The organism is Ruminiclostridium papyrosolvens DSM 2782, from assembly GCF_029318685.1.
GTDB classification, from domain to species: domain Bacteria; phylum Bacillota; class Clostridia; order Acetivibrionales; family DSM-1351; genus Ruminiclostridium; species Ruminiclostridium papyrosolvens.
Genome location: NZ_CP119677.1, coordinates 1,153,428 through 1,211,098 on the forward strand (window position 1 = coordinate 1,153,428; position 57,671 = coordinate 1,211,098).

Consider the following 57,671-nt stretch of genomic DNA (forward strand, 5'->3'; position numbering starts at 1 on the left):
AATCAGCTTACACCTGAAAATGCTACCAAGTGGGGTTCATGTGAATCACAGCAAGGCGTATACAATTTTAGTCAGGCTAAAGCAATGTATAATTACTGTAAAACAAACAAAATTCCTTTTAAGTTCCATACACTTATCTGGGGCTCACAGTATCCAAATTGGTTAGGCGGTTTATCCGGTTCAGCAAGAAAAACAGCCATAGAAAACTGGTATAAAGCTGCTGCACAGAATTTCCCGGATGCTGAATACATTGATGTTGTAAATGAAGCTATGCCCGGACATGCCCCATTCCCATACAAGAATGATATCGGAGGAGACAATGGTCTCTATGGTACAGGCTGGGATTGGATTGTATGGTCTTTTGAAATGGCTCGTAAATATTTCCCAAATTCAAAACTGCTGATTAATGACTATAATGTTTTGAATGAATGGTCTTGTCTTGACCAATATATACCTGTTGTAAAAATATTGAAGGCAAGAAACCTGATTGATGGTGTTGGTTGCCAATCACACGGACTTGATAAGACAAGCGCTGCAAATCTGAAGTCAAGACTGGACAGACTTGCTGCAACAGGTGTACCTATATATATTTCTGAATTTGATTTAGATATCGCAGATGATAATACACAGAAAAACAAGATGCAGGAGCTTTTCCCTGTAATGTATGAACATTCAGCAGTAAAAGGTGTTACTATCTGGGGATACTTGCAGGGACATACCTGGATTCCGAATTCTCACCTTCTGCGCAGTGACGGATCTGAAAGACCTGCAATGACTTGGTTAAAGCAGTATATGGCAAAAGTTCCGGGTGATGATGTACCTGTAGAAACAAGAAGTGCATTTTCAAAATTGGAAGCAGAAAGCTATAACGACCAGTCCGGAATACAGAACGTTACATGTGATGAAGGAACAGAGGCTGTGGGATATACAGAAAACGGAGATTATACCGTTTACAAGAATATTGATTTCTCAAACGGAGCTACAGGCTTCCTTGCAAGAGTATCAAGTGCTAACAGCGGAGGAAAAATCGAAATCAGACTTGATAGCCCTACAGGTACATTGATAGGAACTTGTCCGGTTTCAGGAACAGGGGACTGGCAGAAATTTGTGGATGCTAAGTGTACTGTCAGCGGTGTAAGCGGAAAGCATGACTTGTATCTGAAATTCACAGGAGACAGCGGTTACTTAATTAATCTAAATTGGTTTATGTTCAGCAACACTCCTGTTTCTACAGATAAAATAGGTGACTTGAATTCAGACGGACAAATAGATGCACTTGATTTGCTGGTATTGAAAAAGTGTATTTTAGGTATGGGAACTGTTGAAAATACAAAGCTTGCAGATGTGGATGCCAGCGGCACAATTGATTCCATTGATTTCGTACTTATGAAACAGTACATACTTGGTCAAATATCAGTATTTCCTGCTGAAAAATAATTATTAGACATTTACAAGAAATAAAAATGATTTAAAAGAGGTAAGATGATGAAAAAAGTACGCAAAATTGCAGCTCTCTTATCAGCAATTTCTCTATTTGTTCCAACCGTAAGCTATGCGGACAACCCCATAGTGCAGACTTTATTTACTGCCGATCCGGCACCTATGGTATATAAAGATACTTGCTACGTGTATACGGGACATGATGAGGATAAATTGGTAAATAATTTCTTTACCATGAATGACTGGAGATGTTACTCCTCTACTGATATGGCAAACTGGACGGATAACGGTTCGCCACTGTCATACTCTTCCTTTAGCTGGGCAAAAGGAGATGCGTGGGCAGGTCAATGTGTTCAAAGAAACGGAAAGTTTTATTACTATGTCCCCCTGACACCTAAAAACGGAGGAACGGCAATAGGTGTTGCTGTATCGGACAGCCCTACAGGCCCGTTTAAAGATCTTATTGGAAAACCATTGGTTAGTACGGGCAGCGGCGACATTGACCCCACGGTATATATTGATGATGACGGACAGGCTTATCTGTACTGGGGCAATCCAAACCTCTACTATGTAAAGCTGAATCAGGATATGATTTCTTACTCAGGGAGTATTGTAAAGGTACCTTTAACAACTGCAAGCTTTGGAACAAGAAGTAAAACCGACAGGCCAACTACATATGAGGAAGGCCCATGGTTTTACAAACGCAACAGTTTATATTATATGGTCTTTGCGGCAGGTCCAATATCAGAGCATATAGGTTATTCCACCAGTACAGGGCCTACAGGACCTTGGACTTACCGTGGAAAAATTATGCCTACTCAGGGCAGCAGTTTTACGAATCATCCCGGAGTGGCTGATTTTAAGGGCAATTCCTATTTCTTCTATCATAATGGTGCTTTGCCGGATGGAGGAGGGTATCACCGTTCTGTGTGTGTTGAGCAGTTTAAGTACAATTCAGATGGTACTTTCCCCACGATAAACATGACTACAACCGGCCCTGCTCAAGTAGGCAATCTAAACCCTTATGTAAAAACCGAGGCGGAGACAATCTGCTGGGAATCAGGTATTGAAACAGAGCCCTGTAGTGAAGGTGGAATGAATGTAGCCTTTATTGAAAATGGAGACTACATAAAGGTAAAAGGTGTTGATTTTGGTACAGGAGCAGCTTCTTTTACTGCCAGAGTCTCTTCGGCTAACAGCGGCGGGAATATAGAACTGCGACTTGACAGTCCTACAGGAAAATTGGTAGGGACTTGTGCGGTTAAAGAAACAGGCGGCTGGCAGACTTGGGTGGATAAGACCTGTACTGTAAGCGGCGCGGAAGGTATACATGACTTGTATCTGAAATTTACGGGTGGAAGCGGTTATCTGTTCAACTTTAACTGGTGGAAGTTCACCAAAGCGGGGAACACAACTGTTATTGGAGACCTGAATGGAGATAATAGCGTGGATTCAACGGATTATGCTCTGATGAAGAAATATCTTTTGGGTATAATTACGGATTTCCCGGTTGAAAACGATATTGAAGCCGGAGACTTTAACAAGGATGGCGTTATTGACTCAATTGATTTTGTATTATTAAAAAAATATCTGCTTGGTACGATTCCAAGTCTAGATTAATCTGTGTGTTAAAAGAAAGGGGTTAAATAAATGAAAAAAAATATATTAACTAAAAAAACAGTTTGGGGAATGTTGGCATTTGTTTTTGCTTTCACTCTGATTTTTACAGTACCAGATTTTAAGGCTCAGGCTGCTTCCTTACCAACTACTCCACCTTCAGGATATGACAAGGTGCAGAACAATATCCCCCATGGTCAGGTAAGCTATATCACTTATCAGTCAGCAGCAACAAACAGCCAGAGAAGAGCAAGAATTTACTTGCCTCCAAACTACTCTGCAGACAAAAAATACAGTGTAATGTACTTATTGCATGGTATCGGTGGTAATGAAGACGAGTGGTACGCTAATGGTGCGCCTAATGTAATTCTTGATAATCTTATAGCGGCAGGCAAAATTCAGCCATTTATCGTTGTATTACCAAACGGAAATGCAACAGCAAGCGGTGTATCTGACGGTTGGACTAATTTTACTAAAGATTTAACAGGAAGTCTTATGCCTTACGTAGAATCACATTATTCAGTTTCAACTGACCGTGCTCACAGAACCGTTGCCGGTCTTTCAATGGGTGGCGGACAGGCATTTAATATAGGACTTCTGAATCTGAATCAATTCCCATATGTAGGAGCTTTTTCAGCAGCACCTGATACATTGCCGAATGCACAACTTTTCCCTGACAATGGAGCAGCAGCTCAACAAAAATTGAAATTCTTATTTATTTCATACGGAACAAATGACAATCTTATTAGTTTTGGTACAAATGTACATAACTTCTGTGATTCTCATAGTATACCAAACACTTACTTCCTTATTCAGGGTGCAGGTCATGATTGGAACGTTTGGAAACAGAGTCTGTGGAATTATTCACAAATGATATGTGAAAAGGGTTTCACAGATTATGTTCCTGCTGAACCTATATCAGCTTTTAAACAAATAGAAGCAGAAGATTTCAGCAGTCAGTCCGGAGTACAAACTGAAACCTGTACCGAAGGAGGTCTTAACGTAGGGTATATTGAGAATGGTGATTATGTTGTTTACAACAATGTAGACTTTGGAACCGGAGCAACAAGCTTTCAGGCAAGAGTAGCAAGTAAAGCAAACGGAGGAAATATCGAAATCAGATTGGATAGTTTAACAGGTCCGTTGGTAGGAACTTGTGAAGTTAAAGCTACGGGCGATTGGCAGACTTGGACTGATGCAAAGTGTACTGTAAGCGGCGCAACAGGAAAGCATAATTTGTATCTTAAATTTACAGGCGGAAGCGATTATCTGATGAACTTTAACTGGTTCAAATTCGGTAATACAGTTCAGACTCTTGTAGGAGATTTAAACGGAGATGCCAGCGTTGATGCAACAGACTATGTTCTTATGAAAAAGTATATTCTTGGACTAATCAGTGAATTCCCTGTTGCTGACACCTTAGGTGCAGGGGATATAAACAAGGACGGTGTAATCGATTCTCTCGATTTTGCTGCCTTCAAGAAAATTCTTTTGGGAACAAACTAATTTATCCTATTTTATTTAGTCTGGGTTAAGCAGGTAAATTATTCAATTTACCTGCTCTCTTTAAAATAATAACTAAAAGGAGGAACAATGTGATGAGGTTTAAAAAGGCTCTAAGTATTCTATTACTGTTATGCCTATTGGTTGCGCCAACTACTTATGCAGGTGCATGGCAGTCTGATAATAACAACGGTACCTACACAAACCCGATTCTGAACGCTGATTACCCTGATATTTCTGCTATTAGGGTAGGAAGTGATTATTATATGGTAAGTTCCACTTTCGTATCGTTTCCATCGATACCTATTCTTCATTCAAAGGATTTAATCAACTGGGAAATTATAGGATATGTTACTTCGGACCTTAACGGTACGGGGAAATCCTATAATCTGTCAAATACGTTTAATGATTACGGACATGGCTGCTGGGCACCTACCATTGCCTACCGTAACGGAACATATTATGTGGGAATTTATCAGGCACAGGGAAAGTTCATCATGTGCACTGCCACTAATCCGGCAGGCCCTTATACAAAAACAGTTTACAACCAGGGCTTTCATGATCCGGGACTTTTTATTGATGACGACGGTACAGGCTACATTGTCTCTGAAGCAAATGATGTAAAGGTTACTAAACTAAGCTCTGATTATAAGTCGGTAGTGAGTAGTAAGGTGACAACCCGTATCGCAGGTGCAACCGGAAATTATCTGGTTGAAGGTACACATGTAATGAAAAAGAACGGATATTACTATATATTCCGTAACTCTACTCCACCTGAATCGTATACATATTGCCTCAGATCCAAAGACATATATGGACCTTATGAAATGAGGATACTGTTGAATGGTCCCAGCATTTCCGGTGGAAGTCAAATTCACCAAGGGGGAGTTATAGATACCGTAAAAGGTGAATGGTGGTTCTATGTATTTCAGGATGGTCAGGGTCTTGGCCGAAGAGACATTTTAGTACCTATGCAGTGGCAGAATGATTGGCCGGTACTTGGAGACCCAGCCACAGTAAAAAATGTAACTATAGCAGGAAAAAGCTATCCTATGGGTTCAGTGCCTGTTACATACAAGAAGCCGGATGTAGGTGAAACCTATCCAACTCTTACTATTCCCAATACTGATGAGTTCACTTCAACAACAATGGGATTTCAGTGGCAGTGGAATCACTATCCGGACAATACAAAATGGTCTTTAAGCGAGAGACCGGGCTATCTGAGACTTTATGCAAAGAATGCAAATAATCTTTGGAGAGCTACCAATACACTTACCCAAAGAGTTGAGGGGCCTGATTGCCAAGGAACTATAGAGCTTGACACCACCAATATGGCAGACGGTGATAATGCAGGACTATGCCTGCTTAACATTCCGTATGGAACTATAGGGGTAAGCAAGTCAGGGGGAGTAAAAAAAATAGTAGCTAATATTAACGCCAGCAAGGATTCTTCAGGAACCATAACAAATGGCCCTGCACTTTCAGGCAATATTGTCTATTTAAGAGCAAAAGCGGATTTGAAAAGTAACAAGGCTACTTTTTACTATAGCAATGATAATGTAAACTTTACGCAACTTGGCGGAACCTTAAACATGCCTTTTGATTTGGGATTTTTCCAAGGTGATAAGTTCGGTATATACAATTATACAACTGCTTCTTCAGGAGGATATGCCGATATTAACTGGTTCCGCTACTATACTTCTGCAGGACCGAATCCACCAATTCCTGAGGTTCCGTTATCAGCTTTTGACAAAATAGAGGCTGAAAACTTCACTTCACAGTCAGGAATCCAGAATGTAGATTGTGATGAGGGCGGACAGGCTGTAGGATACACCGAAAACGGAGATTACGTTGTTTATAAAAGTGTTGACTTCGGAAACGGTGCAAAAAGTTTTAAAGCCAGATCATCAAGTGCAACCAACGGAGGCACTATTGAAATAAGACTTGACAGCGTAACCGGCACATTAATCGGTTCTTGTCAGGTTGCAGGAACCGGAGGATGGCAAACATTTGCTGATTCAGTTTGCTCCGTAAGCGGAGTTACCGGAAAGCATGACTTGTATCTGAAATTTACAGGGGAAAGCGGATATCTGATTAATCTTAACTGGATTCAATTCACCGAAGGCAGCAGCGCTGTTGTTCCGGGAGACATAAACGGTGACGGACAGATTGATGCGATTGACTTACAGCTCATGAAAAAGTATCTTCTTGGACTGGGTGAAATAGAGAACGTAAAGGCTGCTGATTTGGATGGAAATGGTGAGATTAATGCCATTGATTTTTCATTATTGAAAAAGTACTTGCTGGGAATTCAGTAGTAAATCGTTTGTTTCAATAAACTTTAAAAAAGGAAGGATAAAGTATGAGCAAATTAGTTAAAAAAGGTTTTGCAATGTTTTTAGGCTTGTTTATGATGATATCAACTATGGGTACAGTTGCCAATGCTGCCGCAAACCCAAATCCCTCATGGAATGTTGACGAGAGGGTTATTTTTCACAACCAGTGCAGTCCCTACGATTACTATGGGGCTAAAGACCCTACTATTGTTTATTATAACGGTAAATACCTGGTTTATTACACAGGTGCAAATAAAAGCGGGGGATGGCAAATGTGTTTTACATCTGCAAGCACAATTACAGATTTAAAGACTGCTAAACGTACATATATGAGTAAAATAGGAGAAAGTTATTTCTGTGCGCCGGAAATATTCTATTTTGAACCTCAGAAATTATGGTATCTGGTTTATCAGGATGGTACTCACGGAGCAGCTTATGCAACCACAACAACTCCTGACGACCCGAATTCGTGGTCGGGGCCAAAATCTTTTGGCATATCCGGCAACATGGGTTGGGACTATTATGTAATATGCGATGACCAGTACGCTTACCTGTACAATACACCAAGTGACGGGTCGGGAAAACTGTATATGAGAAAAACCACTCTGGCAAACTTCCCTAATAAGGGCTGGAGTACACCAACCGTAGCCTGCTCAAATGTTTTTGAAGGAGCAGAGGTATATAAGAGTCTTGCCGACAATCAGTATTATCTGCTTATTGAAGCAATGATAGACGGAAGAAGCTATGAGCTCTTCACATCATCAAGTGCCGGGGGACCATGGACTCTGGTAAACAATAAATGGGCAACAAGAAGCAATCTTACAAAATACAACGCAGACAAGTGGACAACAAATGTATCACATGGAGAACTTATACGTGCCGGATATAATCAGAAGCTGGAAATCAATGATATAAACAAGGTGGATTTCCTAATTCAGGGTACAACAAACATGTCAGGTGAATACCAACAAATCACCTGGGATTTGGGCCTTATCAGAAATTACACTAAAGGTTCTGACGAGCCTGTTACTCCAAGATCTGCTTTTGACAAAATAGAAGCTGAAAGCTGGAATGACCAATCCGGAATCCAGAACGTAACCTGTGATGAAGGAACTGAGGCTGTAGGGTACACTGAAAATGGTGATTACAGCGTATACAAGAGCATAGATTTCGGAAGCGGTGCTACCAACTTCCAGGCAAGAGTATCAAGTGCTACCAGCGGAGGTAAGATTGAGATAAGACTAGACAGCGCAACAGGAACCTTGGTTGGGACTTGCCCTGTTTCAGGAACAGGGGACTGGCAGACCTTTGCGGATGTGAACTGTTCCGTCAGCGGTGTAAGCGGTAAACACGACTTATATCTCAAATATGTTGGAGACAGCGGATATTTAATGAATATTAATTGGTTTAAATTCAGTAATACACCTGTTATTACAGGTAAATTAGGCGATATAAATTCTGACGGACAGATAGACTCCATTGATTTACAATTAATAAAAAAGCACATTTTAGGCTTAGGAACAATAGAAAACACAAAGCTTGCGGACTTGGATGCCGACGGAGAAGTTAACGCTATTGATTTTTCACTGATGAAGCAATACATACTGGGGGCGATTACTGTTTTTCCCGGTGCAGGTGCAGTATGACAGAAAAATATCTAATAAACATGTGACAAAATTAATTAGAAAAGAGGTATTTTTATGAAAAAGGCTTGTAAGATATTGGGACTTTTAATTATTTTTTCTACTCTTTTTTCATTTGTATGTTATGCGGACAATCCATTGGTACAAACTCTTTACACTGCCGATCCTGCTCCTATGGTGTATGACGGTACTTGTTATCTATATACAGGACATGATGAAGATACAATAGTTAATAATTTTTATACCATGAATGACTGGAGATGTTATTCATCAACTGACATGGTAAACTGGACGGATCATGGATCACCATTGAAGGCTACTACCTTCAGCTGGGCAAAAGGTGATGCTTGGGCAGGACAGGTAATTAATAGAAATGGTAAGTTTTATTTCTATGTCCCTGTAACCAGAAAAACCGGCGGCTATGCACTGGGTGTTGCCGTATCTGACAGCCCTGTAGGGCCATTTACAGATGCTATAGGAAAACCACTGGTAACCAACAACGGAGGCTCTGATATAGACCCTACCGTATTTATAGACGACAACGGACAGGCTTACATGTACTGGGGAAATGGAAATTTATGGTATGTAAAGCTGAATCAAGATATGATTTCTTATTCAGGAAGTGTTGTACAGGTATCCAAACCTTCAGGCTATATAGAAGGACCATGGTTCTATAAACGCAATAATTTATACTACATGGTTTATGCCGGATGGGCTGGAGGAAGCGAAAACATACAGTATGCCACAAGCAACAGTCCTACCGGACCATGGACATCTAAAGGTGCTATTATGCCTAATCAAAACAGTTTTACTAACCATCCGGGGGTAACGGACTATAAAGGAAATTCCTATTTCTTTTATCATACAGGTAATTTACCAGGCGGAGGAAGCTATCACCGTTCTGTAGGTGTAGAACAATTCAAATACAATTCTGACGGTACAATCCCCAATATCCCCATAACTCAAACCGGCCCTACTCAAATCGGAAAGCTGAACCCATATGTCAAAAACGAGGCTGAAACAATCTGCTGGGAGTCCGGCATTGAAACAGAAGTATGCAGTGAAGGCGGAATGGATGTAGGTAGTATTGAAAATGGCGACTATATAAAGGTAAAAGGTGTGGATTTTGGTACCGGTGCCGTATCCTTTGATGCAAGAGTGGCTTCGGCAAATAGTGGAGGAAATATAGAACTCCGTCTTGACAGCCCTACCGGAAAACTGGTGGGAACCTGTGCCGTCAGCGGAACAGGCGGTTGGCAGACATGGACGGACAAGTCTTGTACAGTTAGTGGTGCCACAGGAGCTCATGATTTATACCTGAAGTTTACAGGGGGCAGCGGATATCTATTCAATCTGAACTGGTGGAAGTTTAATCAAGAAATAGTAAACCCTGTTGTTGTAGGGGATCTAAATGGAGATGGCAGTGTAGATGCGGCAGATTATGTATTGATGAAGAAATATATTCTTGGATTAATTACTGATTTTCCTGTAGATAACGACATTGAAGCAGGAGATTTAAACAAGGACGGAGTTATTGATTCACTTGATTTAATTGCGTTCAAAAAACTCTTATTGGGTATTGGTTAAAAATTAAGAGTATGCTTTATTGATAAACGAGATCATGGCTTCTCAAAATCCTGAAACAGGAATGGAGAACTTCACAAAGCTGAACGACAGCTTGTATTACAATAATGGCTCGGATTTGTATGTAAACATGTATCTTAGTTCTACCATGAACTGGAGCGAAAATGGTCTTTCATTGACACAACAGGCAAATGTACCGTTATCAGATAAAGTAACCTATACTATGGTAAAGTACGGTGATGTCAATACGGATGGCACTGTAGATACAATTGATTTGGTTCTGTTAAAGCAGTTCTTGCTGGGGTAAATAACAGATTTTTAAAAAAATAAAATTAGGGGGGAGACAAAAGTATGAAAAAAGTTCGTGCGGTCATTTCATTATTACTTTTAGGGCTTACATTTACGATAGTAATGGCCCTGAATACCGGAGCATGGGACAATAATCTTGCCAAAACACCACCCATGGGATGGAACAGCTGGAATATCTTCCACGGAGATATTAATGAAACTAAGATTAAACAGATTGCCGACACAATGGTAAGTTCAGGAATGAAGGATGCAGGCTATGTGTATCTGAATCTGGATGATAACTGGATGGCAAATCCGGCACGTGATTCCAATGGAAATCTGAAAGCCGACCCTAAGCGTTTTCCAAATGGGATTAAGGCTTTAGCGGATTATGTACATGATAAGGGTCTCAAACTTGGAATATACGGCTGTCGTGGAACAATGACCTGTATGAATATTCCTCAAAGCGGAAGCAAGGGTTATGAGGACAAGGATGCAAAGACATTTGCTTCATGGGGAATTGATTACCTTAAATATGATAACTGCAATATACCTAATGGAAGTGACATGAAAACCGATTACCAGAAAATGCAGACCGCTCTTGCAAATTGCGGACGACCAATCGTATTCAGCATATGTGCATGGGGATATCAGAGCTGGATGCCTGCAACAGGTAATTTATGGCGTACTACCGGGGATATCGCAGATAAGTGGGATAACGGAAACGAATGGTTCAAAGGTATCATAAATGCAATTGACGGTAATGCCCAATACACCAGTTCAGCTGCTCCGGGAGCATGGAATGATCCCGATATGCTTGAAATAGGAAACGGTGGATGTACAGCAGAGGAATATCGTACACAGATGAGCATGTGGAGTATGATGGCATCTCCTTTAATTGCAGGAAATGATATAAGGACCATGTCACAGACAACAAAAGATATTCTGATGAATAAGGAAGTAATAGCAATAGATCAGGACCCTGCAGGAATCCAAGGGAAAAGAGTTAAAAGTTCAAACGGGCAGGAGATTTGGGTAAAATCTCTGGGGACAAATGGGACAACTAAGGCAGTTGCTTTATTAAACAGAAATTCATCAACATCCAATATTACAGTTAATTGGTCAGACATAGGTGTTACTGGAAGCGTTACGGTAAGAGATTTGTGGGCTAAAGCTGACAAAGGCAGTTTTACAGGTTCATACACAGCGTCAGTTCCTGCACATGGGACAGTGCTGCTTAAAATATCAACTGAACCCCCGGCACCTGTAGATGCAACTAAACAAATAGAAGCGGAGAGCTACAGTAATCAATCGGGAATCCAAACAGAAAAATGTACCGAAGGCGGAGAGAATATAGGCTTTATTGAAAACGGAGACTATGCTGTTTACAACAATGTGGATTTCGGCGATGGTGTGGGGAGTTTTCAGGCCAGAGTAGCAAGTGCAACTAACGGAGGAACCATTGAAATACGCCTTGACAGTGCTACGGGTACGTTGGTGGGAACATGTGCTATCTTCGGAAGCGGAGACTGGCAGACTTACACTGATGTAAAATGTGTTGTCACCGAAGCTACAGGAAAACATGATGTTTACCTTGTATTCAAAGGTGACAGCGGATATTTATTTAATATTAATTGGTTTAAATTCTTTAAAGGCAGTAATAATACCGAAAATTTGGGTGATATAAATTCTGACGGCCAAATAGACGCAATAGACTTACAGTTGTTGAAAAAGTATCTTCTGGGATTAGGAGAAATTGAAAATCCAAAGCTGGCAGATCTGGATGCCAACGGGGATATCAATTCAATTGATTTCTCATTGCTGAAGCAATTCATACTTGGCATAAGTACAAGTTTTCCAGGGCAGGGGGCCGTATAATCTGATAATAGGAGTTTAAAAATGAAAAGAAAGATTTTATCTATTCTTCTGCTTGTCACTATGACTACAGCATTGTTTTCAGCTACACCGATGAATACCGCTTCAGCCGCTGATACGGACTTTGTATTGGACGGAAACAATATCAAAGCCGGAAACGTCAACGGTCTGACTTTTAAGGGCTTTGGCGTTCTTAGCGGCAACAGCTCAAGTGCGCTGTTGATGGATTATAAGTCGGAACATCCTGAGAAATATGCAGAATTACTGCAAATCCTGTTCGGTGGAAAAAATCCAATCATGACACATGTCAAGATTGAAATGGGTAACGACCGTAATAACTCCACCGGGCCGGATCCTTCTACCATGCGTTGGGAAAATGAAACAGCCAATGTTAAAAGACACCCCGGCTTTCAACTGGCGGCTGACGCAAAGAAGGTTAATCCCAATCTTAAAGTCAGCATTTTACGTTGGAACGCCCCAGGTTGGGCAAAGAGCAATGATAAGATTTATACATGGTACAAGAACACCATATTGGCAGCATACCGCCAATATGGGTACATGGTTGATTACGTAAATCCGGGGGTCAACGAACAATCACCTGATTTAACTTGGACTAAGCAATATGCCCAGCGCATTAAAGCAGACAGTACAGGTTTTAACAATGCTGATGAAAGGGCACTTTACAACAACATTAAAGTGGTGATTTCCGATGAAGTTTCCGTAGGCTCCTTCGGGGATGATATGGTAAGTGATGCAACACTTCGTGATGCCGTGTCAGTTGCCGCATATCACTATAATACCGATGACAACAGCAAGGGAAGTTTCAAGAAGCTTGCTGAATCCTATGACAAAGAGGTATGGAACAGCGAAGCACAGGCCACTTTTAGTAACTCGTCCTTTCGTCCCAACAACAATATGAAAGATCCAACAGCAGCAGGAACAGGCATAGGTGGTATAAACGGCCCGCTGGAAATGGGAAACACTGTTATTAAGGGGTTTGTAAATTCCAGAAGGACACATTTTATCTATCAGCCGGCTATTGGTTCTTTCTACGAAGGTGGACAGTTCTCATTTAAGGAATTGATATCCGCACGTGATCCTTGGTCAGGTTGGATTCACTACGATGCAGGACTTGTCATACTTCGGCATTTCAGTTGGTTTTCAAAGGCCGGCTGGGAAAATAAAAGCAATACCGCAGGAGTTTGGAGAGCAGTACCTCAGGCCAGTTTCACAGGTGCTACAGGTACAAATCCGGTTAACGGTCGCAATGGCACTCCCAGTTATATGACACTTGCCTCCCCTGACAAACATGATTTTTCAACTGTTTTTATTAACGATAGTGAATACTCCAAAACCTATACTTTTAAGACTATAAATATGGCTTTTTCCGCAAACCCTTCTCTGGAAGTATGGGAAACCCGTGCAGCAGACAAGGGAGCAGCTTTTAACAGCAATTACATGAAATACACCGGAACGGTTTCAGCAAATAGCAGCGGAGTTTATGCAGTGAACTTAAAACCTTATTCGGTGGTTACAGTTACAACGTTAAGCAACAGTGGAAAAGCTGATTACAATACGCCCCTTCCGGTGGAAGGTGAACGCCCTGTGCTAGACACAGACAAGACCGGTTCTAAACAGGATACCAGCGATAACATATTATATGCCGACAACTTTGATTATTCTGACAAAACTGTTCCTGCCATAGGTGATAAGGGGGAAATTACCGGAACTCAAAGCTATATTGATTCCCGTGGGGGTCAAAAAAGTGCCATACCACGGTACACCAGCGATAGAAACGGTGCATTTGAAGCATATATGCCCGACGGTTCAAACAACTATATTCTTCGCCAACAGGTGGATCAATCCGGTATGGGGCTTGGAGGTACTTGGAATAATGGTAATCCTATAACGGGTATCGGAGATAACCGTTGGATGAACTATAAGGCAAGCGTTGATGTTTCATTTGAACACAACAGTACTGAGGGAGGTAACAATTACGCTGCTATCGGTGCCAGACAACAAGGAGGTGATAATTCACACTACTTAAATGGTACTCCTTATATACTGAAATTTTGGTTTGATGGAGGTTGGTCGCTGTTAGTCAATGGCAGTTCTGCGGCAAGCGGCAATGTAGTAAGCGGCTCGGGTGGTGTGAAAATAAGTGGCTTCAATACAGCTTATAATGCATGGCACAACATTGCAATAATGGTTGCAGACAACAAGGTGACTGCGTATCTGGATAATACCATCCTTTATACTTACACCGATTCCAGCCCAAGATTGTCCGGACGTGTTGACTTGGCCAGTGGCTATTATAATACTTGTTTTGACAACTTAAAAGTCGAAACAATTGAGGGTTATACACCTTACTATTCAGAACTGCTGGACAATCTGGAAATGTACGATTTGTCTTCTGCTCCTGCTACAAAGCTTATTTATAGCGGTTCTTGGGCTCATGAGAACGGCAAATCCATGTACAATTACCAACGCTCCCTTTCCACCAGCCGGGGAGATGGAGCGGCACTTCAGTACTCCTTTAAAGGCACCGGGTTGGATATTCTTGGCCCAAACAACGGTTCTGCTAAGTTAGAGGTAACGGTTGACGGAAAAGTTGTTGACGCTTCGGTCAGCACGAAGGTGTCAGGCAATTTATACCAAACTTTTACACTTCACGGCCTTGAGTATGGTAATCACACAGTGCGTTTGAAGGTGGTAAGCGGTACTTTGGTGGTAGATGCTGTTGGGGTTATTGCAAACATAGCCGGTGCTTCGGAGGCTCCCGATGAACAATCTGCGTTTTCGAGGATTGAAGCGGAGAGCTACAGCAACCAGTCAGGAATTCAGACTGAAAGTTGTACGGAAGGCGGAAAGAATGTCGGTTTTATAGAAAATGGGGATTATACAGTTTACAAAAATGTGGACTTTGGAGATGGTGCGCAGAGCTTTCAGGCAAGAGTATCAAGTGCCGCCAGCGGAGGTAATATAGAAATCCGTCTTGACAGTATTACAGGACCTGTAATAGGAACTTGTCCGGTGACAGGTACAGGAGATTGGCAGACCTTTGCTGATATGAAGTGCAGTGTCAGTGAGGCAAGCGGGAAGCATGACTTGTATTTGAAATTCACCGGGGATAGCGGATATTTATTCAACCTTAACTGGTTTACATTTACTGCAAGAAGTTCGGCAATATTGGGAGATTTGAACTCTGACGGTCAGATAGATGCAATGGATTTCCTGTTGATGAAAAAATACATTTTAGGACAGGGAACCATTGAAAACACCAAAATAGCTGACTTAGATGCAAGCGGAACTATTGATGTTTTAGATTTGCTGTTGCTCAAGCAGTACTTGCTGGGCACTATAACTTCTTTTCCGGGGCAGAGTACCTAAACTGCCCACAAGAGCAGGGAATATATAATTTAATTCTGAAAGAGAGGAAAATATATGAAACACTTAATTAAAAAAGGTTTTTCCATTGTTTTTTGCGTGTTTATGATATTGGCAAGCGTTTCAGCAGTTAATGCTGCCGCAAATCCAAATCCATCATGGAATGTTGACGAGAGGGTTATTTTTCACAACCAGTGCAGTCCATACGATTACTATGGGGCTAAAGACCCTACTATTGTTTATTACAACGGTAAATACCTGGTTTATTACACAGGTGCAAATAAAAGCGGCGGATGGCAAATGTGTTTTACATCTGCAAGCACAATTACAGATTTAAAGACTGCTAAACGTACATATATGAGTAAAATAGGAGAAAGTTATTTCTGTGCGCCGGAAATATTCTATTTTGAACCTCAGAAATTATGGTATCTGGTTTATCAGGATGGTACTCACGGAGCAGCTTATGCAACCACAACAACTCCTGACGACCCGAATTCGTGGTCGGGGCCAAAATCCTTTGGCATATCCGGCAACATGGGTTGGGACTATTATGTAATATGCGATGACCAGTACGCTTACCTGTACAATACACCAAGTGACGGGTCGGGAAAACTGTATATGAGAAAAACCACTCTGGCAAACTTCCCTAATAAGGGCTGGAGTACACCAACCGTAGCCTGCTCAAATGTTTTTGAAGGAGCAGAGGTATATAAGAGTCTTGCCGACAATCAGTATTATCTGCTTATTGAAGCAATGATAGACGGAAGAAGCTATGAACTCTTCACATCATCAAGTGCCGGAGGACCATGGACTCTGGTAAACAATAAATGGGCAACAAAAAGCAATCTTACAAAATACAACGCAGACAAGTGGACAACAAATGTATCACACGGAGAACTTATACGTGCCGGATATAATCAGAAGCTGGAAATCAATGATATAAACAAGGTGGATTTCCTAATTCAAGGTACGACAAACATGTCAGGTGAATACCAACAAATCACCTGGGATTTGGGCCTTATCAGAAATTACACCAAAGGTTCTGACGAGCCTGTTACTCCAAAATCTGCTTTTGACAAAATAGAAGCTGAAAGCTGGAATGACCAGTCCGGAATCCAGAACGTAACCTGTGATGAAGGAACCGAGGCTGTAGGGTACACTGAAAATGGTGATTACAGCGTATACAAGAGCATAGATTTCGGAAGCGGTGCTACCAACTTCCAGGCAAGAGTATCAAGTGCTACCAGCGGAGGTAAGATTGAGATAAGACTTGACAGTGCAACAGGTACCTTGGTTGGGACTTGCCCTGTTTCAGGAACAGGGGACTGGCAGACCTTTGCGGATGTGAACTGTTCCGTCAGCGGTGTAAGCGGTAAACATGACTTATATCTCAAATATGTCGGAGACAGCGGATATTTAATGAATATTAATTGGTTCAAGTTCGGAACTGGTTCCACAGATCCTGTAAACCCTACTTCAAAATTGGGTGATATAAATTCTGACGGACAGATAGATTCCATTGATTTACAATTAATAAAAAAGCACATTTTAGGTTTAGGAACAATAGAAAACACAAAGCTTGCGGACTTGGATGCAGACGGAGAAGTTAACGCTATTGATTTTTCACTTATGAAGCAATACATACTGGGGGTTATAGTTAAATTCCCGGGAGAAGGTAACACAGAACCCACAACTCCTAAATTCCATTGCTTCTTATTGCTTGGTCAGTCCAATATGGCGGGATATGCTGCATCACAGGCCTCCGATAAGGTAGAAGACCCTCGTGTACTTGTACTGGGTTTTGACAATAATTCAAAACTGGGAAGGGTAACAGACCAGTGGGATGTGGCATGCCCTCCTCTTCATGCATCTTGGCTGGATGCCATCGGCCCCGGTGACTGGTTCGGAAAGACTATGATACAAAAAGTTCCTTCAGGTGACACCATTGGCCTTATACCATGTGCTATAAGCGGTGAAAAAATTGAGACTTTCATGAAGTCTGGGGGAAGCAAATACAATTGGATTGTAAACAGAGCAAAACTTGCTCAGCAAAAGGGCGGAGTAATTGAAGGCATTATATTCCATCAGGGTGAATCAAACAGTGGTGACACCAGTTGGCCCGGAAAAGTAAAAACTCTTGTTGAGGACCTTAGAAAAGATTTGAGCTTGGGAGATGTCCCATTCCTTGCAGGTGAATTGCTTTACAGCGGACCTTGTGCAGGTCACAATAAACTGGTAAATCAACTTCCTTCCTTGATTTCAAACAGCTATGTAGTTTCAGCTGACGGATTAGTAGTAGATGCTGCAGATACACAATATCGTCTCCACTTTGGCCATGATTCATCAGTTACTTTGGGTAAGCGTTATGCTGAAAAAATGATTCAGGCATTGAAATGGTAACGTTAAGAAGAAACTTGGGTATAGGGTGACAATCCAACAGCCGACACCTACTAAAAAAATAACCCGGAATAGATTCTAAAAATAAGCATAGGCCGGGCCACCTTGAACCGGCCTGTGTTTTTTCTTAAGGAGGGATTTCGTGAAGATAAATAAGAATTTTATCAGGAGAGTCGGTGCTACTATCTTGGTGGGGGTACTGATTACGAGTGGAAATTTACCGTTTAGCGGTTATAAATCAATGGCCGCTTCTCAAGATATGGTTGAAACGGAGGATGCTATTATTCAGGATAATGACTTGACATTATTATACAACAGCATGGCAGGCAGCAACTTTTCAGGGAATCCGTACGATAATAACGAATCATTTTACAAGGCATTACCCCTCGGAAATGGTCGTATCGGTGCAATGGTTTACGGGAACTATCCTGATGAGAGGATTGATTTGAACGAAGCTACCTTTTGGAGCAGCGGCCCGGGCAACAATAACAGAGCCGGAGCTGCAAACTCATTGAAAACTGCTCAGGACCAATTGTTTGCCGGTCAGTATACAAACGGCAGCACCACTATTGCAAAGAGTATGATAGGCGGTGGAGAAGCAAAGTATCAGTCAATCGGTGACTTAAAACTCTCATTTGGACACAGTTCTGTTTCAAATTATTCCAGACAGTTGGATATGAATACCGGAGTTGTTTCAAGTGATTATACATATAACGGCAAAAAATATCATCGTGAATCTTTTGTAAGCTATCCAGACCAGATAATGGTAACAAAAATTACATGCAGCTCACCGGGTTCAATATCACTTACTGCCGGATATGAATCATCACTCAGCGGTCAGTATACCGTTTCTACCTCAGGCAATGACACCTTGGTAATGAACGGACACGGGGATTCTGACAATGGTATTTCATATGCGGTTTGGTTTTCAACACGCTCAAAGCTAATTAATACAAATGGCTCAGTTTCAGCTAACAACAACCAAATATCGGTTTCAAATGCAGATTCGGTGGTTATCCTGACTTCCATACGTACAAATTATATAAATTATAAAACCTGTAACGGAGATGAAAAAGGAAAAGCCACTACTGATATTACTAATGCTTCGGCAAAATCCTATGATACCTTATTAAACAACCATGTTGCGGACTATCAGAGCTTATTCAAGAGGGTGGACGTTGATTTGGGTGGCAGCGGAAGCGAAAACAGCAAACCTATGAGTCAACGTATATCTGAATTTGGCTCTACAAATGACCCCAAACTGGCAAAAGTGCTTTTCCAATACGGAAGATATTTAATGATTAGTGCTTCCCGAGATTCTCAGCCAATGAACCTTCAGGGAATCTGGAATAAATTCCGCAATCCTGCTTGGGGTTGTAAAATGACTACCAATATCAACTACGAAATGAATTACTGGCCTGCTTTTACCACAAATCTGGCTGAGTGTTTTGAGCCATTCGTAGAAAAGGCAAAAGCTCTTCAGGCTCCCGGTAATGAAACTGCCCGTGCTCATTACAACATATCAAACGGATGGGTATTGCACCACAATACCGATTTGTGGAACAGGACGGCTCCTATTGACGGTGAATGGGGCTTCTGGCCAACCGGTGCCGGTTGGGTTTCCAACATGCTGTATGATGCATACAATTTTAATCAGGATACAGCATATTTAAATGAAATCTATCCTGTAATAAAGGGAGCGGCAGATTTTTTACAAACATTGATGCAGTCAAAGAGTATTAACGGACAGAACTATCAGGTTATATGTCCGGGAACTTCACCGGAACTTACACCACCCGGTAACAGCGGAGGACAGGGAGCTTACAACAGCTACGGTGTAACAATGGACAACGGAATCAGCAGAGAACTATTTAAAGCTGTAATCCAAGCAGCAGGGATACTAAATATTGATTCTTCATTTCGTTCAACCCTCCAATCAAAGGTTTCACAGATTAAGCCTAATACAATAGGCAGTTGGGGACAATTGCAGGAATGGGCCTATGACTGGGACAGCCAGTCAGAAAAAAATCGTCATATCTCCTTTGCCTATGATTTATTCCCCGGATTGGAAATAAACAAACGAAATACACCTTCTATTGCCAACGCAGTAATTAAATCCTTGAATACCCGCGGTGACGTTGGAACAGGTTGGTCTGAAGCATGGAAACTGAATTGCTGGGCGAGATTGGAAGATGGAACCCATGCGTATAATCTGGTGAAACTGCTGATTACACCTGTTAACAAAGACGGACGACTCTACGACAATTTATGGGATGCACATCCTCCTTTCCAGATAGACGGTAATTTTGGTTTTACCTCAGGAATAGCAGAAATGCTTTTACAAAGCCATAATAATGAAATTCAGCTTTTACCGGCTTTGCCAAGTCAATGGTCAACCGGACATGCCGATGGCCTTTGTGCCCGCGGAAATTTCACTGTTACAAAAATGAATTGGGCAAATGGGGTTTTGACGGGAGCCACTATCAAATCAAATTCAGGAAATGTTTGTAATGTCCGCTACGGAAATAAAACCATAAGCTTTCCCACAAAGAAAGGATACACCTATCAAGTGAATGGCTCATTACAGTTGGCAGAAGCCGAAACAGTTCTTACGAATGTGGCGTTGAATAAGACTGCCACTGCTTCAGGGGCCAATTCAGGTGAAGAGGCCGGAAAAGCTGTTGATGGTTCAACAACTTCCAAATGGTGCCATGATAAAGGGATTAGCGGTGAATGGCTGCAAGTCGACCTTGGCGAAAAATATGACATCAGCCGTTGGGTTGTGAAACATGCGGGTGTTGCAGAAGCAATAAAATTAAATACCAGAGATTTCACACTGCAGAAGAGTGATGACGGAGCTACCTGGACTGATGTTGATATAGTATACGGAAACCAGCAGAATATTACCGACAGAAATGTTCCTACCTTTAATTCAAGATATGTGCGTTTATTTATCAATACAGCCACTCAGGACAATTCCGGAGGTGCCAGAATTAATGAACTTGAGCTCTGGGGGAAGTCCGGTGATGCACCCATTGTAACAGATAAAAAGGGCGACATTAATAAAGACGGACAAATAGATGCAATAGATTTACTGCTGCTAAAAAAATATCTTTTGGGCTTAGAGCCAATAGAAAATACTCAATTGGCTGATATGGATGAAAATGGTGAGGTAAATGCAATTGATTTTTCACTGCTCAAGAAATATTTGTTGGCACAATAACTTAAAACAAAATTATTAATAAAGGAGATTTGTGATGATGAAAAAGTTTTTAAGTTTTCTATTAACAGGTTTATTTCTGGTATCTTTCATGAATATTAATCCAATGAAAGCATCAGCAGCTACACTCCCAACCTTGCCGCCATCAGGATTTGACTCGAATCAGAACAGTATTCCCCATGGTCAGGTAAGTTATTTCAATTATCAATCCTCAGCTACAAACAGCCAAAGGAGAGCAAGAATTTATCTTCCACCGGGATATTCAAAAGATAATAAATACAGTGTGCTTTATTTGCTTCACGGATACGGTGGAAATGAAAATGATTGGTACAGCAGCGGTGCAGCTAACGTTATCCTTGATAATCTCATTGCAGCCGGCAGCGTCAAGCCATTCATCGTAGTAATGCCAAATGCTAATGCAACAGGTACAGGAATATCGGATGGTTACGCAAATTTTAAAAATGATTTGCTGAAAAGTCTTATTCCTTATGTTGAGTCAAATTATTCAGTTTATACAGACCGTCTTCACAGAGCACTTGCCGGACTTTCTCTGGGTGGTGCGCAATCTATGAGTTTTGGTCTGACAAACCTTGACCAGTTCGCATACATAGGAGGCTTTTCTCCGGGAGGACCTGCATCAATAACAAGCGTTAATATGTTTCCTGATCTTGCTGTAACAAAACAGCTTACAAAGCTTCTGTTTCTCTGCATAGGTACTAATGATAATACATCCTTCTGCGAATCAATTGTTAATAACTGCAAGAAAGGCAGTATACCTTATACATATTTCCTTATTCAAGGAAGAGGTCACGATTGGTCTGTATGGAAACCAAGTCTGTGGAATTTTTCACAAATGGCAAGCGCTGCCGGATTTACAGACAATGGTTCCGTAAATCCGCCTGAGCCTATTTCTGCTTTCACAAAGATAGAAGCCGAAAGTTTTAGCAGCCAGTCGGGTCTTCAGACAGAAGATTGCAATGAAGGCGGTCAGAATGTTGGATTTATTGAAAACAATGATTATGCTGTTTATAGCAATATTGATTTCGGAGAAGGCGCTAAAAGCTTTCAGGCAAGGGTATCAAGTGCTACCAACGGAGGAAACATTGAAATCAGACTTGACAGTATTGACGGCACTTTGGTAGGAACTTGTCCGATTAAGGGAACAGGCGATTGGCAGACTTGGGCTGATGTAACCTGCAATGTCAGCGGAGCAAGCGGTAAACATGATTTATACCTGAAATTTACCGGAGACAGCGGATACCTGTTTAACTTCAACTGGTTTAAATTCAGTAATACGGCTGTTATAACAGGGAAAACAGGTGATATAAATAATGATGGACAAATAGATGCTATAGATTTGTTGCTGCTTAAAAAATATCTATTGGGCTTAGAGCCGATTCAAAACACACAATTGGCTGATATGGACGGAAATGGTGAGATAAATGCAATTGATTTCTCACTGTTGAAAAAATACTTGCTTGGAGCAAGCTAGGAATTAATTTGGGAGGGTTAAAATATGAAACTTAATTATAAGAAAATACTAAATGTATTTTTAGTTAGCTTAATAGTTTTTTCAATGGTATTCACAGTACAGGTAACTGAAGTTTCGGCAGCAAGTGACGTAACGGTTAATCTGTCAGCAGAGAAGCAGGAAATGCGTGGCTTTGGCGGAATGGTTCACACCGGGTGGCAGTCTGATTTAACTGCTGCTCAGAGAGAAACGGCTTTTGGTAATGGAAACGGACAGCTGGGTTTTTCCATATTGAGAATCCATGTTGATGAAAACAGCAGTAACTGGTCAAAGGAAGTAGCAACTGCTAAAAGTGCTATAGCACACGGCGGTATTGTTTTTGCTTCCCCTTGGAATCCTCCAACATCCATGCAGGAAAAATTCACAAGAAATGGAACTGCAAATCAAACACGCTTGAAATACGACCAGTATTCAGCGTATGCACAACATCTCAATAATTTTGTTAAATACATGAAGGACAACGGAGCTCCTCTTTATGCAATATCTGTCCAGAATGAGCCGGATTACGCACATACCTGGACATGGTGGACGCCTCAGGAAATGCTTAATTTTATGAAAAATAATGCAGGCTCAATTACAGGAGCCAAGGTAATAGCTCCTGAATCCTTCCAATACTTAAAGAATATGTCAGACCCCATATTAAATGATTCTACAGCACTTGCAAACATGGATATTCTTGGAGCACACTTCTATGGTACCAGTGTAAGTAACATGCCATATTCCCTTTTCCAACAAAAGGGAGCAGGAAAAGAGCTTTGGATGACAGAAGTATATGTTCCAAACAGTGACGCTGATTCGGCTGACCGTTTTCCTGAAGCCTTGGATGTAGCATATAACATGCATAACGGTATAGTTGAAGGAAATTTTCAGGCATATGTATGGTGGTACATACGCAGGTCATATGGACCTATGAAAGAGGACGGAACCATGAGTAAACGTGGTGCCATGATGGCTCAGTACTCCAAATTTGTTCGTCCGGGATACGTAAGAGTTGATGCAACAAAGAATCCGAATACAAATGTATTTGTATCAGCTTACAAGGGCGATGGTAAGGCAGTAGTTGTTGCCATTAACAAAAGCTCTTCTGCGGTAAGCCAGAAGATTAATTTGCAGGGGGCATCATCAGTATCAAAGATATCTTCATGGGTAACTGACGGCAGCAAAAATGTAGCAGCAGCAACATCATACACAGGAACATCTTTTACAGCTCAACTTCCTGCTCAGAGTGTTACAACCTTTGTAGCAGATCTTGGAACTATAACTCCTGTAGAGAAAGATGCTTTTTCCCAGTTGGAAGGAGAAGCATATGACGACCAGTCAGGAACTCAGAACGGAAGCAGCAATGAAGGCGGAGAATGCCTCGGATACATTGAAAATGGCGATTATGCAGTTTACAAGAATGTTAACTTCGGAGAAGGTGCACAGAGTTTTCAGGCTAGAGTATCAAGTGCCACCAGCGGAGGAAACATTGAAATCAGACTTGACAGCATTGACGGTACATTAGTAGGAACTTGTCCCGTTAAGGGAACAGGAGATTGGCAGACTTGGGCTGATGTAACCTGCAATGTCAGCGGAGTAACGGGGAAACATGACTTATACCTGAAATTTACCGGAGACAGCGGATATTTGTTTAACATTAACTGGTTCAAATTCAGTAAAGCATCTGTTGTAACAGAAAAAATAGGTGACATAAATAATGACGGACAAATAGATGCTTTAGATTTAATGGCATTGAAGAAATTTATATTGGGCTTAGATACAATAGAAAATACCAAGCTGGCTGATTTAGATGCAAATGGTGAGGTGAATGCTATTGATTTCGCATTGCTGAAGCAGTATATAATGGGTTTAATAACTGATTTTCCAACGAAATAATCAGCATAACTACAAAATAACAAAATAACTAAAGTCATATTCCAGTCAGGTAAATTAGCTTAAATGACAGAGTTGCCTGACTGGAATTTACTAATAAAGTAAATTAATACAGGTGGTGGTAGAGTGTGAAAAAACATGTTATTCCTGCGGTACTTGCTATAGTTGTTCTGATAGTAATGTTTGCAGCCTCATGCTCGGACAGCCGTAAAAGTTTGGAACTTTTGTCCGGCGATGTAATTCCTTCAAGTGCTAAATTATTTGGAGTTTCAGGTGAAGCATATAAAATAAGTGATATAAAAAGTAAATATAAAGTAATATTCTACCTTGACAGTACAAATGAAGATTCCATGAAAAGGCTGGACTGCATTTCAAAAACAATCAGTCTTTTAAACTGTAAAGATATCAGTTGTTTAATAGTTTGGGAAGACAGGATACCTGTAGAGGATATTCAAAAAGCAGGAATAGATAAAGAGTATAATTATTCTCTGAAAAACAAGGTAAGTCTCAGTGAATCAAAGCCAAATGCTTTTCTTTTGGATGAAAAAAACAAAATTAAAATAGTAACAGGTTACAGCTACGTAGCTTTGTTAAACGAATTAATAAATTTAAACGGGGAAAAAGATTTAAGCGTTAAGGCAGAAAAAATGATAGTAAACAATGTATCAAAGTCAGGTGATTACATAGATAACAACAAGGGAAAGACACTTCTTATGTTTATGTCGTCAGGCTGCAAGATATGCAGAGTCAGCGAAGAGGTTGTGAGTAAAAATATTGATTCTATGGGTAAAAAAATAAATATAATAACAGTTCGTCCGGATTTTGATACAAGACATTCTTATGATAAGAATTTAGAGATTGACCCTCAACAGATATATTTTAATATATTCTGTCACAAACAGGGTATTCAGGCTTCAAATAGAAAATACCCCATGTTCTTAATAGTCAATAACGACTATTCCGTTGAGAAGTTATTTACAGATGCAAATGAGGCAGTTAAATACGTACTGGGGTTGTAGACCGACAGAGGGGGAGTATACAATGAGAAAGTTTGCGCTTTTCCTTATAGTATTGTTATTGCTGGCACATGGAAGTGTTTTCTGGTCTATGGCAGAGAGTGAAAATAAAGTTACATCAGTATACTTTTACAGTCCCACATGTGCCTCCTGCAACAGTATGTCGGACTTTCTTGAAGATTTTAGTAAAAATCATAAGAACTTTGATTTGAGGAAGTATGATATATCTGATTTGAGAAACAAAAGCCTGTTGGACAAGTATAATGAAGCATATAAGGTTTCTGCGGAAGATGAGGGGATTGTTCCTGTTGTATTCATCAGGGACAAGTATTACACAGATGAACAACTAATCAGAGCTAATCTTGAAAAAGTGCTCAGCACCCCCGGGGCCAAAACACTGGAGATTAGCATTTCAGTCCAAACCCATGAAAAAGATATTAGTCGGTTTAAAGGCTTTACCATGCCAAGCGTATTCCTTGCAGGTATTATTAATGGGTTAAATCCCTGTTCCCTGTCCATGCTGCTGTTTTTCCTATCCCTGCTGGCTGTAAAGAAAGATAAGATACTGAAAATAGGAATGTCATTTATTACAGGCAAGTTTCTTGCATATGTGCTGTTGGGAACAATTCTGTTTCAGTTTTTGTCTATGTTTGATTTCAGGCTATTTAATACGGTTTTTAAGATAATATTTGCAATTGTGCTGTTAGCTCTGATTATTATGAGTATACAGGATTATTTTGCAGCCAAGGCTGAAAGATATGATAAAATACGCCTGCAACTTCCTCAAGCATTTAGAAGGTTTAACCATGGGGTAATAAAAAAAATATCGGGCTTTGCAAACCTGAAAATAATAGTGCTATTAGGCTTCCTGCTGGGAATGATTATATCCTTGGGGGAGTTTTTGTGTACAGGGCAAATCTATCTTGCTACTATTATTACAATATTCCAGACTAATTCACAGTTAAGCCTTCAGGCGTTGATTTCACTCATTGTGTATAATTCAGGAGTCATTATTCCCCTTGTAATATTGCTGTTTTTGGTGTACAAGGGCAAAGAAATTTTTGATGTCTCTGAGGCAATAAGAGAACGCCTTCATATTATAAAACTAATAAATGCGCTGATTCTGGCTTTATTCTTTATATTAATTCTTTTGTTTTTTTAAACATAATCGGAGGTGTAGGCCACATGCAGCCCAGTAAATTAATATTTATTGATAAAAAAGGCAGTACCAACTGTGAATGTAAATTAAATTCACTGCCTTTTAAAGATGAAATAATTATTGAAAAGAGTATAGAACTGTTCAATGACAGAGAGCCATGTATAATTCACAGAACTTATGTAATAAAAAAGCTTATGCTGGAAGTAAGCGAATACTTTGGCGAAGTGCTCCCCGACGGCAAGGGACAGATTACTTTGGAGGAGGTACCCGTCAAAATCAAAGAGCTTTTGAACATAAGTCGTGACGTGGTAAAAATTCAACTTGATTCATAAGGAGGTCTTAGAAAATGCAAAAAAGTATTAAAATTCAAATTCCAAAGGTGTTGTACATAACAATGCTGGTTTTTGTTTTATCATTAGTTTTATTGATTCCTAAACAGACATTTGCTTCAACCCCGGACTGGAAGAGTGTATTTAAAAACTCAGACACATGGTTTGGCAGTTCAGAAGGAATTGCACTGGCAGACAGTATAGTTCAGTACCAGCTTTCAGACGGAGGCTGGAGAAAAGATATGACAACAAGTAATAGCGGGTCCTGGGGCAAATCTACTATAGACAATGATACAACCACTTCTCAGATAAAAGTTCTGGCAAAGACTTACAATCAGACCAAAAATACAAAGTATCTTACGGCTTGCCAAAAAGGTATTGACCTTTTACTTAACGGACAGTATTCCAACGGTGGCTGGCCACAGGTATTCAACGATGCAGGAACCTATCATGCACATATTACCTACAATGATAATGCAATGATTCACGTTATGAACTTATTAACCGAGGTATCAAAAAAGTCAGGGGATTATACCTTCATAGACTCCACCAGAGCCTCAAGAGCAAGCAGCGCAATTCAAAAAGGTATTCAATGCATATTAAACACACAAATAATTGTCAATGGTGTAAAGACGGCATGGTGTCAGCAGCATGACGAAGTGACTCTGAAACCGGCAAGTGCAAGAGCATATGAATTACCTTCTAATTGTACCAGCGAGAGTGTTAGTATAGTAAATTACCTCAAAGGAATCAGCAACCCGGGTACAGAAATAACAAATGCCATCAACTCTGCCGTTAACTGGTTTGCACAGGTTAAAATACTTGGAATTAAAGTAATTGACACAGGGAATGACAGAATAGTTGTCAACGATACTACGGCGCCGCCAATATGGGCACGTTTTTATGAAATAGGTACCGACAAGGCTATTTTTGTTGACCGTGACGGTTCCATTCATTTTCAATTGTCAGAAATAAGTCAGGAAAGAAGAACCGGTTATGCTTGGTATGGGGATTGGCCCAAAAATCTGGTTAAGGATATCGTTATACCCACACCTGAACCGATTCCTGACGGTCAATATATCAAAGCACTGACTGTCAGCGATACGAGTAATGCCGCAGATTGGTCTGTTCAAAGCAATTTACAGGTGGGGGATACAGTATACGGGGACAGAACCTTTAAATTCACTCAAATTCCTCAAAGTCTTGCAGGTGCTGAATGGATTAGAACAGCATGTGATTCGAAGCTATATTCAGCTGATGAAGCCTCCTTTACTGCAAAATCGGATATAACTGTTTATGTGGCACTGGACACAAGGCTTACAGGAATACCCGCCTGGTTTGGAAGTTGGACAAAAACCGACGAAACATTAAGCACAGATAATGCCGTAACATATAACCTTTATAAAAAGGATTTTACTGTCGGTTCAAATGTAGTACTTGGCACTAATGGAACGTCCTCAAGTGTGGTTAATTATACCGTAATCGTAAAACCTAAATCAGAACAAGTGATTCTCAATGGTGACGTAAACAGAGATGGAGCAGTAGATGCCTTGGATTTTGCACTGGTCAAAAGGTACTTACTGACAGGAGCAGAAGAGGGAATGGATTTACATTCTGCCGATGTAAATAATGATAACTCTGTAAATGCAATTGATTTGGCACTTATTAAGAGTTATATTTTGAACTTAAACTGATATGAGGGAGGGACAACAGATGAAAAGAGAGAGAGTTCTTCATTTAGTTTTGATTCTTGTTTTTGTGCTTCAAACCATGGCAGGCTCAGTTTTTATGTCTGAAGTGGGTGCGGTGTCCTATGACATGGTTGTTGCAAAGGACGGAAGCGGTAATTATACTACGGTACAGGCTGCTATAAACAGCGTGCCGTCCAACAGTTCAACCAGAACAACCATATACATTAAAAACGGTACATACAAAGAAAAAATTAATATTTCTTCATCCAAAATTAATATTTCCATGATAGGACAAAGTAAAGCAGGCACGATTTTAACTTATAATGATGCAGCAAGCACCCCGAAATCTTCAGGCGGAACATTAGGTACTACGGGAAGTGCCAGTGTTACCATTGCAGGAGCAGGTTTTCAGGCTGAGAACATAACTTTTGAAAATTCGTACAATGAAGCGGCCAATGGAAGCAGTCAGGCTGTGGCTGTTCTTGCTAAAGCAGACAAAATGATATTCAAGGGCTGTTCCTTCAAAGGAAATCAGGACACTCTGTATGCAAACGGTGACGCTCGCAGGCAGTATTACTACAACTGTTATATAGAGGGAGATGTGGATTTTATCTTTGGCTCGGCAAATGCTGTATTTGACAGCTGTGAAATTTTTTCCCTCAACAGAAGCGGAGGATGTGTTACGGCGCCCAGTACAAAGGCAAATCAAAAGGGCTATCTTATATACAAGTGTAAACTGACAAGCAGTTCAGGTCCCAAATCCATTTATTTGGGAAGACCTTGGATTCCCAGTTCCGACACTACTCAAACAACACCAAAGGTTTTATACAGGGAATGCGAACTAGGCGCACATATTGCTGACGGGGGATGGACTGTTATGTCGGGCAACAATCCTGCAAACTATGAAATGTGGGAGTATAAAAATACCGGTGCAGGCGCAAATACCTCCAGAAAACAGCTGCCTTCCTCAAAGGCAGCAGAGTATACAGTGGAGAAATTCCTTTCAGGGTCGGACGGTTGGAATCCCAATGCAAATGAAAATATCCCTGTGCCAATTCCTGACGGCCAATATATAAAGTCATTGGTTGTAAATGATACTCAAAATGCCGCAAACTGGTCTGTTCAGTCAAATTTGAAGGTGGGAGACTTAGTATACGGTGACAGGACATATAAGTTTACACAGCTTCCACAGAAGCTTACAGGTTCCGAATGGATAAGGACTGCTTGCGACTCCAAAATGTACTCGGCTGATGAAGCCTCTTTTACGGCAAAAGCAGATATAACGGTTTATGTTGGTATTGATAACAGAACGACAAATATTCTGGGTTGGCTGAACGGTTGGACTGCCACCGGGGATACCTTGGTGAGTGATAACAATTCGGTTGCTTACAATTTATACAAAAAGGATTTTACTGCAAATTCTCCGGTGACATTGGGATTTAACGGAGCATCCGCAAGTACCGTAAACTATGTGATTATCGTAAAATCAAAAACATCGGATGTCTTATCAGGTGATGTAAATGAGGATGGAACGGTAAGTGCCTTGGACTTTGCGTTACTGAGAAAGTACTTATTGACAGGGATAGCTGACGGTATAAATTTAACAGCCGCTGATGTGAATAGCGACGGTGATATAAATGCTATAGATTACGCTATGTTAAAAAGCTATTTGTTAAATGGTAATTAACAAAAACAAGTTTAGAAGGAGGGATTTAATTATGTTAAGAAAGGTGTTTCTGGGCTTTTTAATTAGTGTAATGCTGATAACTTGTTGTAGTTTTCAACAAGGGATATCAGCTGCAACGGCACGTCAGATGGAAAATCTGGACAGGGGTGTAGTAGCAGTTAAAGTCAGCAGTGGCGTTTATATAAGTTGGCGTGTATTGGGTACTGAAACAGCTGATGTAACCTATAATCTTTACCGGGACTCAGTAAAGCTGACTAACATATCAGGTGCAAGTAATTATGTTGACAAGTCAGGTACTATGAGTTCAAAGTACTCTGTAAGTGCAGTAATAAACGGTAACGAACAGGCAATGTCATCGGAAGTAAACGTATGGGGAAGCAATTATCTGCAAATTCCCCTCCAGATTCCCAATGGAGGAACGACACCTGACGGAGTGGCATATACATATAGTGCCAATGACTGCAGTGTTGGGGATTTGGACGGGGACGGACAATATGAAATTGTTTTGAAATGGGACCCTTCAAATGCAAAGGACAACTCACAAAGCGGATATACGGGGAATGTATACATAGATGCATATAAAATGAACGGTAAACGTTTATGGAGAATTGACCTTGGAAAAAATATCCGTGCAGGTGCCCATTATACACAATTTATGGTATACGATTTAGATGGCGACGGTAAAGCGGAAATAGCATGTAAAACTTCAGACGGAACCAAAGACGGTATGGGAAATGTAATAGGAAATGCAGGTGCGGACTACCGTAATTCTTCTGGATATATACTGACAGGTTCTGAATACCTGAGCATATTTGAAGGTGCCACAGGTAAGGCGCTTTACACAGGAAACTATGAGCCAGCCCGAGGTACTGTTTCCGGTTGGGGAGATTCATATGGCAATCGAGTTGACCGTTTTCTGGGATGTATTGCATATCTGGATGGTGTGCACCCAAGTCTTGTTATGTGCAGGGGATACTACACAAGGACAGTGTTGGTTGCCTACGACTGGAACGGCTCAACCTTAACCAAACGTTGGACTTTCGACAGCAACAGCAGCGGTAATTCCCGTTATGCCGGACAAGGCAACCACAATCTTAGTGTAGCTGATGTGGATGAGGACGGAAAGGACGAGATTGTCTATGGCTCCTGTACCATTGATGATTCAGGAAAGGGACTGTACACTACAGATTTAAGACACGGAGATTCAATGCATCTGGGGGACCTTAACCCCAACCGACCGGGCCTTGAAGTCTGGTCCTGCCATGAGGATACCGCAGGCAACGGAGGAGTCGGTGCGTCCTTCCGCGATGCTAAGACGGGAAGTGTGATTTTTAAGTTTGGGGCATCCAAAGATGTGGGAAGGGCGTGTTCGGCAGATTTGACCGCACAATATCCCGGTGAGGAGGTATGGGCGGCAGGCTCACCTTTGTACAGCTGTACCGGACAAAACATCGGTTCTGCACCTTCCCAGAAGAATTTTGCGATATGGTGGGACGGAGATGAACTTCGTGAGCTTTTAGACGGTACAAGCATCACTAAATACGGTGGAGGAACATTGCTTTCGGCAGTAGACTGTGCATCCAACAACGGCACAAAGTCCACTCCCTGTCTACAGGCGGATATATTGGGTGACTGGAGGGAAGAGGCTGTATGGAGAACCTCCGATAACAAATACTTAAATATTTATACAACCACAGACTTAACAAGCAGGCGTATTTATACCTTGATGCACAATGCTGTATACAGATTGGGAATAGCCTGGCAGAATGTAGCATATAACCAGCCTCCCCATACAGGCTTTTTCTTAGGAAGTGGCATGGCAACACCTCCGCAGCCTTCTATATATCTGGCAGGAGGTAAACCTGTTACTATTGACGGTAAACTGATAAAGGCGTTAGCAGTAAATGATACCGAAAATTCCGGTGACTGGTCAATCCAACAAAATCTGCAGGTTGGGGATGTGGTGTACGGTGACAGGACATATAAATTTACACAGGTTCCTCAGGAGCTTACGGGTTGTGAATGGATAAGGACGGCATGTGATTCCAAAATATATTCTGCCGATGAAGCCACTTTTACGGCAAAATCAGATATAACGGTTTATACGGGCTTGGATACAAGAGCTGCAAGTATTCCGGATTGGCTGAAGGGATGGACTTTCACAGGGAAAACCTTGATAAGTGATAACAGCTCTGTTGACTACAACCTATATAAAAAAGATTATACTGCAAATTCTCTTGTAACTCTTGGCACAAACGGTGCCTCTGCAAGCTTGGTAAACTATGTTGTTATCGTAAAGCCACAGGCAGCAGAGTTCCTTTTAGGTGATGCAAATGGTGACGGTGAGGTAAATTCTCTTGATTATGCCATGCTCAAGTCATACCTTCTGGAAAAGATAAGTTTGTCACAGGAAGCCATGAAGGCCGTTGATTTTAATAATGATAATACAATAGATTCTATTGATTTGGCTTTGTTCAGAAAGAATTTATTGGAAGTCTTATAATTAATTAATAAGAAGGCAGTTCATATTAAAAATAAACAAAGGGTCGGGAGATAAAAAGCTTTCCGACTCTTTGTTTATTTTTAATACTTAGTAAGTGGTGCGAAATACCGTTAAATTCAAATATTTACATCACAGTTTTTATTTGCTATATTATAGTTTATATGCCTTGGGTTGTTTTTACCACTTTATATTAGCCTTTTATAATAGTTGTTTATTAATTCTTGTTAGGGGGATTTATTTGAAAAAGAAAGCAAAAGAGGTGTCAAATTTAGCTTCAATAAAGAATAACATCTTTGCGTTGAAAATAGCATGGAGTATTACTAAAAGCAATGTAATCCATGCATTGATGCTTAATATCTTAGGATATTTTGAATGGGTGTTTTTCAGCACAATTTTTATGAGGTACATAATCAAAGCATTTGAAAAGAAAATGAGCTTTAACAGTATAACGGTATTTATATTAATTTGCGGTGGGGTATTTGCATTAATCGGATTATACAGAAGCTATGTAAACAATGTAGCGTTCCCACTAAACATGACTAAAACATACGAAGGTCTGTATATGAAACTGTATCAAAAGGCCAGAAATGTTGAACTTAGCTGCTTCGAGGATGTGGAATTTTATAATAAATACACTATGGCAGTTGACGGTGCCGGAGACAAAATTGCAAGCGTAGTGAAAAATGCATGGGGTATATTAGTAGGTATATTTGCAACTATTATAGTGTTTTTTTCCATGTATGACATAGACAAGATGGCTGTGCTATTTGTAGTTTTCCCAATAATAGGAAACTTTATTTTTGGCGGCATTTTGAACAAGCTGGAGCTGAAAAGGTACAAAGAAGGCATACCTAATGAGAGAGTTTTTCAGTATGTAAACAGAGTTATGTATCTGGCTGAATATGCAAAAGAAATGCGACTATCCAAGGTTTACAGCCTGATAAAGGAAAAATATAACGATGCTATAAAAAAGACTATCAGTATAGCAGATAAATATGGGACTAAATCTATAATAATGGAAGTACTGAAAGTTGTATTTACATTTTCCGTAATTTTTGAGGGTGTCTTACTTTACGGTGCTTACAGAGCAATTGTCGTGAAGAGTATTTCTCTTTCGGATCTCGCAGTACTTTCAAGTACAATGGTGTCTGCTACATGGATTTTAATAGGCTTGTTTAACAATATTGTGGAGGCTATGAAGAACGGATTGTTTGTTAATAACCTGCGTACCTTTATAGAATACAAGGAAGTCATTCCTGAAGACTGGGACGGGGATATGCCTGAAACTGTTATTTCATCTATTGAATTCCGCAATGTCAGCTTTTCTTACAAGGACGGCAAATATGCATTAAAGAATCTGAATTTTTGCATATCAGGAAATAATGTTGTAGCTGTTGTAGGACATAACGGGGCAGGAAAATCAACGATTATCAAGCTGCTGTTCCGTCTGTATGACCCTACCAACGGAGAAATCCTTGTAAACGGCAGAAACATAAAGGAATACAATCTCAGGGCCTACCGACAATTGTTTGCCGCGGCTTTTCAGGATTACAAGGTACTTGCTCTTTCTGTAAAAGATAATGTTTTGATGGGGCACAAAGTTGAAAATGAGGATGAAGCGGTTATAGAAGCTTTAAAGAAAACCGGTGTGTATGAAAAGGTTGAGACTCTGTCAAAAGGAATAAATACCATATTAACCAAGGAATTTGACGAGGACGGAGCTGTTCTTTCAGGGGGCCAATATCAGAAAATAGTAGTCGCAAGAGCCTTTGTTCAGAATACTCCCATCAAGGTTTTTGACGAACCTTCATCAGCTCTTGACCCAATTGCCGAATATGATTTATATAAAAGCATAATGAGTGAGAGTAAAGACAAAACAATGATATTCATATCCCACCGTCTTTCATCAGTAAAAAATGCGGACAGGGTATTCATGTTTGAACATGGAGAGCTTATTGAACAGGGAACTCATGACGAGTTGATGAAACTGAAGGGCTCCTATGCGGATATGTATACAAAACAGGCTATGAACTATCTGGCAGTGGATAAAATAGAAGAGGGGGTTGCACTATGAGTGATATGAATAAGAAACAGCCCTTTAAACAGGTGTGGGACAATAATTTGTTCATATTTAAAATCTGTTTTTCAGCTTCACCATTATATATTATAGCTTTTATATTTGACATATTAAGAAACCAGTTTTTAATATTTTTAGAGCATACCTATGGTATAGGATATGTACTTGAATCAGTTGAATTTGGACGGCCCTTTTATAAGGTAGCGGTATTTATAGCAATCCTGTTTACCTTGATAGCTTTGGGTATGGTGTATGGTGCTTTTGTGAATCAGCTGATATCAAAAAAGGCCTTGCCGAAGATGAAACAAAAATTCAAGTTTATGCTTTATGAAAAGGCACAGGAACTGGATTTGGAATGTTACGATAATCCCGAATACTATAATGAGTTTGTTCTGGCTGTTTCCGAAGCGGATAATCAGGTGGAGAGGCTGTTGGAATTTCTCAATAAGATATTTACGGGACTTACGGTTTTTGTAACTACAGGAACGTATTTTCTTGTAAAAGACTGGTTTTCCATAACCTTTGTTCTGGTTTCCTTTATATTGTCCTTTGTACTCATGCAGATTTTTAACAAGATTAATTTTAAGCTGCGTTTGCAAAAAAATCCTGAGGAACGAAAAAGAGCTTATGTCAACCGTGTTTTCTATCTTAATGATTATGCCAAGGAGCTGAGGCTTAACCCCGATGTGTCAGACAAACTCTTTGACAAGTTTAAAGAAGCAAATAAGTCTATATATAACATTGATAAAGCAAATGCAAAAAAGAAGTTTGGTATAAGTTTTCTTAGAGACTATGTAGCTAATGACTTTATAAGCGACGTACTTTACATAACTTATCTGGTATATAAGGCCACGGTTTTACATGCAATTTCCTACAGCAGTGTTGTTATTTTATTTAACTCTTTCAGCAGACTGAAACAGAGTCTCAGAACTATAACGGAGATTTACCCTTATGCCAGCGAAACAAGCTTGTACATTGATAAAATCCGAAACTTCTTAAATTATGAGCCGAAAATTGTAAGCCGCAAAAAGCTTGATGTGCCTAAGGCACCAAAACCCTTTAAGCTGGATAATGTATCCTTTGCATATAAAGAGGGAGAAAAAAGAGTAATAAATAATATAAATATGACTATTAATCCATATGAAAAAATCGCACTTGTTGGCTACAACGGAGCAGGGAAAACTACGTTAATCAAGCTGCTAATGCGTTTATATGACGTACAGGATGGTACTATTTCTCTGGATGGTATTAATATTAAGGATTACGACGTTGCAAGGTACCATGACCATGTGGGAACTGTCTTTCAGGACTATATGATTTATGCGGCTACAGTCAAGGAAAATGTATTGATGGATAATGCAGATGGAGTACAGGAAAAGCCTGTAATGACTGCACTGGAGCAAAGCGGTTTTGCTCAGCGGCTGCAAAGCTTTAAACATGGTCTTAATACTCCGCTTACGGCAGAATTTGAGGAGGACGGAGTGAACCTGTCCGGGGGAGAATCGCAAAAAATTGCAATATCCAGAGCTTTTTACAAAGATTCCAGTCTCATAATACTTGATGAACCCTCCTCTGCACTTGACCCTATTGCTGAATATCAGCTGAACCAATCAATGCTGGAGGCTGCTGCAAATAAATCGGTGGTGTTTATCTCCCACAGGCTTTCAACTACAAGACTTGCAGATAAGATATTTATGCTTGAAAATGGAAGGATTATTGAAGCAGGGAGCCACGACGAATTGCTGCAGCTAAATGGAAAGTATGCAGAAATGTGGCGTGTACAGGCCGGTCAGTATATACAGGTATAGTTACATGGAGTTGTTTCAAAACAGAAAGAATTTCCATTTTAACACATATACTTCCGTATAAAATTGTATCAATGATTGCTTCCAAGATATTTGCAAGAGTTTATAGCGGCTCATACTAGGATGTTTTACCGTCGCTCACATTCATCGTCCATGATTCATTGTGTCGCTAAAACCTACTTCGTGATAGGTTTTCCGGTAAAATATCCTGTCTTCGCCAATAAACATCTGCAAATATCTTTAACCAAGCTTCCATTGATACAAATTATACTTACGTACCTTTTAAAACAGATAAAAATAATTTTGCAATACCTCCATTTTTTACTTACTGCCTTTTAGACATATGAGTTGTATAATTATTGCAACAGATGTATAATTATGGCAGTGACATTTGAATACAGTAATTACAACATTTCAACATTTTCAATTCATTATCAGTTCTTAAATTCAATTATCATATACAATTTTTAGTACCATTTGTCATATCACATGAAAAGTTAAAAGGGTGCTCAGGGCATAGGACAAACAGCTTGTGCTCCGAACATACATACCTCGAAAGCCTTTGTGGATTCGGGGAAATTAATAATTTTAAGGAGGTACAAAAATGAAAAAGGTAAGTGTACTGGTTTTGCTTGCGGTTTTATTGGTAAGCATTGTTCCACCTGCGGTTTCAGCCAAGGAAAACAACTTTAACTATGTTGATGCATTTGCCAAGTCAATTCTTTTCTATGAGGCAAATTGGTGCGGTCCTGATGCAGGAAACAACAGGATTAAATGGCGCGGACCTTGCCATTGTGATGATGGAAAGGATGTAGGACTGGACTTGACGGGAGGATTCCATGATTGCGGAGACCATGTAAAGTTCGGTTTGCCGCAATGCGCTTCTGCTTCAACTCTTGCATGGGCTTACTATGAGTTCAAGGATACTTTTGTAGCCAAGGGACAGGATGGCTACATGCTAAACATTTTGAAGCATTTTTGCGACTACTTTATAAAATGCTTCCCTAACAAAACTACTTTTTACTATCAGGTAGGAGACGGAGATGTGGATCACCAATACTGGGGACCACCTGAACTTCAGACATATGACAGGCCGGCATATTATGTTGCAACACCGGAAAATCCCGGCTCTGATGTAGCGGGTGATGCGGCTGCTGCGCTGGCGCTTATGTATCTCAATTACAAAGATAAAGATTCAACTTATGCAGAAAAATGCCTTACTTATGCTAAAGACCTTTATGACTTCGGTATGACCTACAGAGGAAACAGTAAAGGCCAAAGCTATTATCTGCCCAGAACCTATCTGGATGAACTTATGTGGGGCTCAATCTGGCTTTATGTTGCTACAAATGATAATAAATATATGGATAATGTAGAAAAGCTGATGATTGAGAAGGGCATCACGGGAGGCAACTCCTTTAATGACAATTGGACTCAGTGTTGGGATTATGTTCTCACAGGAGTATTTACAAAGCTTGCAACGCTTTCAAAAAATCCTTTATACAAATCAATTGCCGATGACCATATTGATTACTGGCAGAATAGGTTAAAGACTACTCCGGCAGGTTTGAAATATCTTGATAGCTGGGGTGTTTGTAAATACCCTGCAGCAGAGAGTATGGTGCAGCTTGTTTATTATAAATATTTTGGAAATCAGAAATGTCTGGACTTTGCAAAAAGTCAGATAGATTACATACTGGGAGATAATCCTAATAATATGTCCTACGAAGTTGGCTTTGGAGATAACTATCCGAAATATCCCCATCACAGAGCGGCAAGCGGTGTTCTCGAAGGGCCTCCTGCCGATGAAAAGAAGGAACTGCCGGAAAGACACATTCTTTATGGTGCTCTTGTAGGCGGAGCGGACATGAATGATGAATATCATGACAACGTTAATGAATATGTTTATTCTGAAACAGGACTGGACTACAATGCCGGTTTTGTGGGAGCCTTGGCAGGTATGTCTGAGTTCTTTGGAAAAGATCAGGTACCTGGGCCTACTCCCGGTATTGAGGGTGAACCCACTAAATACTATTCAGAAGCAAAACTATACAAATCAAATTCAGAAGGTGTTACCGTCGACCTTAATTTATATAATATCGTTACGGCACCTCCTCAATATGAAAAAGGCTTATCCTGTAAGTTCTTCGTTGACTTATCAGAATTTGCCGAAGAAGGAATCAATCCGGCTAAGTTTACCACTAAGGTATATTATTCTCCTGCCGGGGCCAAAATATCGGGAATTCAGCCATATGATAAGGAGAAAAATATTTACTACGTAGAAATTACTTTCCCGGATAGTCCGTTGTATGCAAGAACTTATGTACAATTCTGTATTTACAATTATGAAAGTAAACTATGGAATTCTAAAAATGACCTTTCTACTGCAGGCTTAACCGATGCATATGCAAAAGTAGAAAATATTCCAATATACAAAAATGGTATTAAGGTATACGGAAACGACCCGACGGGAGGAGAAGAAGTCCTGTACGGAGATTTAAACGATGATAGAGAAATAAATGCAATTGACTTAGCATTATTAAAAAAATACATTCTTTCAGGAAATGCAGAAGGAATAAATCTGGTAAATGCTGACCTTAATAAGGATGGAGATATAAATTCTCTGGATTTTGCAAGTCTGAAACTGCGTTTACTGGGTAAATAAAAATAGCTGAAATTGATGATTATTAAGAGCCGTAACCCATAGTAATTTTAAATTACATGAGTACGGTTCATTTTTTTTGCTTGTTTTATTTTTTCGTTATATGTTACTATAATTTTGATTGACTTTATATTACGTTTATGTAAACAATATTTATATAACTATAAAAATCGGATATTTTAAACCTAAAATAGAGAGGAAGTAAAATAATATGGTCAAGCTAAAATTTCAAAATAGTATTTTCAGCCGTCTTGTAATAACCTTTCTGATAATAATTATTCCTCTTTATTGTTTGGAAATTTATATCTACAACAGTGCCTTGCGTACTGTAAAAAGCGAAATATCAAAATCAACGGTTGCTCAGGCATCTTTCTATCTTGAAAGTCTTGAAAAAGAGATAGAGAGAATAAAAATACTTCAATATGACTGTTTGAATGATGAACAACTCAACAAGCTTGCAATAAGATGGAAGATTATGAATGAATATGAAATATCTCAAACCTTGCTCCAACTAAAGCAAAGACTTGTTGCGATAAAAAACAGCAGTATATATGCAAGTGATGTAAATGTGCACATTCTCCCAATTGAGAAGACAGTATCTTCAAATAGCGGAGTAGATGATATTCACATAAATGAATACAATGATATATTTGTTCCCATAGGCTTAAAGGGAGCACAAATTATTAACTACAACGATAAGCTGTACCTGAGTACTTTTCAGAAATCCGGCGGTGCAGCCAGGCCTTTATTTATTATTGATATAGAATTGAACCAGAATGCATTAAAACAAGCTCTGGCACAGTTCAACACCTATACTGGAAGTGGTTCTGTACTTATAACACCTAAAAATATTATTGCTAATAAGTCAGAAGAGGATAATACTAAGTTTATTCAGCAAATTTTACTTAGTATGAAACAAAAAGACAATGATGGGACAGTGTTTGCGAGTATCGAGGATAAAGATTACTATGTTGTTCACTCAAATTCTTCATATTTAAATATGAGTTTACTTAGATATTTTCCCCAGGAATATATTCTAAAGCCTATAGTCAACTTTAAAATTTGGGCATGGGTATTTTCAGTTGCTGCTATTTTAATAATTATTATATACTCATTATCTACTTACAAATTTATGCATCAGCCACTAAATGAACTTGTAAAATCTTTTCGTAAGGTGGAAAACGGTGATTTAAAGGTATCCATCAACCATGATTCAAATAACGAATTCGGATATCTGTATAAATGCTTTAATGACATGGTAAAAAATCTGAACATGCTTATTGATCAGGTATATAACCAGAAAATATTAATGCAAAAAGCTGAATTGAAGCACTTGCAGTCTCAGATTAATCCACACTTTTTGTATAACAGTTTTTTCATGATAAATACTATGGCAAGAATAGGTGATGAGAATTTAGTACCGTTTACAAAGCACCTTGGAGAATATTTCCGTTTTGTTACAAGAAACTCCATGGATAATATATCCTTGGAGGAAGAAATAAACCATGCCAAGGTATACACGGAAATTCAGCTTATGAGATTTTCAAAAAGAATTCAAATTCATTTTGGAGAATGTCCCAATATGTATAAGGATTTGAAAGTACCGAGACTTATATTACAGCCCATTATTGAAAATGCCTTTGAACACGGTATAGAAAAGAAAAAAAATAGTGGACTGCTGCTTGTTAATTTTGAAGGAAATGAAAGAGAACTAAGAATAATCGTAGAAGATAATGGATGTGATATAACAGATGACGAGCTTGAAAATTTGCAGAATTTATTGGAGAATAACGAGCAGGAAGTAGAAACAACGGGAACATTAAATATACACAGGAGGATAAGACTGGTTTTTGGTGAAGATAGCGGTCTGATTATTTCAAGAAGTGTAATCGGAGGGTTGAAGGCGGTATTGAAAATAGTTTTACAAAAAGGAGTAGAAAATGTATAGGCTACTAATTGTAGATGATGAGGAAATTATTGTAAACGGATTATACGAAATATTCCGAAGCATGAAGAATCTTGATCTGGATGTATACAGGGCATATTCCGGCGAAGAAGCGGTTGAATGGTTAAGCAGAACAAGAATGGATATAGTTCTGACAGATATCAGGATGCCGGAAATGGATGGTTTGCAGTTGCTGGATGTCATATATAGACGATGGCCCCAATGCAAAGTAATATTCCTTACCGGGTATAACGAATTCGAATATGTGTATAAAGCAATTCAGCATCAGGGAGTAAGCTATATACTAAAAACAGAGGATAATGATAAAGTAGTCAGCGTTGTTGAAAATGCCATTGAGGAGATAAAAAAAGAGGTTAAAACAGAAGATTTGATTCATAAGGCCAAAGAGCAGATTGAACTTGCTTTGGGACTCTTTCAAAAGGATTACTTTATTCATCTGCTCCACGAGGGAACCTCTCTTGAATTAAATAAATCTCAGTTTGAGCAGTTGTCAATTCCCATGCATCCAGACCATCCGGTAATTCTGCTGCTTGGGCATATTGACAACATCCCCGGAAATTTGTCCTATTGGGACAAGATACAGTATATAAATTCCATAAAAGTAATAATTACTCAAAACATCAGTACAAATGTAAGATTCATAAGCGTTTTAGATGACAGATACAGGTTCATTTTCTTTATACAGCCCAATGAGCTTATGAACGGCAGTTACAATAGTACAGAAGAAAGTGTATTTTATGAAAAGACTATCTCCTTTATAAAGGGTACTCTGGAAGTAATACAGACTTCCAGCAGAGAATCTTTAAATGCGTCTATCAGCTTTGCTCTTGGAGGAGAACCCTGTAACTGGGAGGAAGTATCAAAAAAATACTTTTCTCTTAATCAACTTCTGAATTACAGAATAGGCACAGGAATAGAAATGCTGTTGATTGATAATGAGCTGAAAAATAACAACATTTTAACTTCAGGTTCTGAAGCGGAAGTGCCGGAACTGGATACAAATAATGAGCCGTTGGAAATTCTTTTGAGAAAGAGAAATATGGATTTGATTCAGCAATATCTGGAGTCAGGACAGAAAGAAAAGTATTTTGAAGTTTTGGAGGAATTATTAAATCCCATAAAATTAATCAAGAGTAAAAACAGCAACTTGGCAATTGAAGCATATTCCATGGTATCACTAAGCATTCTTTCGTATATTAACCGCTGGAATATAACCGAAAAACTAGCCTTCCACATTGGTCTTAACAGCCTTATGCGTATTGACAAACATGAGACTTGGTCTGATGCAGTACAATATTTGATAAATATATCTGATGTAATTTTTCAGATGCAGACCGAGGAACAAAAGAAAAGGGCTGATAATGCCGTTGATTATATTCAAAACTTTATTAACGAGCATTTAAGTGAGGATCTTTCTTTAGTGAGGCTGGCAGAGCAGGTTTACTTAAATCCCTCGTATTTGTCCCGCCTTTACAAACAGGTTACAAATCAAAACCTCTCTGATTATATTGATAATGCTCGTATAGAGAGGGCAAAAGAGCTGCTGAAAAAGGAAAAGATAAAGATAAATGAAGTGGCAAAGGCTGTAGGTTATGAGACGGCCGCATCTTTTACAAGGTTTTTCAGAAAACTGATGTCATGTTCTCCGCAAGAATATCATGATATGGTTGTCTCAGGTAAACAGATGTAAATAGATGATAACAAAGTAAACAAAAGATTCTAAACAATGATTAACAAAAGACTAAATAAGTAAACAAAAGACAACAAAAGTAAAAACATGTGAATGGTGTTGCAGGTAAGGTGACATTATAATATAGATGAGGCCTCAAATAAATAAATAAATATCAGGAGGAAACAAATGAGATTCAATTACTTAAAAAGAGCTGTATCATTAGCAGTAGTTCTATCTTTAACAGCTTCAATCGTTGCAGCCTGCGGTAGTCAAAAAAATACATCCGACAGCACAGCTTCTTCATCTCAAAGTTCTACTTCTTCAGTGGCAAGTAAGGATCCTCTAGGTAAATATAGTCCTGCAATTGATATTTCTTTTGTTCGAGGTATAGATGATGACCTTGCAGCAAACATATTACCAAAGACTCCAGGAGAAACTCTTGAAGACAATCGTTGGACCAAGGTATATAAAGAAGAACTAGGCATTAATGTAAAATATGCTTGGACAGTAAAAGGAAATGAAACATCAGATGCTTATACACAGAAAATCAATGTAACATTGGCATCTGGAGAACTTCCTGATGTAGTTCTTGTAAATCCTTCACAGCTCAAGCAGCTCGTTGACTCAGATATGGTTGAAGATATGACCAAATACTATAATGATTATGCTTCAGAAGATTTCAAGAAATATATGACAGATGAAGGAACCGGAAATGTTGACTCAGTTATGTTTGACGGTAAAATGATGGCTATTCCGGAACCAGTAGCAACTAATGAAGCTGCACAGTATCTATGGATTAGAAATGACTGGATGAAGAAATTAAACTTACAGGCACCTAAGACTATGGATGATGTTTTAAAAATAGCAGAAGCCTTCACAACTAAGGACCCAGACGGAAACGGTAAGAACGATACTTACGGACTTCCGATGACAAAAGACATCTATAGCGGATGTATGGGAACAGAAGGATTCTTTGCAGGATACCATGCATATCCAAATATGTGGATAGATGATGGAGCAGGTAAGATAGTATGGGGTAGTACATTACCTGAAACAAAGGTAGCACTCCAGAAATTAGCTGATATGTACAAAAAAGGCCAACTTGACAAAGAATTTGGTGTTAAGGACGGCGGTAAGGTTGCAGAAACTATAGCTGCTGGTAAAGTAGGTTTGGATTATGGTCAACAGTGGAACCCAATGTACCCTCTAATCAGCAACTTTAATAATGATAAGAATGCTGATTGGACAGCATATCCTATTGTATCAAGTGATGACAAAAAGGTTATGGTACCTTTAAAGTTCAATCAGACAAGAATATTTGCAGTAAGAAAAGGATATGAACATCCTGAAGCACTCGTAAAACTTTTCAATGAACATGTAGAGAAGAACTGGGGTAAAACAGCAGACTTCAATAAGTACTACATGCCAGTTGAGAATGGTGGCGTAGGTGTTTGGAAGTTCTCTCCTGTATGCCCTGCTCCTGCATTCAAGAACCTTGAAGCGTTCGTAGCAATTGATGACGCAAGAAAGAGCAACGATTTCAGCAAACTGAAAGACGAGCCTAAAATCATTCAAGGTAATATACAAGCATATGCAAAAGGTGATGCATCACAATGGGGATGGGAAAAGATTTACGGTAAAGAAGGCGCATTCCGTAATATGGTTGAATACAAGAAGAACGATCAGCTGTTAAAAGAAAAGTTTGTTGGAGCTCCAACTACTACAATGGCTGAAAAGAAAACTACACTTGAAAAGATGGAAAAAGAAGTATTTATAAAAATCATAATGGGCGCAGCTCCAATCAGCGAATTTGATAAATTTGTAAGCGATTGGAACAAGCTAGGCGGTTCTGATATGACTAAGGAAGTTAACGAATGGTATCAATCCGTTAAATCTAAGTAATATTATTAACTAGTTAACAAAGAAGGAAAGGATACAGCCGTTTCATATCCTTTCCTTCTTGTTTCTAGGCCTAAAATTTATACTGACAATTCTATTATATATATATATACCTTAAAAGGGGAGGAATGAGCTTGAAAAATCAAAATTTGAAAAAACAACTACCCTTGCACCTAATGATCCTTCCGGGCTTTATAACTTTGTTGTTATTCAGTTATCTGCCTATGGCAGGTATTGTAATTGCCTTTCAAAAATTTATTCCTGCAAAGGGTTTGTTTGGTCATCAGAAATGGATAGGTTTTAAAAACTTCAAATATGTTTTAGATATGCCTAATTTCAATAACATAATGTGGAATACAATATCCATAGCAGTAGCGAAAATTGTACTGGGGCTTGTAATTCCAGTAATATTTGCAATTCTAATTAATGAAGTTACAAATAACGGATTAAAAAGAGGTATTCAGACTTTAATATATCTTCCTCACTTTTTATCATGGGTTGTATTGGGCGGAATATTGATTGATATACTTTCACCGTCCGGCGGAATATTAAATTCCTTTATAAAAACACTTGGTTTTGAGCCAATATTTTTTCTGGGAGATAATAAGTGGTTTCCTTCCACAATGGTAATAACGGAAACATGGAAAGAATTTGGTTATGGTACAATAATCTATTTGGCGGCAATTACCGGAATAGATCCAAGTCTTTACGAAGCAGCTCATATGGATGGAGCTAACAGATGGAAGCAAACATTACACATAACTCTTCCCGGTATGAAGATGGTTATAGTGCTTCTGATGGTATTAAGTCTTGGTAATGTTTTGAATGCCGGATTTGACCAAATATTTAATTTATATAGTCCCCCTGTTTATCAAAGCGGAGACATTATCGACACCTTTGTTTATAGAATAGGCCTTTTGGAAGCTCAATATGGAGTTGCCACAGCAGTAGGACTGTTTAAATCAGTAGTCTCTTTTACACTTATATCAGTATCTTACTTCTTTGCCTATAAATTTGCAGATTACAGAATTTTTTAAGGGGGGTTATTAAATGAAACGTAGAAAACTAAAGAAAGTCAGTGCATTTACAGTAGTAAATAACTGTTTTCTGGTGTTAGCGGCATTACTTTGTATCATACCGCTTATTCACATATTAGCCGTGTCATTCAGCTCCAGTTCGGCTGCTGCGGCCGGTAAGGTTGTGTTCTGGCCAGTTGAGTTTTCATTAAATTCATATGCTTATGTTGCTAAAAGAGCCGCATTCTGGCATTCTATGCTTATTTCAGTTGAAAGAATTGCACTGGGTGGATTTGTTAATCTGGTACTTACTATATTATGTGCGTATCCGTTATCGAAAGAAAAGACAGAATTTCGTTTCCGTAGCTTCTATGCATGGGCGTTTTTTATAACTATGTTGTTCAACGGAGGACTGATTCCTTGGTATATTGTCATTAAGCAAATGAACTTACTGGATAGTATTTGGGCTTTGGTTCTTCCGGGCGCAGTTCCTGTATTCAGTGTAATATTACTGCTTAACTTCTTCAGAGAGATACCAAAGGAACTAAATGAAGCTGCTTTTATTGACGGAGCATCACACTGGACCACACTTTGGAGAGTAGTAGTACCTGTGTCAACCCCTGCGTTGGCTACAATAACTCTTTTCTCCTTGGTAGGACACTGGAATAGCTGGTTTGACGGTCTTATACTCATGAACAAAGCAGATAATTATCCGCTTCAGAGCTATATTCAGACTATCGTTGTACAGAGATCCTACAGTATGCTCTCCAGACAGGAAATTTCAGAGTTGGCGACTATATCAGACAGAACATTAAGGGCATCTCAGATTTTCCTTGGAACATTACCTATAGTTTTGGTATATCCTTTCCTTCAGAAGTATTTTGTAAAGGGAATAGTTCTTGGTGGAGTAAAGGGATAATTCAAAAATTGAGAGGTGACTGTCATAATGAAGGAAAAATATCTCTTGTGCTATACGAGAGAACCTCAGGACGAAATGATATATTCTCGAAAGCTTGCTTACAGTATGCATTTGGCATATAGTGAAGACGGACAGAACTTTGAAGCGTTAAATCATAATTCAGGAGTTCTGTTCGTCAAAGCAACGGATAATGAGAATAAAACAATGAATGCAAAGAGCTTGAAGAGCCCGTACATTTTTAAATTGGCAGACGATTCTTATGGAATCGTTGCCATTCGTACTGAGGCTGAAGGCGAAAGTGATTTGGAAAGTAAAGGTAAAGTTTTATTTTTTGAAACTAAAGATTTTATTCAATATACAGAAGTGGGATTAATAGACCTTCATTCAGACAATTTTATTCAGGACGTTGTATGCAGCTTTGACAATAATAAAGGGACATATACAATTTGCTGGAGTGAAGAAGGAAATTGGTTTAAAGCAGAAACAGAAGAGCTTCATCAGCTTGATATAAGCTCTGCACCTGTTGCTGTTGAACCTGTTAGATTACGAAATATCAGTACGAATATCGAAGGAATAGTTCCTCGCAATATCATCTCTGTTTCTGAAGAGATTGGAAACAGGCTTAAATGCAGATTATCAACACCATTAAATATAGGAATAGAAGTACCGGAGACTGTTTCGGTAAATTCAATTGAAGAACTTAAATCCGTAAAGGCTAAAGCAGTATATAATGATGGGACTACTGCTTTGAAAACAATAGATTGGGACACTACGGGAATTAATTGGAGTAAGCCGGGTAGGTATGAAATCACCGGCACTGTTCATCAGGAGCATTTTCAATTTCCTATAGCGACAAACAGAGCCGACCCTTGCATCAAAAAGTGGAAGGACAAATATTACTTTATTGCAACAAATGACGCTGACGGAAATAATTCATTATATATCAGAGAAGCTGATTCAATACCTGAGCTGGTTGATGCAGAAGAAAAATTACTGTTGGATGCATACACCTATGAGCATATAAAAGGGTTCCTTTGGGCTCCTGAATTTCATCAAATAGGCGAAGATTTGTATATTTTTCATGCTGCCACCTCAAGTGAATTTTTCTTTATTGAATCTCATGTTATGAAACTTAAAAGGGGCGGAAATCCATCAGTAAAAGAAGACTGGTCAATGCCTCAACGTGTTCTGAAAAAAGATGGGACATATTTGTGTGAAGAAGGAAAGGTTATTTCTCTTGACATGACTGTTATCCCATGGAACGGCGAATACTATGTGTCATGGTCTGAAAGGCAGTTCGTTCCCGTTGATTTGGGGGCATGGATATATATTGCCAAAATCAATCCTGAGGAGCCTTGGAAACTTATTTCAGAGCCGGTTGTTTTAACGAAACCTGATTACGGTTGGGCCAACAATCATGTTTTCGTTGACGAAGGACCATATGCAATAATAACGGATAAAAAACTGTTTCTTACTTTTTCCAGTGCTCTCGTTGATTCTACCTATGTTGTAGGACTGCTGACAGCAGAGCATGGTGCAGAGCTTCTTAATCCTGAGAGCTGGACAAAAGGAAACTATCCTATGCTGACTAGCAGGAGTGTCCCGGGAGAGTTCGGGCCCGGACATAATTCATATGTTACGGATGATGAAGGTGTAGTTTGGAGTGCATACCATGCAAGACCGGGAATAGAGGCACCAAGAAGCTCCGGCCTGCGTCGTGTTCATTTTGATATAGACGGATATCCTGTACTTGACCTTACCGAAGAAAGAGATTTAGACCCTGATTTGAGGAATGTAAAAATTAATTTATTGTTAAAATAGTGCTAATTATAAAATGTTTCGGATTAAGGAGAGTAATTAAATGGTAAAAATCGTACTAAATGCCGATGTAAAAAAAGGAAAAATAAATAAAAACATATACGGACACTTTTCAGAGCATCTCGGAAGATGTATATACGAAGGACTGTGGGTTGGTGAGGACTCTGAAATACCAAACATAAAGGGTTTCCGTACAGACGTTGTAGAAGCGCTTAAAAAGATGAAGATACCTGTTCTGAGATGGCCGGGAGGATGTTTTGCAGATGAATATCACTGGGTGGACGGAATAGGGCCTAAAGAGAACAGACCTTGTATGGTAAACACTCATTGGGGCGGTGTTGTAGAAAATAACCATTTTGGAACTCACGAATTTCTGGAACTTTGTGAAATGCTGGAAGCAGAGCCGTATATATGCGGTAATGTGGGAAGCGGCACAGTACATGAAATGCAGCAGTGGGTTGAATACATGACCTTTGACGGTAAATCACCAATGGCTGATTTAAGAAGAGCAAACGGCAAAGATGAACCATGGAGTGTTAAGTATTTTGGCGTGGGTAATGAAAACTGGGGCTGCGGCGGAAACATGACTGCTGAGTTTTACGCGGACCAATATAAGAGGTATGCAACATACGTAAGAAACTTTGGTGAAAACAAGATATACAAAATAGCAGGCGGTGCTTCGGTAGATGACTACCATTGGACCGAGGTACTTATGAAAGAAGCAGGAAAGCAAATGGATGGTCTTAGCATCCACTATTACACAAGAATCTCCAAGGATTGGTCAGAGCAGGGTTCAGCAACTGAGTTTAATGAAAATCACTGGTTTTCAGTAATGCAGAATGCTTTGTTTACGGAAGAATTGGTGGCACGTCACTCAAACATCATGGATAAATATGATTCAGAGAAAAAAGTTGGCATGATTGTTGATGAATGGGGTACATGGTTTGCTGTTGAACCGGGTACAAATCCGGGCTTTCTGTACCAGCAGAACACCATGAGAGATGCTCTTGTTGCAGGAATTCACCTGAATATTTTCAACAACCACTGTGACAGAGTTCAAATGGCAAACATAGCACAAATGGTAAATGTACTTCAGGCAGTAATTCTGACTGAAGGTAAAAACATGATTCTGACACCTACTTACCATGTATTTGATATGTACAAGGTTCATCAGGATGCAGAGTTGCTTTCAATGGACTTTGAAAGCCCTGAATATACTTATAACGGTGAAAAGGTACCTCAGTTAAGCGCTTCTTCATCAGTAGATTCAGAAGGCAGGATTCATGTAACCCTTTGTAATCTCAACCCGTCAGAGGATATGAATATTGATATTGATTTAAGGGGTATAACAGCAAAGAGCAGTACAGGTGAAATAATTACCTCCAGTACCATGAATGCAAAAAATACCTTTGAGGAAGCAAATAATGTAACTATTAAGAAATTTGAAGGTGTACGCCTTGAAAATAACCATATATCAGGTATAATACCTTCAAAAGCGGTTGTAATGCTTGAAATTGTATAAGTAAAATCGAATATATAAAAACTGAAATGTCCCGGCAGATAATAATTAATGTCGGGATATTTGGCAGTTAAAGGAGGGTAGCGGTGAAGGATAATTGCATAAAATGTCATAGAAATATTCATATTACCGATAACGATATTGAAATGGAAGTAAAAAGGGTAATTCAATCAGGAGTACCGTTGCCCGGCAATGAACAATATGAAAAACGATTGGAAGCCTGTAACAACTGCAAACATTTAACGGACGGAATCACTTGTATGATTTGTGGATGTATGGTAAAAGCAAGAGCTATGAACGCTTTGCGTATTTGTCCCCACCCTTCCGGAAGTAAGTGGTAATGTTTTAAATCTCATAGTTACCGTTATAAAAGAGAGGAAATTTACATGAAAATTCAGAATCCTATTATATGGGCAGATATGCCGGACCCTGATATTATACGTGAAGGCGACACTTATTATATGGTATCTACAACAATGTTTGTAATGCCGGGGGCTCCGATTTTAAAATCAAAGGATTTATGTCATTGGGAGTTGGTATCCTATGTTTTCAATACAATTGAAGATAATGACATATATCAGCTGAAAAATGGAAGAAACGCATATGGCAAGGGGCAATGGGCAACCAGTTTGAAATTCTATAATGGTCTTTATTATGCATGCTTTGTGTGCCATGATATGCAAAAGACATATATCTATTATACTGACAATATTGAGAAAAGCGGATGGAATCGTTATGTTATTAACGATGTTTTTCATGATATGTCTTTTTTATTTGATAACGGAAGGTCGTATTTGGTGTATGGCAACGGGGAGATTAAAATAGTTGAGCTAAAAGACGATTTATCAGGAGTAAAAGCCGGAGGAGTCAACCAACGTCTTTTTAGTACTCCTGCTGAAAATATAATGCTGCGTTGTGAGGGCTGCAGAGCATATAAAATTTACGGCTACTATTATTTGCTTTTCATTGAATGGCCCTATGACGGCAATGGCAGGAGACGTGTTGTGTGTTACAGAGCAAAAGAGTTGTTGGGAGAGTACGAGAGAAAAATACTCCTTGATGATGATATGGAGTACCATAATCAGGGAATTGCTCAAGGAGCTCTCATTGATACACCCGATGGAGAATGGTACTCTGTTTTGTTTCAGGACCATGGAGCGGTGGGAAGGATTCCGTACTTACTTCCGGTTTCATGGGAAGACGGCTGGCCTAATATGGGAATTAACGGAAGAGTACCGGAAAAGCTCGAGATACCTCTGGAAGAGTATGAGGCAAGACCATTAATAACAAGTGACACTTTCAGCCATAATGAAAATGAGCTGGATTTAAGATGGGAATGGAATCACAATCCCGAGGAGGATTGTTGGTCATTTACTGAGAATCCCGGCTATTTAAGATTACGCACTAAATCCTTGGCAAAGAATCTTTTAGCTGCCAGAAATATATTAACCCAAAAGACAAGTGGCCCTAAATGCACGTTTTCAGTGGAGCTTAATACTGAGGGAATGATGGCAGGGGACTACGCCGGACTTATAGCTCTACAGGGCGATTATGGAGCTATAGGAGTAAGAGCTGATAATAATAATCTGAAAAGAATTATTGTATCAAAGAAAGACAGTGACACAAGACAGAATAAGGAAGAGTATAAGCTGTTGACTGACAATAGCGTATTTTTGAAAATCGATTTTGATTTTGAAAACAGCAGGGATATTGCAGAATTCTATTATTCCCAAGACAGTGTTAACTGGGTGAAATTAGGCAGCGATTTGCATATGACATATACCCTTGACCTTTTTATAGGTTATCGTATAGGACTATTTTATTATTCACAGGAAACAGCAGGAGGGTATGCTGATTTCAGAAATTTTATATATGAATCACTAGTATAAAAGAATATGAATTTTTCTTGTTTTGATTAAACATTTATAAAAGTATTTTGAAATATATAGAATCTTATAATAAAATAATACAAAAGAGGAATTTTTATTAATTTAAGGAGGATTATATGAGCAAAATAAAGATTTCAGACAAGGTAATAGGGAGTTTCAGGGATAACTGGAGTTTTTGTGTAGGTACAGAACGTATGGGAATCGCTCTTCAAAAGGAGTATCAGGATACTCTTGAATTTGTTCAGAAGGCAATTAATTTCAAATATATAAGAGGACATGGTCTGTTTCATGATGATACTGCCATATATAGGGAATACGAAATAGACGGAGAAATGAAACCTTTCTATAACTTCACATACATAGACAAGATATTTGATTCATTTCTTGAAAGAGGCCTAAAACCTTTTGTTGAGCTGGGTTTTATGCCATCACAGCTGGCATCTGGAGAGCAGACCGTATTTTATTGGAAGGGTAATGTAACTCCTCCTAAGGATTACACTAAATGGAAGGAGCTTATTCAGGCATTAATAAAGCACTTTATAAGCAGATATGGAATAGAAGAAGTTTTACAGTGGCCTTTTGAAGTCTGGAATGAGCCGAATTTGACGGTGTTCTGGAAGGATGCCGATGAAGCGGAATACTTTAAGCTCTACAAGGTATCGGCTATGGCGGTTAAGGAGATTAATAAGGATTTACAGGTTGGAGGCCCTGCCATTTGCGGAGGAGCCGATTACTGGATAAAAGATTTTCTTGAATTCTGTAAAAAGGAAAATGCTCCCATTGACTTTGTTTCACGTCATTTATATTCAGCGCATATGCCAAAAGTTCAAACACATGAGTTCTGTTATCAGGATCTCAAGGAGCCTGTAGAAATGCTTAACGAATTGCAGTCAGTAAGACAAATGATTGACAGTTCACCATTTCCACACCTGCCCTTCCATATAACTGAATATAATACCTCGTACAATCCTTTGAATCCCGTACATGATACATGTCTCAATGCGGCATATCTTGCACGTATTATCAGTGAGGCCGGAGATATAGTTGATTCATTTTCATACTGGACCTTCAGCGATGTATTTGAAGAATGTGATGTCCCAAGGGCTCAGTTCCACGGAGGGTTTGGTCTTGTTGCACTTAATAACATTCCAAAGCCTACTTTCCATATGTTCAGCTTTTTTGAGCAAATGGGTAAGGAAATATTGCACAGAGATGAAAATATGCTGGTAACAAGAAAAACTGACGGTACAGTGACAATAACCGCATGGAATCCGGTAATGGAGAAGGGTGAACATTTTGATAAGGATTTCTCACTGGAGTTGAACTTGCCAAAAGGAGAATACTTTATTAACCGAACTGTTGTAAATGAGCTGCATGGTAATCCGTGGAAGACGTGGATACATATGGGACGTCCCAGATTTACAAGTAAGAAGCAGGTTGAAATACTTAGAAATGCAGCACTACCTTTGGTAATATCCGATAGGGTAAGCTGTACTGAGGATATGCTCCTGCTTGAGTTTACTGAAAGCAAAAACGAAGTGTCCTTTTTTGAAATTATTCCTGTAACAGATGAGACTGATACTTACTATAAACTTGATGACAGCATGATTCCGGGATATTAAAATATATTATGATATTTAAATTCAAATTGTTTGAAAAGGAGAATTATTATGGCAATTTTTCAAGCTAATTTTTTTGCTAAAACAATGAAAAGACCGGTATGTTTTAATGCTTTGATACCAAATGATAAATTTGAGATACCGGGGCAGGAAGCTCAAGAGGCAAAAGGGCCTTTAAAGTCCATTTACCTCTTGCACGGCTATTCAGGCAATCATATGGATTGGCTGACATTCACTAAAATACAGGAGGTCTCTCTGAAGTACAATATTGCGGTGTTTATGCCCTCTGGAGAAAATCACTTTTATCTGGACGATGAAGATGTCGGAGCATATTATGGAGAGCTAATCGGAAATGAGCTGGTTGACTATACACGTAAAACCTTCAACTTATCAGATAAGAGAGAGGACACCTTCATTGGAGGACTATCCATGGGTGGTTACGGAGCAATAAGAAACGGTTTGAAGTACTCTGAAAGGTTCGGCAGGATAATTGCACTGTCTTCGGCACTTATTACCAATCAGATTGCCGGGATTACTCCTGATTTTAAAGGGCCTGTTGCAGACTATCCTTATTACAGAAGAGTGTTCGGGGACTTAGACGAGCTTTTGGGAAGTGACAAAGACCCGGAGGCACTAATACGTGGTTTGAAGGAAAGAAAAGCAGATATACCAAAGATATACATGGCTTGCGGAACAGAAGATTTTCTTTTAAAGGAAAACAGAGGTTTGCATGAATTCCTTGTTTCAGAAAACGTAGAGCATACCTATGTAGAAGACGTTGGTATTCATGACTGGAAATTCTGGAATGAGTATATAGAAAAGGGTCTGGCTTGGGCTACTGAATAAGAGCGAATGAGTATACCAAAATATACATAAATACCAAGGGGGAAATTACCATGAAGCTGATATGCGGCAAATATACACTAATTTTTAATGATGGAGGTCTGGAGGTTCAAAAAAACCATAAGACTATATATTTCAACAAACGCCCCATGTTTGTTACTGTTAAGACAGCAATGGCTATAAATGAATTTTATGACAAAGCTTACACTGAGGTTGATGTTTTTGGTAATAGCATAATTGCAAAGGGTACACTTACTGTAAATTCCGGCTCTGAGTTTTCCTTCTCAGATGTATATGAAGCAGGAGACACGGGATTCAAGGTAAGCAGAAATGTAAAGGTGTTGAAGGCAGGGGATGACCTTGGTTTCTCAACTAAAATATCCTTTGCAATGACTGAATCAGAGGATACCCATGATTATAATTGTTTTGCACCGGGTGTATGGTACAGACAAAACCAATTTGCACCTGATTTAGCATTTGGAAAGGACTTGGATTGTGAATACTTCTGGCAAACGGAAACACACTATGCTTTGCCGTTATTCGCAATGCAGAATATACAGTCGGGAGAAACAGCGGCTATATCTCGTTGGGCTCCCGATGTAACTATGCGGTCTTTGGATATTATGCAATCGGAAAATGGTGTGGACGCCAAATTTACAATAGGCTCCATAGGCATGAGCAAACCCCAGAATAAGACCATGAACTATATGTATTATGGCTTTGAGGTGCGAAAGGAAATTGAAACAAAAACTCATGGTCTTTCAATTGATTATGTTTATCCCGGCTGTGAAGGACAGATGCCCGGAGTAAACCCCTTTGGAGGACTTGACTATAACGGTAAGGTAAAGACCTTTAAGCGTATTAATCACCCTGTAGAAACGGGTTTCCAACAGAATTATGCTGTTGCGGTGAATTTCGGAAACTATGACAGCTATCAGCTTATGATGAGAGATATCTGGAGAGTGACATATGATAGATTGAGAGACAAATTGTTCCATGTGGATAATGAACTCTTTTTCCATAATAGCATGAAGATACTCGACAGGTATACACGTCAGTATGGTGATGCTTACGGGCTCCCATTTGCATGCCAGCTTCCGGCGATGGATATAAATTGCGTATCCTTTCAATTTGGGTTTGTGGGACAGCAGCCGGGAATTGGCTATCAGCTTCTGCGATACGGTGACAAGGAAAATCTGCCCGAAACCTTTAAAAAAGGTGTAAATATTATAGATTTCTGGGTCAGAACTGCCATGACGGAATCAGGCTTACCAAATATGTGCTACAATCCCGGTATAAGTGCCTTTGAACCGTATCCTCATTATATTAGAATGCTTGCAGACGGAATTGAGGCAATTCTTGACGCATACCTCTATATGAAAAAGAGGGGTGAAGACAGAGTTGCATGGAGAGAATTCTGCCAAAAAACTGCTGATTGGATTATTAGTATTCAGAATGAAGACGGCAGCTTCTATCGTGCATACAACACCGATAGCTCTGTAAGGATGGAATCCAAGTCAAATACCCCAAGTGTAATACGTTTTTTGGTTGAGTATTATCTTGTTACTGGTGACGAAAGGTATAAAAATGCAGCCATAAAGGCCGGAGAATGGTCGTATGACAATGCTTACCTTAATATGGAGTATAGAGGCGGTACCTGCGACAACACCGATATACAGGACAAAGAAGCAGGTATCTACGCAATGTTTGGCTTTCTTGCTCTGTATGATTTGACAGGTGAAAAGAAATGGCTAGAAGGTGCCGTAGGTGCTGCAGACTATACCGAAACCTGGACCTATGCTTGGAAATTCCCGGTACGTGCGCCAATGGAGAAGCACCCCTTCAACAGGTATTCCATCAGCGGTCAGAGTATAATTACAATCGGAGGAGGGGCAGACGTATACATGGCGGCTTGCTCCTACACATACTACAGATTGTACATTATAACCGGGGATGAGCATTATCTGGATTTTGCGGAGTTCATTCATAAAAATACCAGACAATCCAGCGATATAGACGGAAGTATAGGCTATATAATGCCGGGGCTGGGCCATGAAAGCGGATACATTGCGGGACAAATGCTGCAAAGCCAGTATCATTGGCTTCCATGGTGTACCTTTGTGGAGGTTGACCCTTCATCAAGACTTTACGATACATTTGGGGGCTATGAGATTGCAGATGCGCAAAAACTCAGTCCCGAAGAACGTATAAGAAGGAACCGTATATACGATAATTATGTTGAGAGTTTGTGAATTATAAATGTCACACGACAAGTGGTTTGCTTGTTTTATAAATAATACTTATTTGTTATAGCATAATCCATTCATAATCAAGGGGCTAAGTTTTTAGGTCACTAACACGATCTGTAGATTTAGCTTCTTTTTTATACCCAAAAAGAAATCTATGCTGCTCTTTATCAATAAATTTCAACACAATTCGACTAATAAATGTTATAGTTTATATTTTTTGTAATAAAATATAAGATAAGGAAGAGGGGGATAGTAATGAATGAGTTTATATTTCGAAGTATTATTGAATCTTGGGCGAATTGTGAACAAAGTGGTATATCGAAGGATATTAAAGAACCTCAAAAACTAATTACAGAGGATGAGTTGCGTAAACACATGGAAAAAAAAAGAGCATTTGTCGATTTTTAAGGATTTCATGCATAAGTATAGTGATGCTATTAGAGTGGAAAGGGGATACTATTGCTTTCTGGTTTTAAATGAAGAATTAACTATTTTAGACGTTTTCTACCCAAGATGGATAAATATAAGCGGACATTGTACATTCAAAAAATATCTAAAAGCAGGAGTTTCGTTTTGTATTAAAAGCGTTGGGACTAATGCTGTATTTATTGCGAAACAGAGTAACACACCCGTATATCTG

General features: G+C 39.4%; 36 protein-coding genes (2 of these 36 cut by a window edge). All 36 read left to right on the top strand.

Annotated features, from left to right (window positions below):
* Window positions 1–1,437: the 3' portion of an endo-1,4-beta-xylanase gene (locus P0092_RS05135; RefSeq protein ID WP_004616894.1), read on the top strand. Its footprint begins 189 nt before the window's first position; the window shows 1,437 of its 1,626 coding nt (coding positions 190–1,626); the start codon falls outside the window, past its left edge; it ends in the stop codon at window positions 1,435–1,437.
* 48 nt (window positions 1,438–1,485) lie between these two features.
* Entirely contained in the window at window positions 1,486–3,060 is a 1,575-nt protein-coding gene (locus P0092_RS05140; RefSeq protein WP_004616896.1) for a family 43 glycosylhydrolase, read from the top strand.
* 30 nt (window positions 3,061–3,090) lie between these two features.
* On the top strand, window positions 3,091–4,563 hold the full coding sequence (locus P0092_RS05145; protein ID WP_276187093.1) for a carbohydrate-binding protein: 1,473 nt from the start codon (window positions 3,091–3,093) through the stop codon (window positions 4,561–4,563).
* Between the two features lie 92 nt (window positions 4,564–4,655).
* Window positions 4,656–6,878 (top strand): family 43 glycosylhydrolase, encoded by a 2,223-nt coding sequence (locus tag P0092_RS05150; protein WP_004616900.1) that lies wholly within the window; start codon window positions 4,656–4,658, stop codon window positions 6,876–6,878.
* Window positions 6,879–6,922: 44 nt separating this feature from the next.
* Entirely contained in the window at window positions 6,923–8,542 is a 1,620-nt protein-coding gene (locus P0092_RS05155; protein WP_004616902.1) for a non-reducing end alpha-L-arabinofuranosidase family hydrolase, read from the top strand.
* Between the two features lie 54 nt (window positions 8,543–8,596).
* A complete protein-coding gene (locus tag P0092_RS05160; RefSeq protein ID WP_004616904.1) occupies window positions 8,597–10,126 on the top strand; it encodes a family 43 glycosylhydrolase in 1,530 nt (509 codons plus the stop codon).
* Window positions 10,127–10,145: 19 nt separating this feature from the next.
* Window positions 10,146–10,430, top strand: coding sequence for a dockerin type I domain-containing protein (locus P0092_RS05165; RefSeq protein WP_040758267.1), 285 nt, complete (start codon window positions 10,146–10,148; stop codon window positions 10,428–10,430).
* Window positions 10,431–10,474: 44 nt separating this feature from the next.
* On the top strand, window positions 10,475–12,289 hold the full coding sequence (locus P0092_RS05170; protein WP_004616906.1) for a carbohydrate-binding protein: 1,815 nt from the start codon (window positions 10,475–10,477) through the stop codon (window positions 12,287–12,289).
* Between the two features lie 21 nt (window positions 12,290–12,310).
* Complete coding sequence (locus P0092_RS22045) at window positions 12,311–15,676, top strand: carbohydrate-binding protein (RefSeq protein WP_004616907.1); 3,366 nt, start codon at window positions 12,311–12,313, stop codon at window positions 15,674–15,676.
* A gap of 54 nt (window positions 15,677–15,730) precedes the next feature.
* Window positions 15,731–18,073, top strand: a complete 2,343-nt coding sequence (locus P0092_RS05185) for a non-reducing end alpha-L-arabinofuranosidase family hydrolase (protein ID WP_004616909.1) — start codon at window positions 15,731–15,733, stop codon at window positions 18,071–18,073.
* Window positions 18,074–18,212: 139 nt separating this feature from the next.
* Complete coding sequence (locus P0092_RS05190) at window positions 18,213–21,293, top strand: glycosyl hydrolase family 95 catalytic domain-containing protein (RefSeq protein ID WP_004616912.1); 3,081 nt, start codon at window positions 18,213–18,215, stop codon at window positions 21,291–21,293.
* 37 nt (window positions 21,294–21,330) lie between these two features.
* Window positions 21,331–22,782 (top strand): carbohydrate-binding protein, encoded by a 1,452-nt coding sequence (locus P0092_RS05195; RefSeq protein ID WP_004616914.1) that lies wholly within the window; start codon window positions 21,331–21,333, stop codon window positions 22,780–22,782.
* 24 nt (window positions 22,783–22,806) lie between these two features.
* Window positions 22,807–24,696 (top strand): glucuronoarabinoxylan endo-1,4-beta-xylanase XynC, encoded by a 1,890-nt coding sequence (xynC, locus tag P0092_RS05200; RefSeq protein ID WP_004616916.1) that lies wholly within the window; start codon window positions 22,807–22,809, stop codon window positions 24,694–24,696.
* A 125-nt stretch (window positions 24,697–24,821) separates the two neighbouring features.
* Window positions 24,822–25,712 carry a hypothetical protein gene (locus tag P0092_RS05205; protein WP_004616919.1) on the top strand — a complete coding sequence of 297 codons (891 nt, stop codon included), beginning with the start codon at window positions 24,822–24,824 and terminating at the stop codon, window positions 25,710–25,712.
* Between the two features lie 22 nt (window positions 25,713–25,734).
* The gene (locus tag P0092_RS05210) at window positions 25,735–26,871 is read left to right on the top strand and encodes a glutaredoxin (protein ID WP_276187094.1); all 1,137 of its coding nucleotides are present in this window, start codon (window positions 25,735–25,737) and stop codon (window positions 26,869–26,871) included.
* Between the two features lie 23 nt (window positions 26,872–26,894).
* Complete coding sequence (locus tag P0092_RS05215; protein ID WP_004616923.1) at window positions 26,895–27,200, top strand: hypothetical protein; 306 nt, start codon at window positions 26,895–26,897, stop codon at window positions 27,198–27,200.
* Window positions 27,201–27,214: 14 nt separating this feature from the next.
* Complete coding sequence (pelA, locus tag P0092_RS05220; RefSeq protein WP_004616925.1) at window positions 27,215–28,891, top strand: pectate lyase; 1,677 nt, start codon at window positions 27,215–27,217, stop codon at window positions 28,889–28,891.
* A gap of 19 nt (window positions 28,892–28,910) precedes the next feature.
* Entirely contained in the window at window positions 28,911–30,575 is a 1,665-nt protein-coding gene (locus P0092_RS05225) for a pectinesterase family protein (protein ID WP_004616927.1), read from the top strand.
* 31 nt (window positions 30,576–30,606) lie between these two features.
* Window positions 30,607–33,078, top strand: a complete 2,472-nt coding sequence (locus tag P0092_RS05230) for a rhamnogalacturonan lyase family protein (RefSeq protein WP_004616929.1) — start codon at window positions 30,607–30,609, stop codon at window positions 33,076–33,078.
* Window positions 33,079–33,316: 238 nt separating this feature from the next.
* On the top strand, window positions 33,317–35,152 hold the full coding sequence (locus P0092_RS05235) for an ABC transporter ATP-binding protein (RefSeq protein ID WP_004616931.1): 1,836 nt from the start codon (window positions 33,317–33,319) through the stop codon (window positions 35,150–35,152).
* Between the two features lie 5 nt (window positions 35,153–35,157).
* The gene (locus P0092_RS05240; protein WP_276187095.1) at window positions 35,158–36,963 is read left to right on the top strand and encodes an ABC transporter ATP-binding protein; all 1,806 of its coding nucleotides are present in this window, start codon (window positions 35,158–35,160) and stop codon (window positions 36,961–36,963) included.
* 601 nt (window positions 36,964–37,564) lie between these two features.
* Window positions 37,565–39,625 carry a glycoside hydrolase family 9 protein gene (locus P0092_RS05245; RefSeq protein WP_004616935.1) on the top strand — a complete coding sequence of 687 codons (2,061 nt, stop codon included), beginning with the start codon at window positions 37,565–37,567 and terminating at the stop codon, window positions 39,623–39,625.
* A gap of 208 nt (window positions 39,626–39,833) precedes the next feature.
* Window positions 39,834–41,570 carry a sensor histidine kinase gene (locus P0092_RS05250; protein WP_004616937.1) on the top strand — a complete coding sequence of 579 codons (1,737 nt, stop codon included), beginning with the start codon at window positions 39,834–39,836 and terminating at the stop codon, window positions 41,568–41,570.
* Complete coding sequence (locus tag P0092_RS05255) at window positions 41,563–43,278, top strand: response regulator transcription factor (RefSeq protein WP_004616939.1); 1,716 nt, start codon at window positions 41,563–41,565, stop codon at window positions 43,276–43,278. Before P0092_RS05250 ends, P0092_RS05255 begins: the two co-directional genes overlap by 8 nt.
* A gap of 168 nt (window positions 43,279–43,446) precedes the next feature.
* On the top strand, window positions 43,447–45,162 hold the full coding sequence (locus tag P0092_RS05260; protein ID WP_004616940.1) for an extracellular solute-binding protein: 1,716 nt from the start codon (window positions 43,447–43,449) through the stop codon (window positions 45,160–45,162).
* A 131-nt stretch (window positions 45,163–45,293) separates the two neighbouring features.
* The gene (locus P0092_RS05265; RefSeq protein WP_004616941.1) at window positions 45,294–46,196 is read left to right on the top strand and encodes an ABC transporter permease; all 903 of its coding nucleotides are present in this window, start codon (window positions 45,294–45,296) and stop codon (window positions 46,194–46,196) included.
* 13 nt (window positions 46,197–46,209) lie between these two features.
* On the top strand, window positions 46,210–47,094 hold the full coding sequence (locus P0092_RS05270) for a carbohydrate ABC transporter permease (RefSeq protein ID WP_004616942.1): 885 nt from the start codon (window positions 46,210–46,212) through the stop codon (window positions 47,092–47,094).
* Window positions 47,095–47,121: 27 nt separating this feature from the next.
* Window positions 47,122–48,915, top strand: a complete 1,794-nt coding sequence (locus tag P0092_RS05275; protein WP_004616943.1) for a family 43 glycosylhydrolase — start codon at window positions 47,122–47,124, stop codon at window positions 48,913–48,915.
* A gap of 40 nt (window positions 48,916–48,955) precedes the next feature.
* Window positions 48,956–50,434, top strand: coding sequence for an alpha-N-arabinofuranosidase (locus tag P0092_RS05280; RefSeq protein ID WP_004616944.1), 1,479 nt, complete (start codon window positions 48,956–48,958; stop codon window positions 50,432–50,434).
* A gap of 83 nt (window positions 50,435–50,517) precedes the next feature.
* Window positions 50,518–50,772 (top strand): DUF6171 family protein, encoded by a 255-nt coding sequence (locus P0092_RS05285; RefSeq protein WP_004616945.1) that lies wholly within the window; start codon window positions 50,518–50,520, stop codon window positions 50,770–50,772.
* A gap of 45 nt (window positions 50,773–50,817) precedes the next feature.
* The gene (locus tag P0092_RS05290) at window positions 50,818–52,320 is read left to right on the top strand and encodes a glycoside hydrolase family 43 protein (RefSeq protein WP_004616946.1); all 1,503 of its coding nucleotides are present in this window, start codon (window positions 50,818–50,820) and stop codon (window positions 52,318–52,320) included.
* A gap of 116 nt (window positions 52,321–52,436) precedes the next feature.
* Entirely contained in the window at window positions 52,437–53,942 is a 1,506-nt protein-coding gene (locus tag P0092_RS05295) for a GH39 family glycosyl hydrolase (RefSeq protein WP_004616947.1), read from the top strand.
* Window positions 53,943–53,990: 48 nt separating this feature from the next.
* On the top strand, window positions 53,991–54,785 hold the full coding sequence (locus tag P0092_RS05300) for an alpha/beta hydrolase (protein WP_004616948.1): 795 nt from the start codon (window positions 53,991–53,993) through the stop codon (window positions 54,783–54,785).
* 50 nt (window positions 54,786–54,835) lie between these two features.
* The gene (locus P0092_RS05305) at window positions 54,836–57,034 is read left to right on the top strand and encodes a hypothetical protein (RefSeq protein ID WP_004616949.1); all 2,199 of its coding nucleotides are present in this window, start codon (window positions 54,836–54,838) and stop codon (window positions 57,032–57,034) included.
* A 252-nt stretch (window positions 57,035–57,286) separates the two neighbouring features.
* The gene (locus tag P0092_RS05310; RefSeq protein WP_004616950.1) at window positions 57,287–57,439 is read left to right on the top strand and encodes a hypothetical protein; all 153 of its coding nucleotides are present in this window, start codon (window positions 57,287–57,289) and stop codon (window positions 57,437–57,439) included.
* A gap of 7 nt (window positions 57,440–57,446) precedes the next feature.
* A protein-coding gene (locus P0092_RS05315) for a response regulator transcription factor (protein WP_004616951.1) crosses the window boundary here: on the top strand, window positions 57,447–57,671 show its 5' portion. Its footprint extends 423 nt past the window's final position; the window shows 225 of its 648 coding nt (coding positions 1–225); the start codon lies at window positions 57,447–57,449; its stop codon lies beyond the right edge, outside the window.

Coding starts and splice junctions, on each gene's coding strand:
- P0092_RS05310 (WP_004616950.1), top strand. CDS start 57,287: ATGAATGAGTTTATATTTCGAAGTATTATTGAATCTTGGGCGAATTGT.
- P0092_RS05260 (WP_004616940.1), top strand. CDS start 43,447: ATGAGATTCAATTACTTAAAAAGAGCTGTATCATTAGCAGTAGTTCTA.
- P0092_RS05170 (WP_004616906.1), top strand. CDS start 10,475: ATGAAAAAAGTTCGTGCGGTCATTTCATTATTACTTTTAGGGCTTACA.
- xynC (WP_004616916.1), top strand. CDS start 22,807: ATGAAACTTAATTATAAGAAAATACTAAATGTATTTTTAGTTAGCTTA.
- P0092_RS05185 (WP_004616909.1), top strand. CDS start 15,731: ATGAAACACTTAATTAAAAAAGGTTTTTCCATTGTTTTTTGCGTGTTT.
- P0092_RS05155 (WP_004616902.1), top strand. CDS start 6,923: ATGAGCAAATTAGTTAAAAAAGGTTTTGCAATGTTTTTAGGCTTGTTT.
- P0092_RS05255 (WP_004616939.1), top strand. CDS start 41,563: ATGTATAGGCTACTAATTGTAGATGATGAGGAAATTATTGTAAACGGA.
- P0092_RS05305 (WP_004616949.1), top strand. CDS start 54,836: ATGAAGCTGATATGCGGCAAATATACACTAATTTTTAATGATGGAGGT.
- P0092_RS05270 (WP_004616942.1), top strand. CDS start 46,210: ATGAAACGTAGAAAACTAAAGAAAGTCAGTGCATTTACAGTAGTAAAT.
- P0092_RS05145 (WP_276187093.1), top strand. CDS start 3,091: ATGAAAAAAAATATATTAACTAAAAAAACAGTTTGGGGAATGTTGGCA.
- P0092_RS05160 (WP_004616904.1), top strand. CDS start 8,597: ATGAAAAAGGCTTGTAAGATATTGGGACTTTTAATTATTTTTTCTACT.
- P0092_RS05295 (WP_004616947.1), top strand. CDS start 52,437: ATGAGCAAAATAAAGATTTCAGACAAGGTAATAGGGAGTTTCAGGGAT.
- P0092_RS05240 (WP_276187095.1), top strand. CDS start 35,158: ATGAATAAGAAACAGCCCTTTAAACAGGTGTGGGACAATAATTTGTTC.
- P0092_RS05215 (WP_004616923.1), top strand. CDS start 26,895: ATGCAGCCCAGTAAATTAATATTTATTGATAAAAAAGGCAGTACCAAC.
- P0092_RS05290 (WP_004616946.1), top strand. CDS start 50,818: ATGAAAATTCAGAATCCTATTATATGGGCAGATATGCCGGACCCTGAT.
- pelA (WP_004616925.1), top strand. CDS start 27,215: ATGCAAAAAAGTATTAAAATTCAAATTCCAAAGGTGTTGTACATAACA.
- P0092_RS22045 (WP_004616907.1), top strand. CDS start 12,311: ATGAAAAGAAAGATTTTATCTATTCTTCTGCTTGTCACTATGACTACA.
- P0092_RS05140 (WP_004616896.1), top strand. CDS start 1,486: ATGAAAAAAGTACGCAAAATTGCAGCTCTCTTATCAGCAATTTCTCTA.
- P0092_RS05250 (WP_004616937.1), top strand. CDS start 39,834: ATGGTCAAGCTAAAATTTCAAAATAGTATTTTCAGCCGTCTTGTAATA.
- P0092_RS05225 (WP_004616927.1), top strand. CDS start 28,911: ATGAAAAGAGAGAGAGTTCTTCATTTAGTTTTGATTCTTGTTTTTGTG.
- P0092_RS05210 (WP_276187094.1), top strand. CDS start 25,735: ATGAGAAAGTTTGCGCTTTTCCTTATAGTATTGTTATTGCTGGCACAT.
- P0092_RS05275 (WP_004616943.1), top strand. CDS start 47,122: ATGAAGGAAAAATATCTCTTGTGCTATACGAGAGAACCTCAGGACGAA.
- P0092_RS05195 (WP_004616914.1), top strand. CDS start 21,331: ATGAAAAAGTTTTTAAGTTTTCTATTAACAGGTTTATTTCTGGTATCT.
- P0092_RS05280 (WP_004616944.1), top strand. CDS start 48,956: ATGGTAAAAATCGTACTAAATGCCGATGTAAAAAAAGGAAAAATAAAT.
- P0092_RS05245 (WP_004616935.1), top strand. CDS start 37,565: ATGAAAAAGGTAAGTGTACTGGTTTTGCTTGCGGTTTTATTGGTAAGC.
- P0092_RS05230 (WP_004616929.1), top strand. CDS start 30,607: ATGTTAAGAAAGGTGTTTCTGGGCTTTTTAATTAGTGTAATGCTGATA.
- P0092_RS05300 (WP_004616948.1), top strand. CDS start 53,991: ATGGCAATTTTTCAAGCTAATTTTTTTGCTAAAACAATGAAAAGACCG.
- P0092_RS05150 (WP_004616900.1), top strand. CDS start 4,656: ATGAGGTTTAAAAAGGCTCTAAGTATTCTATTACTGTTATGCCTATTG.